This is a genomic window from Klebsiella sp. RC2 (assembly GCF_014192815.1).
Classification (GTDB): domain Bacteria; phylum Pseudomonadota; class Gammaproteobacteria; order Enterobacterales; family Enterobacteriaceae; genus Klebsiella; species Klebsiella variicola.
In genome coordinates, this window is record NZ_JACHYL010000001.1 from 860,753 (window position 1) to 916,596 (window position 55,844).

Sequence of the window (55,844 nt, forward strand, 5' to 3'; positions counted from 1 at the left end):
TGGTGGTGGTCTGGGCGCCTTCCCTGAGCCTCGGCCTGGATATCGTCTCTAAAATTGGTATCCCGATGATCCTCGGCAGCGTCTGCATCGGTTTTATCGTGCTGCTGGTGCAGAGCGTGGAAGGGGAAAAGGAGGCCAGCGCGGCGCGGCAGGCAAAACTGGCGCTCGATATCGCTAACAAAACCCTGCCGCTGTTTCGTCACGTTAACAGCGATTCTCTGCGCCAGGTATGCGAGATTATCCGCCGCGACATTACCGCTGACGCGGTGGCGATCACTAATACCGAACATGTACTGGCCTACGTGGGCGTGGGGGAGGCCAACTATCAACACCACGACGATGTCATCAGCCCTACCACCCGACAAGCGATTCGTTATGGAAAAATCATTATAAAAAACAATGATGAAGCCCACCGCACGCCGGAGATCCACTCCTTGATGGTGATCCCGCTGTGGGAAAAAGGGGTGGTGACCGGCACGCTAAAAATCTATTACTGCCACGCCCATCGCATCACTTCGACGCTGCAGGAGATGGCGATTGGCCTGTCGCAAATAATCTCCACCCAGCTGGAAGTTTCCCGCGCCGAACAGCTGCGCGAGATGGCCAACAAAGCGGAGCTGCGCGCCCTGCAAAGCAAAATTAACCCGCATTTTTTATTCAATGCCCTGAACGCGATCTCCTCCTCGATTCGCCTTAATCCAGACACCGCGCGCCAGCTCATTTTTAATCTGTCACGCTACCTGCGCTATAACATCGAATTAAAAGACGATGAGCAGATTGATATCAAACGAGAGCTGTATCAGATCAAAGATTATATCGCCATTGAACAGGCGCGATTCGGCGACAAGCTGACGGTCATCTATGATATTGACGACGACGTCAGCTGCGTGATCCCGAGCCTGCTTATCCAGCCGCTGGTGGAGAATGCCATCGTTCATGGTATCCAGCCCTGTAAAGGCAAGGGGGTGGTGACGATCGGCATTAACGAGTGCGGCAATCGGGTTCGCATCAGCGTTCGCGACACTGGCAACGGCATCGATCCCGCCGTGGTCGCTCGCGTGGAAGCCGACGAAATGCCGGGAAATAAAATCGGCCTGCTTAACGTTCATCACCGGGTGAAGCTCCTCTACGGCGAGGGGTTGCATATCCGCACCCTGACGCCAGGAACAGAAATCGCCTTTTATGTCCCCAATCAACACACGCCGCAGGCGCTGACGGAGTCTCTGTTGTCATGAGCGGAGAAAAGATGAAAGTTATTATTGTGGAAGATGAGTTTCTGGCTCAGCAGGAGCTCTCCTGGCTTATCAACACCCACAGCCAGATGGAGATCGTCGGCAGCTTTGACGATGGCCTGGACGTACTGAAGTTTCTCCAGCACAACAAGGTCGATGCCATTTTTCTCGATATCAATATTCCGTCGCTGGACGGGGTTTTGCTGGCGCAAAACATCAGCCAGTTTGCCCATAAGCCTTTTATCGTTTTTATCACCGCGTGGAAAGAGCACGCCGTGGAAGCCTTTGAGCTGGAGGCGTTTGACTACATCCTGAAGCCCTACCAGGAGTCACGCATCATCAATATGCTACAAAAGCTAACCGCCGCCTGGCAGCAGCAAAATAACGTCGCTGCGGGAGCGACCAGCGCGGCGCCACGAGAAAACGACACCATCAATCTGATAAAAGATGAACGAATAATCGTCACCAGCATTCATGATATTTATTATGCCGAGGCGCATGAAAAGATGACGTTCGTCTATACCCGCCGGGAGTCATTCGTCATGCCGATGAACATCACCGAATTCTGCAGCAAACTGCCCACCGCACATTTCTTTCGCTGCCACCGCTCGTACTGCGTGAATCTCAGCAAGATCCGCGAAATTGAGCCGTGGTTTAACAATACCTATGTGCTGCGCCTGCGCGACCTTGAATTTCAGGTGCCGGTGAGCCGCAGTAAAGTGAAAGAGTTTCGCCAGCTGATGAATCTGTAGAGGCGGGAAGTCCCGCCATCCGGGCTACGACGGTAGCCCGGGAGGGATGCGCTTATAACACCTGGCCCAGCGTCTGACGCAGATGCGCGCCAGAGCCCAGCAGGCCCGGGTTTTCATGCACGATCAGGTAAACCGGAATATCCTGAACATAAGCTTTGAAACGGCCTTTGTCTTCAAAACCGCCGCGGAAGCCGGAGGCTTTAAAGAACTCCAGGAAGCGCGGCACGATGCCCCCGGCGATATACACGCCGCCAAAGGTCCCGAGAGTCAGCGCCAGGTTTCCGCCGAAGCGGCCCATAATGACGCAGAACAGCGATAGCGCCCGGCGACAGTCGGTACAACTGTCCGCCAGCGCTCGCTCGGTGACCTCGCGTGGCTGCAGGTTTTCCGGCAGGCGGCCATCAGACTTCACAATCGCGCGGTACAAATTGACCAGTCCGGGACCCGAGAGCACGCGTTCTGCGGAAACATGCCCCAGCTCGGCGCGCAGCTCTTCCAGAATAATCCCCTCTTCTTCGCTGTTCGGCGCAAAATCGACATGACCGCCTTCGCCCGGCAGGCTGACCCAGCGCTTGTCAACGTGCACCAGATGCGCCACGCCAAGCCCGGTTCCGGCGCCATAAACGGCGATCGGTTTGCCCGCTACCGGAGCGCTGCCGCCAAACTGAATGAGGTGCTCGGCTTTCAGCATCGGGATGGCCATGGAAACGGCGGTAAAATCGTTAATTATCTCCAGATGGGCAAAGCCAAGGTTGCGCTTCATTTCAGCGATGGAGAAGGCCCAGGTATGGTTGGTCATCGCTACCCAGTCGCCGGTGATCGGGCAGGCAATGGCGATACAGCCTTCGTTGACGGTCACCTGGTGCTCCTCCAGATAGACGCGCACCACCGCCTCCAGACTGGGATAATCGAGCCCGGAATAGGTCTTAGCACGAGAGATCTCTCCGCTCGCCAGATCACATAGCGCCAGGCGGGCGTTGGTCCCCCCGACATCTCCTACTAAAGCAAATTTTGTCATTCCGTTACGGCTCCGCTAAAGTCAAAATAATTCTTTTGGCACACTGTAAATTCATGGCGGCTTAACAACAACGTCCAACGCGCAGACGCCCCTTGTTTAGCGACACAGGTCACATTTAGTTTGTAATCTATGCAAGGTAGTCGGTAAACGACGCCGCGGGAATCAGACGCCGCCTTAACTTTATCGTTTCAGCACCATTTGCATCGACGGCCCCTACCGACGAAGGCAAAGTAGTGCTTCAGAACTTTGACAAGGACATTTTCATGCTCCATCCTCGCGCCAGAACAATGCTGATCCTGTCGGTGCCGGCCATCCTGATAGGTATCGCCTGCAGTCTGATCCTGATCGGCGCGATGAAGGTTGCCGCGCTGCTACAGCGCGTGCTGTGGAGCAATCTGCCCACCCAGTTGGGGATCAGCGCTGACAGCCCGCTATGGATTATCGCCATGCTCACGGCGACAGGGATCGCCGTGGGCCTGGTCGTCCGCTACAGCCCGGGACACGCCGGGCCGGATCCGGCGACCGAATCGCTCATTGGCGCCCCCATTGCCACCGGCGCGCTGCCCGGGCTGCTGGCCGCGCTGATCCTCGGCCTTGCCGGCGGCGTCAGTCTCGGCCCGGAGCATCCGATTATGGTGGTGAATATTGCGCTGGCCGTCGCCGTCGGTTCACGGCTGTTTCCGCGCGTCAGCTCGCTGGACTGGACCATCCTCGCGGCCTCAGGCACCATCGGCGCCCTCTTCGGCACCCCGGTGGCCGCCGCGCTGATTTTTTCGCAAACCCTCAACAGCAGCAACGAGTCGCCGCTGTGGGATCGTCTTTTTGCGCCGCTGCTTGCCGCCGCCGCGGGCGCGCTGACGACCGGGCTGTTTTTCCACCCACATTTCACGCTGCCGATCCCCCATTATGGCCAGATGCACTTCGTCGATATCATCAGCGGCATGATCGTCGCTCTGATTGCTATCGCCGTCGGCATGGTGGCCGTCTGGTGTCTGCCGCGCCTGCACGCCCTGATGCATCGCCTGAGAAATCCCATCCTGACGCTGGGCATCGGCGGGCTGCTGCTGGGGATCCTCGGGACCATTGGCGGCCCCTTAACGCTGTTTAAGGGGCTGGATGAGATGCAGCAGCTGGCTTTCAGTCAGACGCTAACCGCCGCGGATTTTCTGCTCATCGCGCTGGTCAAGCTGGCTGCGCTGGTGCTCGCCTCCGCCAGCGGCTTTCGCGGCGGGAGAATTTTCCCGGCGGTCTTCGTTGGGGTGGCGCTGGGGCTGATGCTGCATGCCCACGTGGATGCCGTGCCAGCGGCGATCACCGTCTCCTGCGCCATTCTCGGCATGGTGCTGGTCGTCACCCGCGACGGCTGGCTGAGCCTGTTTATGGCCGCCGTAGTGGTCCCGGATACGACGCTGCTGCCGCTGCTGTGCATTGTGATGCTCCCGGCCTGGCTGCTGCTGGCCGGGAGGCCGTTGATGATTGCTAAACGAACTGGCGACTAAACGCGGCTGTTTCGTTCCTCCAGCGCCTGCGTCACCGCACGCAGGAAATCGGGGATATCCATTTTCGGTAGCATCACTTCGACCAGGGTAAGGGTATCGGAGGTGATGCTTTCCGCCATCGCTTCCCGTAGCTCAGCCGTGTGCGTGACCCGCCAGCAGCGAGAAACAACGTCCGGGGCGAAAGCTTCCGGCAGCCGCTGCCAGTCCCACAGGGCGATGTCATTGTAGCGCTGCTCAGGGCCATGAATCGCCCGCTCCACGGTATACCCTTCGTTATTCAGCAACAGAATAAGCGGTTTTTGCTTATCGCGAAGCATAGAGCCCATCTCCTGAATCGTCAGTTGGGCGGCGCCATCGCCGACGATCAGCACCACCCGCCGCTCTGCCGCCGCGGTTTGCGCGCCATAGGCGGCCGGGAGGGTAAAACCAATCGACCCCCACAGCGGCTGAACGATCAGCGATGCCTCAGAGGGAAGCTTAAGCGCCGCGATGCCAAATGCCGCCGTCCCCTGATCGGCGAGGATAATATCGCCGGGGCGCAGCGCATCCTGCACTGTCGACCAGAAATTCTTCTGGGTTAACTCGCCTTCGCCCTCCTCTTCCACTTCCGGCGCCACGACCTGAGGCGCCGCCCACTCCGCCGCCAGCGGGGCGGAAAGCGTCATTAATGCAGCCAGAGCTTGATCCATCGGCACGCCGCTGAACCAGTGGTCGCCCACCCTGACGGCGAAGGGCTGGATCTCAATGGTCTTCTCCCGCGCCAGATGCTGGGTGAATCCCGCGGTGATAGTGTCGGTGAAGCGCGTACCAATGCAGATGATGGTGTCGGCGTTTTCAATCGCCTCCCGGGTCTGCGGGGCGCTGGCGATCCCGCTATAGGTCCCGACAAACCCGCTCAGCTGCTCATCGAACAACCCCTTGCCCATTAGCATGGTGGCGTGAGCGATGGGGGTTTTCGCCACCCACTCCCGGAGCGTGTTCTGCAGACCATAGCGTTGCGCCAGGAAATCCGCCAGCAGAGAAATGCGTCGGCTGCCCCGCAGCAGGCGGCTGGCATGTTCGCGGAACCCGGCGAGCTGGTTTTCATCCGCCGGAGCGGGCTCCACCAGTAAGCGCTGGGCTGGGGCAATCGCTGCTGCTCTGGCGACATCGGCCGGCAGCATCAGATAGCCGGGCCGATGATGCGTCAGCATATCGCGCAGGACACGGTCGATCTCATGGCAGGCGTTGCCGGCGGTCAGCAGCGCCTGGCTGCAGGTGATCTGCTCGCTCATGCGGGCGAAATGGCGAAAATCGCCATCGCCGAGGGTATGGTGCAGCAGTTCGCCACGCTGCTGAGCGCCGGTAGAGGGCGCGCCGACGATATGCAATACCGGAATATGTTCCGCATAGCTACCCGCAATGCCGTTCAGCGCGCTCAGTTCGCCGACGCCGTAGGTGGTCAGCAGCGCACCGGCCCCTTTGATGCGCGCATATCCGTCAGCGGCATAGGCCGCATTCAGCTCGTTGGCGCAGCCGACCCAGCCTAATGCGCTGTGCGCGATGACGCGATCGAGAAACTGTAAGTTGTAATCCCCTGGTACGCCGAACAAGCGGTCAATACCGCAGTCAACGAGGCGATCCAGCAGATAATCCCCAATAGTGTAGGTCGGTTGCATGTCCATTATCCTCATTTTGGTGCAGGTGTAATTTGAGTATTGAATAAGCGATCCGCCTGTCCAGAAGGGGGACGATAAAGCCGGTGTAAAGCAATAGTTACGCCCAAAAAGCAGTGTACTCCATGCAGAACATTGATTAGTGTAAACGTATACACACCCTATTTTATCTGCGGAGGAAGAATGGTTTACCAGGCAAGCACGACGCGATATCAAACGATGGAGTATCGTCGCTGCGGGCGCAGCGGCCTTCAGCTCCCGGCGATTTCTCTCGGCCTGTGGCACAACTTTGGCGACGAAACGCGCGTGGAGATCAGCCGGCAGATGCTCCTGCACGCGTTTGACCTTGGCATAACTCATTTCGACCTCGCCAACAACTATGGGCCGCCGCCGGGTTCAGCAGAGAGCAATTTTGGCCGCATTCTGAAAGAGGCGCTCCAGCCCTATCGCGATGAGTTGATCATCTCCACCAAAGCGGGCTACACCATGTGGGACGGCCCGTACGGCGACTGGGGCTCACGCAAATATCTGGTGGCCAGTCTTAACCAGAGCCTGCAGCGCATGGGGCTGGAGTATGTCGATATTTTTTATCATCACCGCCCGGACCCGCAGACCCCACTGATGGAAACAATGCGTGCGCTCGATCATCTTGTCCGTCAGGGTAAAGCGCTGTACGTCGGGATCTCCAACTATCCGCTGGCCCAGGCGCAGGAGGCGGTGAAGATCCTTAACGACCTCGGTACGCCCTGCGTCATTCACCAGCCCCGCTATTCGATGTTCGAACGCAGTGCGGAAGAGGGGCTGCTGGATTTTCTGCAGACGGAAGGGGTGGGAAGTATAGCGTTTTCACCGCTGGCGGGCGGACAGCTTACCGATCGCTATCTGAACGGTATCCCGGCCGACTCTCGCGCCGCCAGCAGCAGTCGTTTTCTGCAGCCGGAGCAACTGACCGCCGCGCGATTAGAAAAAATTCGTCAGCTAAATACGATAGCGGAAGAGCGCGGGCAGAAGCTGTCGCAGATGGCGCTGGCCTGGGTTCTGCGCGAGGAGAAAGTGACCTCCGTGCTGATCGGCGCCAGCAAAACCGCGCAGCTGGATGATGCCGTCGGCATGCTGCAGAATCGCCATTTCAGCACCGAAGAGTGCACGGCCATCGACGCCATCCTTGCGCTGTAAAGCAAATGTTACTTTAGCAAAAAGTGCTCTTTTCTGCGCTTTCGGAGTTCGTCCGATGCGGCGGGTCTTTACCGGCCCGTAATATCAGGTTAACAGGCCGCTTACGGCCCCGATCGTGAAGGAGAAGAGTATGTTCAGGTCACTGATTCTGGCAGCAGTACTGCTGGCCGCAGCGCCACTAGTCGCTAACGCTGGTGAAATCACCCTGCTGCCATCGGTAAAATTACAAATAGGCGATCGTGACAATTACGGTAACTACTGGGACGGTGGCGGCTGGCGCGACCGTGATTACTGGCGTCGTCACTATGAATGGCGTGATAACCGTTGGCATCGACATGACAACGGCTGGCACCGCGGCTGGGACAAGGGTAAAAATAAAGCCTGGGAGCGCGGCTATCGTGCTGGCTGGAGCGACCGCGACGACCACCGCGGCGGCTGGGGACGAGGCCCGGGCGGACGTGGCCATGGCCATGGCCATGGTCATCACTAACAGACGAAAAGGGGAGCCCATTGGCTCCCCTTTGCTTTAACCAGCGCGGGTCAAGAACTACGCCACGCCGAGCAGCGATCCCACAATTAACCAGCCGTTCAGACTCACCACAATGACGACAATCACCCAGCCAGTGACTCTCACCCAGCGGGTATTCACCAGGTCGCCCATCAGTTGCGCATTGCTGGTAAATATCAGCAGCGGCACCAGAGCAAGCGCAATACCAAAGCTCAGCAGCACCTGACTCATCACCAGGATACGCGTAGGATCCAGCCCCAGCAGGATCACCACAAACGACGGCAGCATGGTGACCGCCCGGCGAAACCACAGCGGAATATGAAAGCGGATAAACCCCTGCATGACGACCTGCCCTGCCAGGGTACCCACTACCGTCGATGATAAACCTGCAGCGACCAGGCTCAGACCAAAGATGGTCGCCGCCGCGTGGCTCAGCAGTGGCTCCAGCGTTCTGTAAGCCTGATCGAGATCGGCGACGCCGGTATGGCCGTTGAAATGGAATGCCGCCGCGGCGGTCGCCATCATCGCCAGGTTGACAAACCCGGCAATGGTCATGGCGATCGCCACATCCCAGCGGGTCGCGTTATAGCGTTCTTTCCGCGTACCGCCGTGCAGATGCTGGGTAAGCGAGGAATGTAAGTAGATAACGTGCGGCATAATGGTCGCCCCCAGTACCCCGGCGGCTAAGAATACCGCCTCGCCGTTGGGCAGCGTAGGGATCACCAGCCCTTTTGTCAGGGGGGCCAGCGCGGGCTGAGAAAAGATCAACTCCACGACATAGGCCACAGCGACAAACAACAGCAGCCCGCCGATCACCTTCTCCAGCGGCTTTTGCCCGCGCCGCTGCAGCATCAGGATCAGGAAGGTCGCCACCCCGGTCAGCACCGCCCCCTGCAGAAGCGACACGCCCAGTACCAGCTTAAAGCCAATCGCAGCGCCGATAAATTCAGCCAGGTCGGTGGCCATCGCAATGATTTCCGCCTGCACCCAATAGAACCACACCACCGGTCGCGGGTAATGGTCACGGATCTGCTCGGCCAGATTTTTGCCGGTGGCAATGCCCAGTTTGGCAGAGAGCACCTGGATCAGCATCGCCATCAGGTTGGCCCATACCACGACCCACAGCAGCTGATAGCCAAAGCTGGCGCCAGCCTGAATGTTAGTGGCGAAATTACCGGGATCGATATAGCCAATGGCAGCGACGAAAGCGGGCCCCATGAGGGCGAGCTTCACCTTGCGCGCGGCGCGACTACTGCTATTCTCAACGCGACTGCTAGTCATCTTCTGCCTCTGGAAATATAGCCTTTGCTATGTTTCATGCTATCAAAATGCGAATGATTATCAAATTCATTTAAAATGGAGATAATGATTGCTGTGATAGGCGGGAACAATAGCTGGCCGGAAATGAAAAACGGGCGTTAGAACACGAGAGCGTGCCCAGTACTAAGAGTAGTACAAGAATGCAACTTTTAAAACCTTTACGTAACATAACAAAAGTGGATGTTTGATCACTATTTTTGCCATTGGTCACAGTTCCTTGCAATAGTGTGCAATTGATCTCGTTTTCTTTAAAGCCGTTGCATAGAATGTGCACGGAAATTTAACCTGCCTCATATTTGGAGCAACTATGGACCGCGTCTTGCATTTTGTCCTCGCGATCGTTGTGGTGGCTATACTGGCCCTGTTGGTCAGTCACGACCGTAAAAAGATCCGTATTCGTTATGTTGTTCAACTGCTTGTCATCGAAGTCCTGCTGGCCTGGTTCTTCCTGAACTCCGATATTGGTCTGGGTTTTGTGAAAGGCTTCTCTGAGATGTTTGAAAAGCTTCTCGGGTTTGCCAACGAAGGGACAAACTTCGTGTTCGGCAGCATGAACGATAAAGGTCTGGCCTTCTTCTTCCTTAAGGTTCTGTGCCCTATCGTCTTCATTTCCGCGTTGATCGGTATTTTGCAGCATATTCGTATCCTGCCGATTGTCATCCGCGCCATCGGTACCGTTCTGTCGAAAATCAACGGCATGGGCAAGCTGGAATCCTTCAACGCCGTGAGCTCGCTGATCCTCGGTCAGTCGGAAAACTTTATCGCCTATAAAGATATTCTCGGCAAAATGTCGCGCAACCGCATGTACACCATGGCGGCGACGGCGATGTCCACCGTGTCGATGTCGATCGTAGGCGCGTACATGACCATGCTGCAGCCGAAGTATGTCGTCGCGGCGCTGGTGCTCAACATGTTCAGCACCTTTATCGTTCTGTCATTGATTAACCCGTACCGCGTGGAAGAGAGCGAAGAAAATCTGCAGATGTCGAATCTGCACGAAGGCCAGAGCTTCTTCGAAATGCTGGGCGAGTACATTCTGGCGGGCTTTAAAGTCGCGATTATCGTGGCGGCGATGCTGATCGGCTTCATCGCACTGATCTCGGCCCTGAACGCCCTGTTCGCCACCGTGACCGGCTGGTTCGGCTACAGCATCTCCTTCCAGGGGATCCTCGGCTATATCTTCTACCCGGTTGCCTGGGTGATGGGTGTGCCGGCAAGCGAAGCGCTGCAGGTGGGCAGTATTATGGCCACCAAGCTGGTCTCCAACGAATTCGTCGCCATGATGGATCTGCAGAAAATCGCCTCGACGCTCTCTCCGCGTGCGGAAGGCATTATCTCTATCTTCCTGGTCTCCTTCGCCAACTTCTCATCTATCGGCATCATCGCCGGGGCGATCAAAGGCTTGAACGAAGAACAGGGTAACGTGGTTTCTCGCTTCGGTCTGAAGCTGGTCTACGGCTCCACGCTGGTTAGCGTGCTGTCCGCCTCGATTGCGGCACTGGTTCTGTAACAGGCGCCAGTCATCTAAGCCGGGCAATGCCCGGCTTTTTTTTACCCGTCATTCGCCCAACGGCTGAGGCTTACCGACCAGGTAACCCTGCAGATAATTCACGCCCAGTTCCAGCAGGCGCGCTTTTTGCGGTTCGCTTTCGACATATTCCGCCACCACGCTCATCTGTTTCGCCCGCGCCATTTCGACAATCGATTTCACCATAATGGCGTCCAGCGGGTCCGTCAGAATATCGCGGACGAAGCAGCCGTCAATCTTAATGATATCGGCCTGCAGATGCTTCAGTCGTTCATAGTTCGCATAACCGGTGCCAAAGTCATCAATGGCGATAGCGCAGCCAAACGCGCGCAGCGCGTCGAGATTTTGCTGGCTGGTGTCGGCATTGGAGAAAGCCTGCTCTTCGGTCACCTCAATGGTGATAAGATCTGGCGAAATGCGATAGCGTTGAAAGAGCGCGATAATCTGCGCCGCGCTATCCTTTTGCATCAGGGTTGAAGGCAGCAGGTTGACCGAGAACCGCTGGCCGGGATGCTGATGGAGCGAACTGAACAGGGTCTCCAGCACCAGCATGTCAAAACGCTGGCTGAGGTTAAACTGCACAATCAGCGGAATAAACTGATCCGGCATAATGACGCTATCGCCACAGCGCATGCGCGTGAGGATCTCATGATAGCCCTCCCCCTCCGCGTTTTGAATCGGTTGCGCATAGAGCACCAGCGCCCGCTCTTTGAGAACCTGCTTGACGCGCATCAGGAGGCGTACCTGCTCGGTGGTTTGATCCACCACCAGCTCCTGCTCCTCATCCAACGCCAGTACCCGGCGTTCACTGCCCGCCTGTTCGGAAAGCCAGCTGAGCTGGCCCAGCATCTGGTGCAGCGTCTCACCCTGACCGTCATCACGGCTCCATGCCGCGCCAAACTCAAGATCCAGCGGCTGATTATGCCAGCTGAACTTTTTGTGGTTGAGGATGGCGACCATATGGTTTAGCCGCGCCGCAGGGTCCGGCCCGTCAAGCACGAGGATCAATTCGCTGCCGGGAACCTGGAAGACTTTATCCGTTGCCCCCAACAGCGGCTGAAGCGCCCGGATGATTTGCCGTTTACAGTCCACCCCCATCATTAGCCCATAATGTCGGCTAAGAAAATCGAGATTATCGATACGCAAGCTGCAGATAGCCTGCAGAGGACTACTCTGTAAATGGCTCACCAGCGCGCGCAGATTAGGTAAGCCCGTCAGCGGATCCTCTTCCGCCTGGCTACGCCAGCGGCGTTTATTGCGATCGCTACGGGCATAGGTGTCTGCCATATAAAACAAACAGATAGTGAAGGAGATCAGGACCGACAGCACAAAGGATAATGAATACTCGCTTTGGACGCCCTGGAGAAAGTTTTTATTATACACCACCAGCAAAAAGGCTGAGACAGACCATGAAATACGCAGCAGCGCATGACCAATCCGGCTAATCCCGATAAAGTAGACAATAAATATCACCGGAACTAAATAACCGGCAATAAATTCAGACTGATACGGCGCACACAGTAAAGTTAATAAAAGCGCCAGCGAGATAAACCAATATAGGGTAAAAGAACGATGTTTGGGTGCCAGCCATGGTAAACATTCCTGACGCCAGAAACGTCGGGCATAGTGCGGACTGATAATCATCCGCATTGGATAATAAAGAAACGTCGTAAAAATTAATGCCGCGCTGATTAAACTTTGGATATCTATTACGGTATAAATCAACGGCATACTACCAAAGTAACTGGTAATAGATAATGGAAACGCAAAATATTGCCCGGCAAGGTACATGGTGATTTTCAACAGCACCGGCGCGAAGAAGCCGCCCCAGAAGATCCGCGCCCCCATATGTTTCGCCGTGGGGCCACATCGCCAGCGCTTGCCCACCATCAGGCGTAAAACAGCGCAGGAGACAAACACAGCAAACAGCTGACAAAAGAGCAGAATAAGCGCCTGTGACAGCGTTAATTCAATGAGAAAGCTATTGGTAATGGCAAACGCGAGAATTAATGGTGCGATCGCATAGCGGCCAAAGATAAAAATAACAGAAAACATCACGCTGATTGGTAGCCAGGCAATATAAATAAGATTGCCATCAATAACCGTTTGCGGTGAAATAAAACGAGCCAGCGGAATAGCGACTAAACTGACGAGAAAGGCCAACAGAGTTTTTTTGATATTAATGTTAATTTTATCAAGCATTATTGTTAATTAAAACTCCGGCAACCTCATTACGTTTAATGGGGGAAATGTTATGTTGCTTATTTAGGGCAGGCAAGGTGAATTATCAGGAAAAAGTCTGAAATTACTTTCGATTTTAATAGCTGGAGATTAACTGACTTAACCAGAAAGTGCTTTACATGAAAACAGCTAAAAACAAAAACCCCCGCCGAGGCGAGGGTTCTGAATTTTGGTGGAGCTAAGCGGGATCGAACCGCTGACCTCTTGCATGCCATGCAAGCGCTCTCCCAGCTGAGCTATAGCCCCACAGGACCTCTTTACGAACCAAATCTGCTGGGTGCAGAATTTGGTGGAGCTAAGCGGGATCGAACCGCTGACCTCTTGCATGCCATGCAAGCGCTCTCCCAGCTGAGCTATAGCCCCGTAACGTAAAGCGTGTCGTGTTGACGGGCGGCATAATATGAATTCCTCGCTCAGGTGTCAACGGCAAAATTATCCTTCGCAATTCAATCGCTGAAAAAGCAGGCAACTTGCTGACATTGCGAGCCTTATCGCAGCCAGAAGTTAAACAGGTCACTTTTTCACGTAAAAGGATGCTATAACATGTGCAGCTAATTCCCATACATTTACTCAGGAAATAGTATGCTCAAGGAACGAATGACACCTGAAGAAATCGCCCACCTGACCGGCTATAGCCGGCAAACCATCAATAAATGGGTGCGGAAAGAAGGCTGGCAAACCTCTCCGCGGCCTGGCGTCCAGGGTGGCAAAGCGCGGCTGGTCCATGTCAATGAGCAAGTCAGGGAGTTTATCCGCAGCGCTCAGCGCGTGGCAGAGACACCAGGCGCCTATTCTACCCACGACAGCGATCTGGAATCGCTGCTGCTGACCCTTAGCAAAGAGCTCACTCCCAGCGAGCAGAAGCAGCTGATGTCGCTGTTGCTGCGCGAAGGGATCACCGGGTTACTGCTTCGGTTAGGGATCCGCGATCGGTAAAGCATGATGAAACTGAAAGATAAAATGACACCCGCAGAGCTCGCCGACTGCCTGGGACTGGCCAGACAAACGATCAATCGCTGGGTTCGCCAGCAAAAATGGCGCACGGAAGCGATACCCGGCGTCAAAGGAGGACGCGCGCGACTGGTGGTCATCGACAAACCGGTGCTCGAATTTCTGACCAATGCGCCTGCCAGGCGCCATCTGTTTACCGACAATCATTTGGCGGAATCGCCCGGCGCTTATCTGGTCAATGAGGCTGACGTGGTCTGGCGGCAAATCACGGAAACCCTGCAACTGATGACTCCGGCCGAACAGCTGCAGCTTCGCGATCTGCTGGCCCGGGAAGGGATTAGCGGCTTTCTTGCCCGCCTCGGCATCGCCAGCCCGGCGTAACAGACAAAAAACGGCAGGAGTAACCTGCCGTTGTTTCATCCACGTCCCAATCAGGACGCCTGACCTTCACGTTCAGCGATAAAAGCCAGCGCTTTGTTGATACGCTCAACGCTACGGGATTTACCGATAGCGTGGACGGTGACGTCAAGCGCAGGAGACTGCCCTGCCCCGGTAACCGCCACGCGCAGCGGCATGCCGACTTTACCCATGCCGACTTCCAGCTCATCAGCGGTTGCCTGAATTGCATGGTGGACGTTCTCCGCTGTCCAGTCGCCGATCGCCGCCAGCTTGTCGCGAACCACTTCCAGCGGCTGACGCGCCACCGGACGCAGATGTTTCTTCGCCGCATCGGCGTCGAACTCATCGAACTCTTCATAGAAGTAGCGGCAGCTCTGAGCAATCTCTTTCAGCGTTTTGCAACGCTCGCCCAGCAGTTTCACCAGCTCGGCCAGCTGTGGGCCATTACGGGTATCGATATTTTCCTGCTCGATGTGCCACTGCAGATGCGTCGCCACGTATTCCGCCGGCAGCGTATTGATGTAGTGATGGTTCAGCCACAGCAGTTTGTCGGTGTTGAACGCACTCGCGGATTTGCTGACCGCCCCCAGCGAAAAGAACTCGATCATCTCTTCGCGGGTGAAGATCTCCTGATCGCCATGGGACCACCCCAGACGTACCAGATAGTTAAGCAGCGCTTCCGGCAGGTAGCCGTCGTCACGATACTGCATCACGCTCACCGCACCGTGGCGTTTGGACAGTTTTTTACCGTCATCGCCGTTGATCATCGACACGTGGGCGTAAACCGGCACCGGCGCATTCAGCGCTTTGAGGATGTTGATCTGGCGCGGTGTGTTGTTGATATGATCTTCACCACGGATCACATGGGTGATCGCCATATCCCAGTCATCTACCACCACGCAGAAGTTATAGGTCGGGGAACCATCGGTACGACGAATGATCAGATCGTCCAGCTCCTGGTTGCTGAACTCGATAGGTCCGCGGATCTGATCGTCAAAGATCACCGACCCTTCCTGCGGGTTGGCAAAACGCACCACGCACGGCTCATCGTCGGCATGATGCTCGTGGCTATGGCGGCAGCGGCCATCGTAACGCGGCTTCTCACCGTTCGCCATTTGCTCTTCGCGCAGCGCTTCCAGACGCTCTTTCGAGCAATAACATTTATAAGCGGTGCCAGCTTCCAGCATCTCATCGATCACGTTGTTATAACGGTCGAAACGTTTGGTCTGGTAATAAGGGCCCTCATCCCATTGCAGATTCAGCCAGTTCATGCCATCCATGATGGCTTCAATTGCTTCCGGGGTGGAGCGTTCGAGATCGGTGTCTTCAATACGCAGCACAAACTCACCGCCGTGGTTACGAGCAAAAAGCCAGGAATAGAGAGCAGTACGCGCACCGCCAACGTGCAGATAGCCTGTTGGGCTTGGCGCGAAGCGAGTTTTGATTTTCATGAATTGGCCTTACGTTTAATAAAGATGCCGATAGCCGGCAATGTCCGGTGGAAATTATGGGTCAATATTCTAACACCGTGGGCTGATTCCTCAATGTTGATCCCGTCGGAACGTCACGGTTTGCCATTTTTGTTTATAAATCATGCTACGCCGCCGGTTTTACGATCGCTTTGTTTAATTTTACGACGAACGAACGAATTCTTTAGAAAAGGCGTTGACTCATTTTCAACTCTCCCTATAATGCGACTCCACACAGCGGGGGTGATTAGCTCAGCTGGGAGAGCACCTCCCTTACAAGGAGGGGGTCGGCGGTTCGATCCCGTCATCACCCACCACTACTTAACGTAGTCTCCGCCGTGTAGAACAGAAAATTGAGAAGTGGGTGATTAGCTCAGCTGGGAGAGCACCTCCCTTACAAGGAGGGGGTCGGCGGTTCGATCCCGTCATCACCCACCACTTTCTCGCCAGCTGGATTTTCTGTCAAAATGTGAAGTACCGAAGTGGGTGATTAGCTCAGCTGGGAGAGCACCTCCCTTACAAGGAGGGGGTCGGCGGTTCGATCCCGTCATCACCCACCACTTCGGGTCGTTAGCTCAGTTGGTAGAGCAGTTGACTTTTAATCAATTGGTCGCAGGTTCGAATCCTGCACGACCCACCAATGTAAAAAGGCGCCCTAAAGGCGCCTTTTTGCTATGCGCAGTTTGCGGTCTTGCCGCGAGTTCCCCCGCAGCACTCCCCCTGTCAGCGCTGATACAGCGGATCTTCCACCCTCGCAGCGGTTAAATTTGCCCCTTCTTCACGCACAATTTCCCATAACGCCTGAGCGGCGGTCGACAGCGAGCGATTTTTCCGGCATGCCAGCATCAACTGCCGCTCCATCACCGGGGTCAGCCGCTTCACCGTCAGATGGCTCCCCTGCGGTAACGGCAGCGCCAGCGCCGGCAGAACGCTGATGCCAATTCCCGATTCTACCATCGGAAACAGCGTTGCCGGGTGACCAATCTCCTGCACAATGTTCGCCCGGATAGCCAGCCGGCTAAGGGCCGCATCAATCAGCGGACGGCTGCCGGAGGCATAGTCCTGCAGGATCAGTCTCTCATCCTGCAGCGCTTGCCACGGCACCTCCGTCAGGCCGGCAAAAGGATGATCCTCCCGGCAGAGCAGCAAAAAAGGTTCCGCCAGGACCACTTCACACTGCAGATCTGCCGCCGGGCCGGGGTCGATCACAATGCCGAAATCCACTTCCCCATGGCGAATACTCTCCAGCACCCACTGCTGGGGCCGATCGTGCAACACAAAATCGATATCTGGATAACGACGGTTGCTGTGAGCAATACACTGCGGAATCAGGTGGGCGGAAATCGTCTGACTGGCGGCGACCTTGACGGTACCGCTCATCTGCTGGCCGACGCGCCCGGCGTCGCGCAGGGTAATCGTCAACTCATCGAGCAAACGCTCCAGCCGCCCCGCCAGCTGCTGACCCGCTTCGGTGAGCACGACTTCGCGAGTGGTACGGTCGAGTAGCCGGACGCCGGTCTGATGCTCCAGCTCTTTGACGCTATGGCTGACGGCCGACTGACTTAAGCCAATCATCTCCCCTGCCCGGCTGAAGCTTCTGGCCCGGGCGACGGTGACGAATACTTTTAACTGACGCAGAGAGTAATTCATCTTTTTTATTCATGAATAGATGCAATAAATCAATTTTATTTCTCAAATGAAAAAAAGCACAATAGCGCATCTCTTTTCAGGAGCGTTTATGAAACTTTTCCGCATTCTCGATCCGTTTACGGCAACCCTGGTCACCGTTGTCCTGCTGGCCTCATTCTTCCCCGCCCGTGGCGCTTTCGTTCCCTTCTTTGAACATCTGACCACCGCCGCCATTGCCCTGCTGTTTTTTATGCACGGCGCTAAACTCTCCCGGGAAGCGATTATCGCCGGCGGCAGCCACTGGCGTTTGCATCTGTGGGTGATGTGCAGCACCTTTATTCTCTTCCCGGTACTCGGGGTTCTGTTTGCCTGGTGGGCGCCGGTGAATGTCGATCCGATGCTCTACAGCGGCTTTATCTATCTGTGCATTCTGCCGGCCACCGTGCAATCCGCTATCGCCTTTACCTCACTGGCCGGAGGCAACGTCGCGGCGGCGGTGTGCTCAGCCTCGGCCTCCAGCCTGCTGGGGATCTTTGTTTCACCCCTGCTGGTTGGCGTCCTGATGAACCTTCATGGCGCAGGCGGCAGCCTCGAGCAGGTCGGTAAAATCATGCTGCAGCTGCTGCTGCCTTTCGTACTCGGTCACTTATCACGGCCGTGGATCGGCAACTGGGTGGCGAAGCATAAGAAGTGGATTGGTAAGACCGACCAGACCTCGATTCTGCTGGTGGTTTACTCCGCCTTTAGCGAGGCAGTGGTGAATGGCATCTGGCATAAAGTCGGTCTGGGATCGCTGCTGTTTATCGTGGTGGTCAGCCTGGTGCTGCTGGCCATTGTCATCGCCGTTAACGTGTTCGTCGCCCGCCGCTGCGGCTTTAACAAAGCCGATGAGATTACCATCGTCTTTTGCGGTTCGAAAAAGAGTCTGGCCAACGGCATCCCGATGGCCAATATTCTCTTCCCGACCTCCATCCTCGGCATCATGGTGCTGCCGCTGATGATCTTCCACCAAATCCAGCTGATGGTCTGCGCGGTGCTGGCGCGGCGCTACAAGCAGCAAACCGATGCGCGTCTCGCTGAGGAAAAGGCCAACGCCGCCAAAGCTTAACGCGCTTTCTTCAGGGGCTGAACCAGATCGCTCAGCCCCTCGGTTTTAATCAGCAGGGTCAACGCCATCAGCTCGCCGAGATGGCCGGCAGGAAACTGATCCTTACGCGCAAACCACAGTAAATACTCTTCCGGGACATCGATTAAACGACGTCCCTTGTATTTACCGAACGGCATCTCAGTATTGGCTATTTCGACCAGCTGCGCTTTATCCACGTTATTCTCCCAGCAGACGCATCATTTCGGCTTCGTCAATCACCTCAATGCCCAGCTCCTGCGCTTTCGCCAGCTTAGAACCCGCCGCTTCGCCGGCAATCACCAGGTCAGTTTTCTTCGACACGCTGCCTGCCACCTTCGCCCCCAGCGCGACGAGACGCGCTTTGGCGTCATCCCGCGATAGCTGACTCAGGCTGCCGGTCAGGACCACGGTTTTACCCGCAAACGGGCTATCAATCTCTTCCGCCTTCACCACGACTGGCGCCGGCCAGTGAACGCCTTCGGCCAGCAGCTGCGCGATGACATCGCGGTTACTCTCTTCGGCAAAGAAGTTGAAGGTATGGGTGGCAACCACGATGCCAACATCAGGGACCTTTTGCAGCTCCTCAATGGAAGCCTGCTCCAGGGCTTCAAGAGTGCCGAAATGCGCCGCCAGGGCCGCCGCTGTCGCTTCGCCTACCTCGCGAATACCCAGAGCGTAGAGGAAGCGTGCGAAGGTCGTCTCTTTGGCTTTTTCCAAAGCATTGACCACATTTTGCGCGGACTTCGGCCCCATCCGATCCAGCCCGGTGAGTTTCCCGGCGCTCAGGCGGAACAGATCCGCCGGCGTATGGACATACTCTTTCTCCACCAGTTGGTCGATGATCTTGTCACCCATGCCGTCAACGTCGAGCGCGCGACGGGAGACGAAGTGCTTAAGCGACTCTTTACGCTGCGCGCCGCAGATAAGGCCGCCTGTACAGCGGGCTACCGCCTCGCCCTCCACTCGCTCAACGTCGGACTGACATACCGGGCAGTGGGTCGGGAAGACAACATCCCGGGCATCCGCCGGACGCTCGGAAAGCACCACATTGACCACCTGCGGGATCACATCGCCTGCCCGACGAATCACTACCTTGTCGCCGATTTTCAGACCTAAGCGTTCGATTTCATCGGCGTTATGTAGGGTGGCATTGCTCACCAGCACGCCGGCGACATGGACCGGCTCCAGGCGCGCCACTGGCGTGATCGCCCCGGTGCGCCCTACCTGGAACTCCACATCCCGGACGAAAGTCATCTGCTCCTGTGCCGGGAACTTAAAGGCCACGGCCCAGCGCGGCGCGCGGGCCACAAAACCCAACTGCTCCTGCAGCGCCAGCGAATCGACTTTGATCACCACGCCATCAATGTCAAAGCCCAGATGAGGACGATCTTCCTCGACTTTACGATAGTAAGTGAGCACTTCCTCGGGAGTATGACACAGGGTGACGCGATCGCTCACCGGCAGTCCCCATGCTTTGAACTGCTGCAAACGGGCCGAGTGGCTGGCCGGCAGCTCACCGCCCTCCAGCACGCCAACGCCGTAGCAGAAGAAAGTAAGCGGTCGCTTCGCAGTGATGCGCGGATCGAGCTGGCGCAGCGAACCCGCCGCCGCATTACGCGGGTTAGCAAACACTTTTCCGCCGGTGCGGCGCGCTTCTTCATTGATTTTTTCAAACCCGGCCTGCGGAAGGAAAACCTCACCACGCACCTCAAGACGTGCCGGGATATTCTCGCCATGCAGCTTGAGGGGGATAGTGCGAATGGTTCGCACATTGGAGGTAATATCCTCGCCGGTGGTACCGTCGCCGCGGGTCGCGGCCTGCATCAGTACGCCGTTTTCGTAGAGAATACTCACCGCGAGGCCGTCGAGCTTAAGCTCGCAGCAGTAGGTGAGATCGTCAGTGCTTTTCAGGCGATCCTGTACCCGCTTGTTGAAGGCGAGAAAGCTCTCTTCATCAAACACGTTATCCAGCGACAGCATCGGCACTTCATGGCGGATCTGGCTGAAGGCAGTTAGTGGCGCCGCCCCCACCCGCTGAGTCGGCGAGTCCGGGGTAATCAGCTCCGGATGTTGACTCTCCAGCTCGCGCAGCTCGCGCATCAGGCGGTCATATTCCGCATCGGGCACTTCCGGTGCGTCCATAACGTGGTACAGATATTCATGATGGCGAAGCGTGGTTCGCAGTTCAGTCAGTTGTTGTTCGATCGGTTCCATATCACACCATCAATGATAAAAAACCCCCGACAGGCGGGGGTTGAGAAGGAGTTGAGATAACGCGGGACGTCAGGCGTTCGCGTCTTTCACTTCGCGAATACGATCCTGGTATTCACGCAGTTTTTGCGGCGTCATCATGCGACGCTGATCGTCAAGCACCACACCGCCCACTTCATCGGCGATATACTGCGCAGACTGCAGCATCAGCTTGAAGTTCTGCAGTTCATCACCGTAGGAAGGGACCTGCATAAAAATAGTCACCCCAGGGGTCATCATATCCGCCATGCTGTCCGGATTGAAGGTCCCCGGCTTCACCATGTTGGCCAGACTGAACAGTACCGGGCCGCTGCCATCCGGACTCAGATGGCGGTGGAAAATATTCATTTCACCAAACTTGAAGCCGGCCTGCTGGATGCTGTTGATCAGCACCTCGCCGTTAAGCTGTGCGCCGTGATGGGCGGCGACGTTCATCACAATGACCGTCTCTTTACGCTCTTTCGGCTGCGGCGCGGCAGGCTGCTGCGGCTCTACCGGCTGCGGCTCGACCACGGCGGGCTGCGGCGCGGCAACAGGCTGTGGCACAGGCTGCTGCGGGGCGGCTGGCTGCGGCTGGGCAACGGTCGGCGTCACCGGCTGCGGTGCGACGGGCTGCTGCACAACGGGCTGCGGCTGATGTTGGGGTTGCACGGACGGCTGCGCGGGCTGCGGCTGTTGCCAGCCAGGCTGCGGAGCCGCATGCGGCACAGGCTGCTGTCCCTGCGGTTGAACCGGGGCCTGGCGCGGCGATTGCTGCGGCTGGCGAACCGGTTCATCAGGACGCACAGGCTGCTGCATCTGGCGCTCGTAAGGCGGCTGGTACTGGTGCTGCGGCGCCTGACGAGGGGCTTCATGCTCCCCATGCGCGCCGTGCGGGGCGTGAGTGACCGGATGAACGCGGACTTCACCTACGCCTTCAACATTATCATCAAAGTCTTCGTTTTCCGACTCATCGTCGCGCGACTTCATACGTTTCAGTGGGCGATCGCGAAACATCGAAGAACGTTCTTTACGGCTGGTCCAAAAACCATGTACCAGTAAAGCGATTATGGCGATCGCGCCAACAATGATTAATATCAGACGCAAATCCTGCATCATTATATTCTCTGTTGTTCTAACACCTTGCCACCACGGCAAACATTTACTCACTAAGAGTATTTGCCGATTACCTCAAGTGCAAGTGCGTCGGTCGCTTTCACCACATAAAGATGAACTAAATCGTGCTTTTTGCTGTTTTTTCGAACATTTCCTAACTGGTTATTGTCTGGCGACCCGATAAAATAAGCGAGCATTCACACTGGATGTTAAAAAAGGAGCATTGCCTGGCTATGGTTTCATCATCCGCACCGACCCCGCGTAGCGGCGTTTATTATTTTTCGCAGGGCTGGAAACTCATCGGGCTGCCTGGCATACGGCGTTATGTCTTTTTGCCTTTGCTGGTTAACGTGCTGCTGATGGGCGGAGCCTTCTGGTGGCTGTTTACCCGTCTCGACAGCTGGATCCCCTCGCTGATGAGCCATGTGCCGGACTGGTTGCAGTGGCTGAATTACCTGCTGTGGCCGGTGGTGGTGCTCTCGATTCTGCTGGTGTTTGGTTACTTCTTTTCGACTATCGCCAACTGGATAGCTGCGCCGTTCAGCGGCCTGCTGGCGGAACAACTTGAAGCGCGTCTGACTGGCGCCACCCCGCCGGATGTCGGCGTCTTTGGCATCATGAAGGATATTCCGCGCATCATGAAACGTGAGTGGCAGAAGCTGGCCTGGTACCTGCCCCGTGCCATCGTGCTGTTGCTGCTCTACTTTATACCCGGCGTTGGCCAGACGGTGGCCCCGGTACTCTGGTTCCTGTTCAGCGCATGGATGCTGGCAATTCAATACTGCGATTACCCCTTTGATAATCACAAGGTCCCCTTCAGGACCATGCGCGAAGCGCTGCGCAGCCGCAAAGTGATGAATATGCAGTTTGGGGCGCTCACCAGTCTGTTTACCATGATCCCGGTGTTAAACCTGGTGATCATGCCAGTGGCCATCTGCGGCGCCACCGCAATGTGGGTCGATTGTTATCGCGATAAACACGCGGTCTGGAAATAGCCCCAACATGTTCACCCCGGGAGCGGCTGAGGCCGCTCCTTATATCTCGCTTATTCCTTCTTGCTTATCATTATTTCCCTTCCGCATATAGATATGCTAAATCCTTACTTCCGCATATTCTTTAAGCGGGTATGCTGATGCCGTACCCCCAAATTTCATACAGTTAAGGACGGGCCATGAGTAAGATTTTTGAAGACAACTCCCTGACTATCGGTCACACGCCGCTGGTACGACTGAACCGCATTGGTAACGGCCGTATCCTGGCAAAGGTAGAATCTCGTAACCCGAGCTTTAGCGTAAAATGCCGTATCGGCGCCAATATGATCTGGGATGCTGAAAAGCGCGGCGTTTTGAAACCTGGCGTGGAACTGGTCGAACCGACCAGCGGCAACACCGGTATCGCCCTCGCCTACGTGGCGGCGGCCCGTGGTTACAAGCTAACGCTAACCATGCCGGAAACCATGAGCATTGAGCGCCGCAAACTGCTGAAAGCGCTGGGCGCCAACCTGGTACTGACCGAAGGCGCAAAAGGCATGAAAGGCGCTATTCAGAAAGCGGAAGAGATCGTCGCCAGCAACCCGGAAAAATTCCTGCTGCTGCAGCAGTTCAGCAACCCGGCTAACCCGGAAATCCACGAAAAGACCACCGGCCCGGAAATCTGGGAAGACACCGATGGTCAGGTGGACGTCTTTATCTCTGGCGTAGGCACCGGCGGTACGCTGACCGGCGTCAGCCGCTACATTAAAAACACCAAGGGCAAAAAAGATCTGATCACCGTCGCGGTCGAACCGACCGATTCGCCGGTCATCTCCCAGGCGCTGGCGGGTGAAGAGCTCAAGCCAGGCCCGCACAAAATTCAGGGTATCGGCGCCGGCTTCATTCCTGGCAACCTGGATCTGAAGCTGGTGGACAAAGTGATCGGCATTACCAACGAGGAAGCTATCTCCACGGCGCGCCGTCTGATGGAAGAAGAAGGCATCCTGGCGGGTATCTCTTCCGGGGCCGCCGTTGCCGCCGCGTTGAAGCTGCAGCAAGATGAGGCCTTTACCAATAAGAATATTGTGGTTATCCTGCCTTCCTCAGGTGAGCGTTATTTAAGCACCGCGCTGTTCGCCGATCTCTTCACTGAGAAAGAACTGCAACAGTAGTGCCAGCTTGTAAATAATGTGTAAAAAAGCACCTTTTCAGGTGCTTTTTTGTGGCATACGTCAAAGTTTTACCCCTCCTGGCATTGATTCACCTCGTAGGGTCTGGTATTTAACCAGCACATTTATTTTGATGCGCGAAATTATTCAGAAGAGGATTTCCGCCAGCTGAATCGATTTTATGATTTGGTTCAAGTCTTCCTTTCGCGGCATAATGTTTAATGACGTGCTAGACGTCAATGGCCCGCAGGTCTTCGCAGCGCCAGGCGCTGCCGACGCCAAGGCCGGAAACGTAACGCCGGCGCTAACAATACAGGCTAAAGTCGAGTCGTTAGACTAGACTTTAGGTCCACAACACTAAACCTATAAGTTGGGGAAATATAATGTTCCAGCAAGAAGTTACCATTACCGCTCCGAACGGTCTGCACACCCGCCCTGCTGCTCAGTTTGTTAAAGAAGCTAAAGGCTTCACTTCTGAGATCACTGTAACCTCCAACGGCAAAAGCGCCAGCGCCAAAAGCCTGTTCAAACTGCAGACTCTGGGCCTGACCCAGGGCACCGTAGTGACCCTCTCCGCTGAAGGCGAAGATGAGCAGAAAGCTGTTGAGCATCTGGTTAAACTGATGGCTGAACTCGAGTAAGTTCACGGGTTCTTTTTCATATCAGTCACAAGTAAGGTAGGGTTATGATTTCAGGCATTTTAGCATCCCCGGGTATCGCCTTCGGCAAAGCACTGCTGCTGAAGGAAGATGAAATTGTCATCGACCGGAAGAAAATTTCTGCCGATAAGGTTGATCAGGAAGTCGAACGTTTCCTGAGCGGCCGCGCCAAGGCCTCCGCCCAGCTGGAGGTCATCAAAACCAAAGCTGGTGAAACTTTCGGTGAAGAAAAAGAAGCCATCTTCGAAGGGCATATCATGCTGCTGGAAGATGAGGAGCTTGAGCAGGAAATCATAGCCCTGATTAAAGATAAGCACATGACTGCCGACGCGGCAGCCAATGAAGTTATCGAAGGTCAGGCCACTGCCCTGGAAGAGCTGGACGATGAATACCTGAAAGAACGTGCGGCTGACGTACGCGACATCGGTAAGCGCCTGCTGCGCAACATCCTTGGTCTGTCAATTATCGATCTGAGCGCGATTCAGGATGAAGTCATCCTCGTCGCCGCCGATCTGACCCCGTCTGAAACCGCACAGCTGAACCTGAAAAAAGTGCTGGGCTTCATCACCGACGCGGGCGGCCGTACCTCTCACACCTCCATCATGGCGCGTTCCCTGGAACTGCCGGCCATCGTGGGCACCGGCAGCATCACGGCGCAGGTGAAAAACGGCGATTATCTGATTCTTGACGCGGTGAACAACCAGGTTCTGGTCAACCCGTCTAACGAGCAAATTGAAGCGCTGCGTAATCTGCAGGCTCAGGTTGCGGAAGAAAAAGCCGAACTGGCGAAACTGAAAGATCTGCCGGCGATTACCCTCGACGGCCATCAGGTTGAAGTCTGCGCCAACATTGGTACCGTTCGCGATGTCGAAGGTGCTGAGCGCAACGGCGCCGAAGGCGTAGGCCTGTATCGTACCGAATTCCTGTTCATGGACCGTGACGCGCTGCCAACTGAAGAAGAGCAGTTTGCAGCCTATAAAGCGGTGGCTGAAGCCTGTGGCTCTCAGGCCGTTATCGTGCGTACCATGGACATTGGCGGCGACAAAGAGCTGCCGTACATGAACTTCCCGAAAGAAGAGAACCCGTTCCTCGGCTGGCGTGCCGTGCGTATCGCGATGGATCGTAAAGAGATCCTGCGCGATCAGGTGCGCGCCATCCTGCGTGCCTCCGCTTTCGGTAAACTGCGCATTATGTTCCCGATGATCATCTCTGTTGAAGAAGTGCGTGCGCTGAAGAAAGAGATCGAAATCTACAAACAGGAACTGCGTGACGAAGGTAAAGCATTTGACGAATCCATTGAGATCGGCGTGATGGTGGAAACACCGGCTGCGGCGACCATTGCTCGTCATCTGGCCAAAGAAGTTGATTTCTTTAGTATCGGCACCAATGATTTAACGCAATATACTCTGGCAGTTGACCGTGGTAATGATATGATTTCACATCTTTACCAGCCGATGTCACCGTCTGTACTGAATCTGATTAAGCAAGTTATTGATGCTTCTCACGCTGAAGGTAAATGGACTGGCATGTGCGGTGAGCTTGCGGGCGATGAACGTGCTACACTTCTGTTGCTGGGTATGGGGCTGGACGAATTCTCTATGAGCGCCATTTCCATCCCGCGCATCAAGAAGATTATTCGTAATACGAACTTCGAAGATGCGAAAGTATTAGCAGAGCAGGCTCTTGCTCAACCGACAACGGACGAGTTAATGACGCTGGTTAACAAGTTCATTGAAGAAAAAACAATCTGCTAATCCAAGAGATGCGCGGCCCAAATTACTGCTTAGGAGAAGATCATGGGTTTGTTTGATAAATTGAAATCTCTGGTTTCTGATGACAAGAAAGACACCGGAACTATTGAGATTATTGCTCCCCTCTCCGGTGAGATCGTCAACATCGAAGACGTACCGGATGTGGTTTTTGCGGAAAAAATTGTGGGCGATGGGATTGCCATCAAACCGACCGGCAACAAAATGGTCGCGCCGGTAGACGGTACCATTGGTAAAATTTTCGAAACCAACCATGCGTTCTCTATTGAATCTGATAGCGGCATCGAGCTGTTCGTTCACTTCGGTATTGATACCGTTGAACTGAAAGGCGAAGGCTTCAAGCGTATCGCTGAAGAAGGCCAGCGCGTGAAAGTCGGCGACCCGGTTATCGAATTCGATCTGCCGCTGCTGGAAGAGAAAGCCAAGTCTACCCTGACTCCGGTGGTTATCTCCAACATGGACGAGATCAAAGAACTGATCAAACTGTCCGGTAGCGTGACCGTGGGTGAAACCCCGGTTATCCGCATCAAGAAGTAATGCTTGCTGCATAAAAATGGCGCCGAAAGGCGCCATTTTTTTATATCGCGCTGGTCACCGGCTGATAGCACTTCTCCCGGGACAGAATGCGCAATCCCTCCGGCGTGCTCTCCAGAATACGACGCTCACTGTCAGAGACCAGCAGATCGCACTGGTACCCTCCGGCCAGGCCGAACAGCGACCGCGCTACGCAGGCATCCTCCAGCGCCGCCTCCCCTGTGGTATCAAAATGACCGACAATGCGCCCCTGTTGGCGGATCACTAACCGATAGCTTTTCATCAGTTTTTCTCCCGTGGCGGCAGGATCAGTTCGTCACACCCCTGCGCGGCAGTCCAGTTCATGACCTCCAGCACGCGCCGGGCGGCAGCCTGCGTCGCCGCCCCCAGCGCCAGGCCGGTGAGCAGACCGCTCACCAGCTCTGCACAGAACAGATCGCCCGTTCCCTTCAGGTCCGTTTCCACCCGCGGGTGGGCCACCACCTCCACCGCATCGGCCGTCACCACCAGCACATTTATCGTCGAACGCGCCTCTCCCGGCGCGCTGGTGATCACCACCCATTTGAGGGTATCTGACAGCAGGCTTCGCGCCGCGGCGACCGCCTCCTGCTGATTGCGACAGCGCTGGCCGCTCAGCGTTTCCAGCTCAAACAGATTGGGGGTGATCCCTTGCGCCAGTGGCAGAAGATGCTGACGATAGGCGTCCGGGATCTCAGCCTTAACGTAGATGCCGCTGTCGACATCGCCGATGACCGGATCCACCAGAATGCACAGCCCGGGATGGCGGGCCCGCACCCGCGTCAGCCACTGTGCCAGACGTTCGATTTGCACGGCGTTGCCCATATAGCCGGTGGTCACTGCACGCAGTTCGCGCAACGCATCGCGTTCCTCCAGCGCCTGCAGATACCCAACAAACCACTCCTCCGGAATAATGCCGCCATAGAACGTCTCATAATGGGGCGTATTGCTGAACAGTACCGTCGGCACCGCCAGCACGCGCAAACCGTGCTGTTTAATGGCCGGAACCGCGATGCTGTTGCCAACGCTGCCATAGACTACCTGGGACTGCACAGCGACGATATCGACTTCCGACGCCCGGCTTGTGTCGTGAAAGAGCACTGATTGTATGTCATCTTGCTGGCCCATCTTTTCTCCCCCCGCTGGACAGCGGGTCACGCACTGATTATGATTCGTCCTATGCTAAATTTCATTTTGTCATAGGTCAATAATGTTTACCGGAAAAACCGCCAGCGATATCTTCGATCATATCCGCCATCTGGTGCAGAGCGGTGGGTTGCGGCCCGGAGAGGTTCTGCCACCGGTACGCGAGCTCGCCAGCCAGCTGGAGGTGAATCGCAATACCGTCGCCGCCGCCTATAAACGGCTGGTCACCTCCGGGCTGGCCGTCAGCCAGGGACGAAACGGCACGGCCATTAAAGCACGGGATCCGCTGCCGGCGCTGGAGGGCGGTGACCCAACGACGCCGCTGAACGATATCTCCAGCGGCAATCCGGACCCCGCCAGACTGCCTGAATTAACCCGTTATCTGGGCCAGCTTGCCCGCACACCACGCCTGTATGGCGATGCTCCCATCGAGCCGCGGCTTGGTCAATGGGCCGAGGCGTGGTTTGCCAAAGAGATAGCGGTTCCCTTTGCGGTGAATCTCGCCAGCGGAGCGATTGACGCCCTGGAGCGTCTGCTGTGCGCTCTGCTGCTGCCCGGCGACGGCGTGGTGGTCGAAGATCCCTGTTTTCTCAGCAGCATCAATATGGTGCGTTACGCCGGCTTTACCCCCTGCCCGGTGGCGGTGGATGCTGAGGGGATGGATCCTGACGGCCTGGAGGAGGCGTTACGCAACGGCGCACGGGCGGTGATCTTAACCCCGCGCGCGCATAATCCTACCGGCTGTAGCCTGACGGAAACCCGGGCGCATGCCCTGCGGGAGGTGCTGGCCCGCTATCCGCAGGTACTGGCGATTGTTGATGACCATTTTGCCCTGCTGTCGGCCACGCCATGGCACTCCCCTCTTCCTGCAAGTACGCAACGCTGGGCGCTGGTGCGCTCAATGTCAAAAACCCTCGGGCCAGACCTGCGGCTGGCCTTTATCGCCAGCGATGCCGATACCTCAGCGGCGCTGCGCCTGCGGCTTAACGCCGGCAGCCAGTGGGTCAGCCATCTGCTGCAGGACCTGACGCTGGCCTGTCTGACCGATGAGGCGTTTATCGCCTCGATGACGGAGACCCGTCGTCATTATCGCCAGCAGAATGAGAAACTGGCGGCGGCGCTGGCCCGGCACGGCCACAGCCATGCTACGCCTGGCGATGGACTCAATTTCTGGCTGCCGCTGCCAGCGGCGAGCCAGCCCTACGCCTTACGCCTGGCCCGCGCCGGCTGGCTGGTCCGGGAGGGGGAAATATTTGGTGTCCGAACGCCTGCGCACGGGCTGCGCCTGTCGCTGGGCCGTCTGAGTGACGCTGAGATTTCCCGCCTGGCGGCTGATATTGCGCTGGTCTTAAATCAACCCTGATGCAGGCCGTATCATTCGGCATGTTGAAGCATCTGCCGCACAGGTGAGTGATGGCAGCTGCCGATAAATTAATGAAAAAGCAAACGAAAGCAGGCACAGTCTTACCTGCATACCCTGCTCGCCCGGACGAATAAAACAGTCCCGGTGGCGGACAAATCGCTCACAAGAAGGAGCACCAGAGATGCATCACACTGACCTGGCACTGAAGGCGGTCATTGAAGCCTGCGACCGCGCTATCTCACAGGAAGATTACGATACCCTGATGGCCTATTACGCAGAAGACGCCGCGCTGGTCGTCAAACCGGGCATGGTGGTCAGAGGGAAAGAAAATATCCGCAAAGCCTTTATCGCCATTGCCGACTATTTCCAGCACCGACTGGTGGTGACTCAGGGGAAAATGGAGGTTATTGAAGGCGGCGGCAATGCGCTGGTGATTATGGAGACCCGGCTGGATATCCCGACGGCGGACGGGATATCCCAGGTCACGCGGCGCGCCACCTATGTCTTTCAGAAGCAGGGCGAGCGCTGGCTGTGCACCGTCGATAACTCCTACGGCACCGACCTGCTTGATGATTAAATGCCAGCCCCCTGGCTAAAATGTTCTTCGCCGAACACGCCGGTAGAAAGGTAACGATCGCCGCGATCGCAGACGATCGCCACCACCACCGCGCCAGGATTTTCACGGGCAATGCGTAACGCGCCCGCCACCGCGCCGCCCGAACTGACGCCGCAGAAAATGCCTTCCCGCACCGCCAGCTGGCGCATGGTATTCTCGGCATCCTGCTGATGAATATCCAGCACCGCATCCACCAGCGAAGCGTTAAAGATCCCCGGCATATACTCTGCCGGCCAGCGACGGATCCCGGGAATACTGCTGCCCTCTTCCGGCTGCAGGCCGACAATGGCCACCGGTTTACTCTGTTCGCGCAAAAAGCGCGATACGCCGGTAATGGTGCCGGTGGTCCCCATGCTGGAGACAAAGTGGGTGATACGTCCCGCGGTCTGCTGCCAGATTTCCGGCCCGGTGGTAGTGTAGTGGGCGTAGGGGTTATCCGGGTTGTTAAACTGATCGAGCAGTTTGCCCTCTCCGCGTTGCGCCATCTCGAGGGCCAGGTCACGGGCCCCCTCCATTCCCTGCTCTTTGGTGACCAGAATCAGCTCGGCGCCGTAGGCACGCATCGCCGCCCGGCGCTCCTGGCTCATGTTGTCAGGCATCAGCAGCTTCATGTGATAGCCTTTCAGCGCGGCGATCATCGCCAGCGCAATACCGGTGTTACCACTGGTCGCTTCGATCAGCACGTCGCCGGGCTGAATTTCGCCGCGCTTTTCCGCTTCGACGATCATCGACAGCGCGGCGCGGTCTTTTACCGAGCCGGCCGGATTATTGCCTTCGAGTTTGACCCAAACTTCGCTGCCGTTGTCAGGACCCAGACGCTGAAGCTTGACCAGAGGGGTATTGCCGATGGTGTGTTCGAGTGTATTCACGATTTTTACTCAATAAAAAAGCCGGGTTGCGCTTCGCTTACCCGGCCTACAAGACGCGTAAAAATTCCAGGCCCGGAAAGCGTAGCCTTACCGGGCGATAGACCTGCTCAATAAGCTATCAGGCCGACTCCGCCAGAGCAAGCTCGCCGCGCGGCTCGATACGCTCGGTACCGTTATACAGGCGCGCGTTTTGCAGGCCAACGAACAGCCGTTCGCCGCGGGACGGCGCCTCATCGCCCGCCAGCACCACGCTCAGCGGTTCGTCATACCACCCCAGAGGCTGAACGACTAATTGGGTGTAGTGCCCTTTCGGGCTGGCTTCCAGCACCTGCACCGGCAGCGGGGAATCCAGGCTGGTCCGGCGGCTGATGTCCACTTCCCACGGACGCAGGAACAGATCCACCGGCCCCTGGTATGTTGGGGTATAGCCTAACGGCCATCGGTGCGCGCCAACGTGGAACTGTCCACCGCGGATAATGCCCTGCAGGCGGTTTACTTCGCCCATAAACTCCAGTACGAAACGGGTCGACGGTTCACGCCACACGCGCTCCGGGGCATCGGCTTGTTCGATGTTGCCCTGACTCATCACCACCACCCGGTCAGCAACTTCCAGCGCCTCTTCCTGATCGTGGGTGACGAACACGCTGGTAAATTTTAACTCTTCATGCAGCTGACGCAGCCAGCGGCGCAGCTCTTTACGCACCTGCGCATCCAGCGCGCCGAAGGGTTCATCCAGCAACAGAATTTGCGGCTCCACCGCCAGCGCGCGCGCCAGCGCCACACGCTGTTTCTGGCCGCCGGACAACTGCGCCGGATAGCGATCAGCCAGATGGGCTAGCTGCACCATCTCCAGCAGTTTGGTCACTTTGGCTTTAATCGCCGCCGCATTGGGTCGTTCACGGCGCGGCAGCACGGTCAGGCCAAAGGCGATGTTATCGAACACCGTCATATGACGGAACAGCGCATAGTGCTGGAAGACGAAACCCACTTTACGGTCGCGGGCGTGCATCCGGCTGACGTCGGTGCCGTGGAAGCGGATATGACCGCTGGTCTGATGCTCCAGCCCGGCGATAATTCGCAGCAAGGTGGTTTTTCCGGAGCCCGAGGGCCCCAGCAGCGCAACCATTTGTCCGGAAGGGATATCCAGCGAGATATCATTCAGCACCTGGGTGCGACCAAACGATTTCTTAATATTGGCAATCTCAATGCTCATGATTTCCCTCCTGTTGCGCGCGTTCTTTCTGATTGGCCAGACGCCATTGCAACATACTCTTTAAAAACAGGGTCAGAATAGCCATTAACGTCAGCAGGGCCGCAGCGGTAAACGAGCCGACGGTATTGTAATCCTGCTCCAGTAGTTCAATTTGCAGCGGCAGCGACAGCGTTTCTCCACGAATCGAACCGGAGACTACCGACACTGCGCCAAATTCGCCGATGGCGCGGGCGTTGGTCAATACCACGCCGTACAGCAGCGCCCAGCGAATATTCGGCAACGTCACCCGACGGAACATCTGCCAGCCGGAAGCGCCCAGCAGCACCGCAGCTTCATCTTCATGACTGCCCTGGCTCATCATCACCGGCACCAGCTCGCGCACCACAAACGGACAGGTGACAAAGATGGTCGCCAGCACCATGCCCGGCCAGGCGAACATGATCTGCAGGTTATGCGCATCAAGCCAACCGCCCAGCGGGCCGTTAGAGCCATAAAACAGCAGATACACCAGACCGGCCACCACCGGCGAGACGGCAAACGGGATATCCAGTAACGTCAGCAGCAGCTGGCGGCCGGGAAAAGTAAAACGTGTCACCAGCCAGGCCAGCAGCGTACCGAACACCAGGTTCACCGGTACGGTAATCAACGCAATCATCACCGTCAGCCAGATGGCATGCAGCATGTCCGGGTTGGCCAGGTTTTCCAGCACCGGCATCAGCCCTTTGCTGAAGGCCTGGATAAAGATATAGAGCATCGGCACGACGAGGATGAAGGCGGAGACCACCATCCCGACGCCAATCAGAAACCATTTCCCCCAGTTGATGCGGGGCGCGTCGTAGCGTTTCAATTGAGTAACTTCCGCCATTAGTGACCTACCACGCGTCGACCAAAGCGACTCTGCAGGGTATTGATGGAAAAGAGCAGCAGCAGTGAGGCAGCCAGGATCACCGAGGCGATCGCGCTCGCCGCCGGATAGTCAAACTCCTGCAGACGAATAAAGATCATCAGCGAGGTCACCTCTGTCTTCCACGCGATGTTGCCAGCGATAAAAATCACCGCGCCAAACTCGCCGAGGCTACGGGTAAACGACAGGGCAATGCCCGCCAGCAGCGCCGGCGACAGCTCCGGCAGCACCACTTTGCGGAAACTCTGCCAGCGCGTCGCGCCCAGCGTTTCCGCCGCTTCCTCATACTCGGGTCCCAACTCCTCCAGCACCGGCTGCACGGTACGTACCACGAACGGGATGCTGGTGAAGGCCATCGCCACGGCGATGCCGAGCCAGGTATAGGTCACTTTAATATCGAACTTCGCCAGCCATTCACCGTAAATTCCGTTAACCGAAAACAGCGAAGCCAGTGTCAGGCCGGCCACCGCCGTCGGCAGCGCAAACGGCAGGTCCATTAAGGCATCCAGCAGCGTGCGGCCCGGAAAACGATAACGAGTGAGGATCCAGGCCATCAGCAGACCAAAGACGCCGTTAAAAATCGAGGCCACAAACGCCGACAGCAGCGTCACCTTATAGGCCGCCACCACCTGCGGATTGGTGATCACATCCCAGTATTGCACCCAGCTCATCTGCGCCAGCTGCATCACCAGCGCGCTGAGCGGTAATAACAAAATCAGACAGACAAACAGCAGGCTGGTGCCGAGGCTCAGGGTAAAGCCTGGCAGCACGCGCTTGGACGACACAGCAAACATTACTTACGCCCCGCCGCCAGCAGTTTGTCCAGTTCGCCGCCGCTGGCGAAGTGGGTTTTCATCACCTCAGGCCAGGAGCCAAACTTGTCCTCTACGCGGAACAGCTCGGTCTGCGGGAATTTACCCTTCAGGGCGTCCATCACTTTCGGGTTGTTTACCCGGTAGTAGTAGTCGGTAATGATGGTTTGCGCCTGCGGGCTGTAGAGCCAGTTCAGGTAGGCTTTCGCCGCCTTTTCCGTGCCATTGGCTTTGACGTTTTTATCCACCCAGGCCACCGGGAACTCCGCCAGAATGTTGGTTTTCGGGATCACCACTTCAAATCCCTGCGCCTCATACTGCTTACGAATATTGTTCACTTCCGATTCGAAGCTAATCAGCACATCGCCCAGGCCGCGTTCAGCAAAAGTGGTGGTCGCCCCGCGTCCGCCGGTATCAAAGACTTCGACGTTCTTCAGAAACTGGGTCATAAACTGTTCGGTTTTGGCTTTATCGCCGCCGTCGGCTTTATCCGCCGCGCCCCATGCCGCGAGGTAGGTGTATCGGGCGTTACCCGAGGTTTTCGGGTTCGGGAAAATCAGCTTGACGTCAGAACGAACCAGATCGTTCCAGTCATGAATGTTTTTCGGGTTGCCTTTACGCACCAGGAAACCCATCGTCGAATAGAACGGTGAGCTGTTGTTCGGCAGGCGGCTTTGCCAGTCGGCCGGGATCAGGTTGCCTTTATCATGCAGGATCTGCACGTCCGTCACCTGGTTGTAGGTGACCACGTCCGCCTTCAGGCCCTGCAGGATCGCCAGCGCCTGCTTGGATGAACCGGCATGCGACTGCTTAATCGTCAGCGTGTCCCCGCCATTGTCCTTCGCCCACTGCTGCTCAAAAGGCGGGTTGAGGGCGGCAAACAGCTCGCGGGAGACATCATAGGAGCTGTTCAGCAGCTCCGTCGCCTGCGCCTGCGCGGCCAGCAGCATGGAAGCCGCCAGCGCCAGATATCCTTTTTTCAGTGATTTAACGGCCATTGCGCACCCTTATCAACGTTGAACATTTTCTGATGATCATCATATTTATAACGGGTACGAAAGGAGTAACGGTTTTATATACCGTTTGGCGATTTGGAAGTCGAAAAGAGAATAAGCAACTGGCAAAGCTTTGCTGAAAGCGGCTCGCAGATTAGACGTGTCATTGTGACAAACGGCAGCCAGGCGTGCACTGTGTTTATATGAAAAACACACAGATATTTGCTCGTCAGCTCAGACGTAGCTTAACGCCAACAGAACGTCGACTATGGTACTTACTGCGCAACCGCCATTTTGCTTGCTATAAGTTTCGCCGCCAGCATCCCGTGGGTCCCTATATTCTCGATTTTGCCTGCTGCGCAACACGGCTGGCGATTGAACTGAACGGCGGCCAACACGATGAGAGGCGTGCCTACGATGTTCGCCGCACCCGCTGGCTACAGAGCCAGGGATGGCGGGTTTTACGCTTCTGGAATAATGAGTTTGAAGAGTATGAGGATGCGGTGATGCAGAGAATACTTGAAGCGCTTGAGTCGCCGATGCCCTCACCCCGCCCCTCTCCCTGAGGGAGAGGGAGAAAGAGAGTCCGCACGCAGATTCCATAACCGCACCGAACGGTTCCCTCTCCCCCTTGGGGAGAGGGTTAGGGTGAGGGGAAAAAATTACAGCGCCTGAATACGCTCCAGGGATGGCGCGAAGTAATAGCCGCCGGTCACCGGTTTAGTGAAGCGCAGCATCGCGTCGCGTTTGCCGTCGGTATCGCCGAACATGCTCAGCAGCTGCTGCTCGATGTTATACAGGCGCGCGCAGTAGGCGCAGAAATAGAGACCATGGGTGCCGCTGGCGGTGCCGTACGGCAGGCTCTGACGGACGATTTTCAGCCCTTTGCCATCTTCTTTTAAGTCCACGCGGCTCAGGTGCGACGTGACCGGACGCTCGTCGCCATCGATCTCTTCGTTGGCTTCTTTGGTACGGCCGATCATCATCTCCTGATCCGGTACGCTCATGCGGTTCAGCTGTTTGAGATTATGCTCCCAGCGCTGGACGAACACGTAGCTGCCGCCCGCGTCAACACCGTCTTTAATGACCGCCACTTCGCGGCGGGTTTCTTCCCCCGCCGGGTTTTCGGTGCCGTCGACGAAGCCGCTGAGATCACGCTCTTCCACCCAACGGAAACCGTGGATCTCTTCTTTCACGTCGATAGCATCGCCAAAGGCAGCCATCGCGGCCTGCGCCACCGAGAAGTTAACTTCATGGCGGGCGGATAAAATATGAATCAGCAGGTCATACTGGGTGGACGGCGCCAGCCCTTTGCCATAGACCGGAAAATCTTTTAACTCTTCCGCCCCTTCGCCGCCGCTCAGCTGACGCCAGACGTTATTGCCGAACGCCACCACCGCCCCGAGTTTGGCGTCAGGGAATTTAGCCTGGAAGGTGGCCACGTTATCGACAAAATTTTTGCTCGCTTCGCGCAGGGCGTTAACGTCCCCTTTGACATTGGCTTCAATCCAAATCGCCGCGCGGCAATGTTCCGGCAAAATGCCGCTCTGAACCTGAGACATCGCTCCTCCTGAAATGATGCAACCACAACGCTATCGCGTTGCTAACGCGCCATTGTAACCGTTTTTCAGGGCCGTCGTGTCTCTTCAGATCAATTTAGCGACGCCAGATAATTTTGCTGACCTTCCAGTTTTTCAGCGTATCGTCGGAGGGCATCAGTTCGTCCGGGCCGCTCCAGTGGCCGGTAAAGGCATAGCTGATATGCTGGCTCCCCTCGGCCTGACACTCGACGACCGCGCCATTGTCATTGCTGCCTTTCTGGCAGTTGCCGAAGGCTTTGCTGTACAGGTCGCTAAACGGTGTGCCGATTTTCACGCCGCTGGCGGTTTTGATTTCGGCATCACGCACGTCAATCCGGCTGATGGTACCGTTGTCGCCATTGATGGTCAGCGCCACGCTGTTGTCTTTCAGCGCTTCAAAATAGTGGACGATATTGCCCTTATCGGTCTTCATCCCGCTGCGTAAACGGTAGTCGCTCCCCAGCGCATCGCTAATAGCCTGTTCGTTGAGCGGCGTGGAAGCCGTCAGTTTACCCACTCCCTGCTCGGTCACCTCGGTGGAAGCGCCAAACCAGTTCCACGGATAGGCCGCCGACCAGTTGACTGCGCTCATCGTGGAGCAGCCGGTCAGCGCCAGCGGAAGCGCACAGAGCATTAAACGTAGCGATTTCATATCACAATCCTTTCTGAGTCATTCAACGCATGTTGGAGTTCACGATCGGCAAAAAGTGCCCTTAAAAGGTGGTCTGGCGAAAACAGGCGCCCAGGCGACGGCTGGTTAACAGCCACCACAGGGCATAGCCATCCGCCACCAGCAGCCCGATAGTTAGCGAGGAGGGAGATTCGCCGCTCAGCCATAGCATCGGCTGCCACAGCAACAGCAGCAATTGCGATAGCACCAGCAGCCAGCGCATCGCCCGCCACGCGCGCGGCAGGCGCTGACGGTAGCCGCTAAGCAGAAAGGCCAGCACCGCCGGCACGCCGGGAAGTAAACCGAGCCAGAAGCGGTCGTGATCGGGATAGAACAGATTAAGAATCGCGTCGCCCTGCTGGCGCGATGCGCCGGCCATCAAAAACAGCACCCACGTGCGGGCCTGCAACAACAGCACGCACCAGAAGAGCAAAGGCAGGCGCAGACGGCCATGGGCATCAAAATCGGCGGGGATAAACTCAGTATTCTTCATCTTCGATCAGGCGCTTGCCCAGGGTCAGGACATCGGCGTATTCATAGCCCAGCCGCTCATACATTCCCTGCACCACGTCGTTGTCTTCACGGACCATAATGTTGATTTTCGGGCAGCCGCGGGCAATCAGCTTTTTCTCGAGCCGGTTGAGCAGCGCGTTCGCGATACCCCGGCCACGATATTCCGGATGGACGCCGAGATAATAGGCCGATCCGCGATGACCGTCATATCCGCCCATCACCGTGCCGACCACTTCGCCATTCACTTCCGCCACCAGAAACAGGCTGACGTCATGATTCAGCTTGCGCTCAATATCCATCTCCGGATCGTTCCACGGGCGCAGCAGATCGCAGCGCTCCCACAGCGTCACAACCTCTTCGAAATCCTGCTGGCGAAAAACGCGAATCTCCATGGTATTCCCCACCATTGACGGTTAAAAACAGTGATTATGGCGCGAATATAACTGATAGCCAATATCAGGCGAAATCAGCGACAAAAAATGGCATAATATGACTTTGTCATGTATTGAAATGAAAAGTAAAACAATTCTTATTTTGAATGGTCGTAACGGCAAACGCGATACGATATAACATTGGACATCACTTGTTTACAATTCAGGCCGAATGAGCACTTTTAAACCCTTAAAAATACTTGCTTCGCGCCGTCAGGTGCTGAAAGCCGGGCTGGCTGCGATGACGCTGAGTGGCGTCGCCGCACAGGTCAGCGCAAAAGAGCAGCCACTGAAAACATCAAATGGACACAGCAAACCCGCCGCTAAAAAGGCCGGCGCCCGCCGCGTTGTGATGCTCGACCCGGGCCACGGCGGTATCGACACCGGGGCTATCGGCCATAACGGTTCGAAAGAGAAGCATGTAGTGCTGGCGATCGCTAAGAACGTGCGCAGCATTTTGCGCAGCAACGGCATCGACGCCCGCCTGACCCGCACCGGCGATACCTTTATCCCGCTGTACGACCGCGTGGAGATTGCCCATCAGCACGGCGCCGATCTGTTTATGTCGATCCATGCCGACGGCTTCACCAACCCGAGCGCCGCCGGCGCCTCGGTGTTTGCGCTGTCAAACCGCGGCGCCAGTAGCGCCATGGCAAAATACCTCTCCGACCGCGAAAACCGCGCCGATGAAGTTGCCGGTAAGAAAGCAACCGATAAAGATCATCTGCTGCAGCAGGTGCTGTTCGATCTGGTGCAGACCGACACCATTAAAAACAGCCTGACGCTGGGCTCGCATATCCTGAAAAAGATCAAACCGGTGCATAAGCTGCACAGCCGCAATACCGAGCAGGCGGCGTTCGTGGTGCTGAAGTCGCCGTCCATTCCGTCCGTGCTGGTGGAAACCTCGTTTATCACCAACCCGAACGAGGAGAAACTGCTCGGCACCACCGCTTTCCGGCAGAAAATCGCCACCGCGATTGCCAACGGCATTATCAGCTATTTCCACTGGTTCGATAACCAGAAAGCCCATTCGAAGAGACGTTAATGAAACCCGATGCCGCGCAGGTTAAAACTTTTCTGCTCCAGCTCCAGGACAACCTTTGCCAGCAGCTGAGCGCTGTCGATGGCGCACCGTTTATTGAAGACGCCTGGCAGCGGGAAGGCGGTGGCGGCGGGCGCAGCCGGGTGTTGCGCGACGGCAACGTGTTCGAACAGGCCGGGGTTAACTTTTCTCACGTCCATGGCGATGCGATGCCCGCCTCGGCAACGGCCCATCGCCCGGAGCTGGCCGGACGCAGCTTTGAAGCCATGGGCGTCTCGCTGGTGGTTCATCCGCTTAACCCCTATGTGCCCACCAGCCATGCCAACGTGCGGTTCTTTATTGCCGAAAAGCCTGGCGCCGACCCGGTGTGGTGGTTCGGCGGCGGCTTCGATTTAACCCCTTACTACGGCTTTGAAGAGGATGCCGTCCACTGGCATCGTACCGCCCGCGATCTGTGTCTGCCGTTCGGCGAAGCCGTCTATCCGCGCTATAAAAAATGGTGCGATGATTACTTCTATCTCAAGCACCGCCAGGAGCAGCGCGGTATCGGCGGTCTGTTCTTTGACGACCTGAATACCCCGGATTTTGACCACTGCTTCGCCTTTATGCAAGCGGTCGGGAACGGCTATGCTGACGCCTATTTACCCATCGTCGAACGCCGAAAAGCCACGCCGTACGGCGAGCGCGAGCGCCACTTTCAGCTCTATCGCCGCGGCCGCTACGTCGAGTTCAATCTGGTCTGGGACCGCGGCACCCTGTTCGGCCTGCAGACCGGCGGGCGTACGGAGTCGATTCTGATGTCGATGCCGCCGCTGGTGCGCTGGGAATATGATTATCAGCCCGAGCCCGGCAGTCCCGAGGCGGCGCTGAGCGAGTTTATTCAGGTGCGCGACTGGCTGTAACGGCCGGATGGCGGCTGGCCACCCGGCAGCGGCGTCGCTTCGCTCACACCCACTGGCGCAGGCGATGGTGCAGCGTCATCGACGGTTTCTCAGCAAACAGCTGCTGATAGTCGGTGGCGAACTGCCCCAGATGCCAGAATCCCCACTGCATGGCCGCCTCCTTGACCGTCTCCCGCTCTGACCAAGGACTTATCAGCTCCCGGCGTACGGCGTTCAGACGGATCCGTTTGAGCCAGGCGTTGGGGCCAATCCCCAGAATCGCCTGGAAGGCGTTTTGCAGGGTGCGACGGCTGACGTACAGCTGCTGGCACAGGTCGAGAACGGTTAGCGGCTCCGCGCTGTTTTCCAGCACATATTCGCGGGCCTGCGCCAGCAGGCGGCGGTAGCTCTGGTGGCTGATACTCTCCGCGCTCACCATCGGCTGCGCCTCTTCCAGCATCGTCCCCATCGCCAGCAACAGATTATCCCGCAGCACCTTGCGCACCACAGGCTGATGAAGGGTATCCGGATGCTCGCTGAAGGTGGCCAGCGCCTGCTGCACAAACCCCCACAGCGCGGCCTTATGCGGCTCCCGAACTGCCAGCGCTGACTGGTTGCGTAGCATATGCAGCACTCGCTCCGGGTGGTGCAGGAAACTGGCATGGCGAGAAATCACCTCCTGGGAAATGACTACTCCGAGGATGGTGTAATCATCCGGTGTGCTGAGCTCGAACTCCGTACCGCCGGGACGGGTGGCGATTTCTGCCCGGCCCAGGCACTGCGAACCGATAAACCCCTGCTCTCCCCGCGCCGCCGGAATACCAAACCAAAAGGCGTTCGGCCAGACCACGCAGGACTGGCGCAGCGCCAGCCCGGTATATTCGCGAAAGACCTGGATCTCATCGAGCAGAATTTCGGTAAACTCGCCGCGAAACTGCCCCGGATGCAGCTGATCGTAAATCTGTTGCCAGGCGGTAATGGTCAGGGCGTGCTCATACACATCGGTTGTGTGTCGTTGATGAATATTGTCAATTTCAACCTGGGGCGTCAGCCGGGTATTTTCAGGTAACGCCTCGCAACAGAGATGGTGCAAATTTGCAGAACGACGCTTTTTCATAATCGTTAAAGCCGGGGGCAAGCCGCTCCCGGCACCTCCGACAGGTTATGGATTTTTGAGACGATAGCGGCTACTGCGTTTGCGTAGCGTCCCTGCGGAAAAGAGCTGATCCAGCGCCTGGCGGGCCTTATCCAGCGGCCAGGCAAAATGCGCGGCGACCTCGCCGGCCGTCATGCCCTGACGAACTGATGCCAGCAGCGTCAGTAACGCTTCCGATGATGCCGGGTCAGCAGGCGGCAGGGGCGCTGGCGGCGGTGGCTGAAAGCCGCCGATCAGCCACTGGGTATCCTCTTCCGGACGGCCGATTTCCCGACGGCTGATCACACATCCGGTTCGCTCCGCCGCTACGCTTCCGGCATCCAGCGCGGCACGACAGGCCGCCAGATCCCCCTCCACCACCAGCGTCAATCTGCCGGGGTCGAGCACTTCATGACTGAGCAGGCGCACATTGGCCGCCTTGAGCATGGCATCCGCGGCGTCTACAGCGGCGACCATGCCCTCCACTTCCAGCAATCCCAGCGCATTGATCATCGCTCCCTCCGTTACGCACGCTGAACAGGATGACGGGCAATATCGAGAACGGCATCGGTAAAGGCGTTGCAGGCGGCTTTACAGGCGGCCTGACTTCCCGTCAAAAAGGCGGCCGAATAGTTGGTTTCCGACGGCGGCGGGACGTAGGTCACCAGCTGAACGTCGGCAGACTTCATCGCCGCATCGATGCCGTACGTCGCCTCCAGCGGCGGCGCCACCAGATAAGCGATCGGATCGCCCAACGCGATGCCAGCGGTGGATGAAAGATAAGAGCCGGTACGCGACACCACGTGCGCCAGAAACGCGGTATCTTGCGCGTCGTTAGCCCACTGGAACGCCGCCCCGCTTTCAATATGCGCCATCATGGCATCCAGCCCGGCGCGAACTTCCGCCGGGTTCGGGCCGCCGAGCATAATCAGCACTTCACCGGCGGTGGGCGACGGGCCGTGAGCTGCTCCGGCATACAGGGAGCGGCCATAGACCACCTCCACCATCGCCTGCTTTGTCGCTTCATCGGCGGCAATATACGTCACGTCATCAGAATCTGCCGTGATGAGTCCGAGGCTACGTATATGTGGCGGTAATTTAAGCTCCCGGGCAAAACCGTCATTCACCGAGGCAATGACGCGCATGGCAGTGACCGAGGGTCGAATCAAATCTAATGCGGGCATGATGCCTCCTTAACGGCTCATGTTGATACCGGAGGCTTTCTGCTCCAGCATGCGTTTGGCTAAATCCACGATCACCGCGGCGGCTTCTACCGGCGGGGTGCCGCCCTGGTGAATATTGGAGATACAGGTCCGGTCGGCCTCGACGGTGGTCGCCACCCGCGGGGAGTACACCGCGTAGCAGGAGAGGCTCTCTGACTGGCCAAGTCCCGGGCGCTCGCCAACCAGCAGGATCACCACCTTCGCGCCGAGGATCTCGCCGATCTGATCTTCAATCTTGACGCGGCCATAGCGCACGAAGAACGGCGTCCCGACCTTCAGACCCGCCTGTTTCAGGCCGGCAAGCAGCGGCGGCAGGATCTCTTCGTAGTTGGCGGTGATGGCATCCGTCGACAGGCCATCGGACACCACCACCTGCACATCCGGATCCATCACGCACTGCGCCTTCAGCGCATCGATGGCCTCCGGACTGAGACGGCGTCCCAGATCGGGGCGCGTGAGGTAGCGATTTTTGTCGCTGATTTCCGAACGCACTTCCAGCAGCCCCTGCGCTTTCACCCACGCCTCCGGCACCTCTTTGAGCACCGTATCTTTCGAGCGCGAGTGATCCGCCAGGAAGCGCAGCAACGCGAGGGTGCGCGGACGCGGACCGGCGCGACCGGTGCAAACGCGCGCTGCGGTGCTGCGTTTCAGTTCGGTCAGCACTTCGGCGCGGTGCGGATGTTGTACGCCAATCCAGGCTTTCGCTTCCGCAGAGCCCAGATCCAGCGCGCAGCTTTCCACTGTTGCGTCGGTGGCGCACGCGGCAGCGTGGCAGGCCGGCGTCGTCGCTACGGGGGCCTCTGGCTGTGTCTGTGGCTGTCCCATTGACGCCATTACGCTGCGTACAATGTCTTCAATCTGTTTTTGATCCATGATGTGTCATCCCCGCGTCATCAGAAGAACAGTGACGGATCGCCCGCCCGTTTGGTCAGACGACCATTTGCCATAATGCCCATCCGTTCCAGCCAGCCTTCGAACTCCGGTGACGGACGCAGACCCAGCAGCTGGCGCACGGTCGCGGTATCGTGGAAGGCGGTAGTCTGGTAGTTGAGCATGATGTCGTCGCCGAGCGGCATGCCCATGATGTAGTTGCAGCCAGCGGTCGCCAGCAGGATCATCAGGTTTTCGTTGAGGTTCTGATCGGCATCGGCATGGTTGGTGTAGCAGCAGTCGCAGCCCATCGAGATGCCGCTCAGCTTGCCCATAAAGTGGTCTTCCAGCCCGGCGCGAATAATTTGTCGGTCGTTATAGAGGTACTCCGGCCCGATAAAGCCCACCACGGTGTTGACGAGGAACGGATCGTAGTGCCGCGCCAGGCCATAGTTACGCGCTTCCATCGTCACCTGGTCGGCGCCGAAGTTAGCGCCCGCGGAGAGCGCCGAGCCCTGCCCGGTTTCAAAGTAAAGACAGTTCTCCCCGGCGATGCGGTTAAACTCCGCTCCCACCGCCCGCGCTTCATCGAGCATCGCCAGTTCGACGCCGAACTCTTTTAGCCCTTTTTCGCTGCCGCAGATGCTCTGGAAGATAAGCCCCCCCGGCGCGCCGCGGCGGATAGCTTCGATCTGGGTGGTGACGTGCGCCAGCACGCAGCCCTGGGTCGGGATGGAAAACTTGTCGATCACCCCGTACACCGTATCCAGCACGCGACTCAGGTTCTCCACGTCGTCAGTGACCGGGTTGACGCCAATCACCGCGTCGCCCGCACCGAAGGAGAGCCCTTCGTAGATTTGCGCGGCAATACTCTGCACGTCGTCGCGGGTATCGTTCGGCTGCAGGCGGCAGCTAAAGGTCCCCGGCAGACCGATGGTGGTATTGGCTTTTTTGATCACCGGCATTTTTTTGCCGCCATAGATCAGATCGGCGTTGGAGCAGATCTTGGCCACCGCCGCCACCACCTCGGAGGTCAGCCCTTTGCGGACAAAGGCGATATCGTCGCTGGTGACCTCGTCGTTGAGCACGTATTCGCGCAGGTCGCTGATGGTCCAGTGTTTGATCCGCTGATAGGCGGTTTCGTTCACGTCATCCTGGATCAGGCGCGTCACGCAATCCTCCTCATAGGGGATCACCGGGTTATTGCGGATATCGGCCACCGTCATATCGGAAAGCACCTGCTTGGCGGCCACGCGCTGCTGCGAACTCTCCGCTGCCACGCCCGCCAGCACATCCCCCGAACGCAGTTCGTTGGCTTTCGCCAGCACCTCTTTAACATCCTTAAACTGATAAACATTGCCGAACAATGTGGTCTTTAGTTTCATAAGTCGTTCCCTCAGGAAGGAAATGCGAGTGATTTCACCGTCACCGGCACAACCGATCCGCCAAAAAGAGGCGTACCAATGTCGATATAGTCCCCCGCCCGGACGCTCACCTCATCGATGACCGCCAGCGGAAGGTGTGGAAGCTGCGGCCGCAGCAGCATGCCCAGCGCTTTGCCAAAATCCTGCTCGGCCACCAGCAGCAGCGGACGCGGATTGGGAAAGCGGGCGACAAACGCCAGCAGGGCGTCAATTACGGTCAGTAAGGTGGCGTAGCGCACCGGAAGTGAAGCGGGAAGCGCCAGCACGTAAGCGTCCGCCTCGGGGGCCAGATCGAGCTGCGTCAGCGCCTGCCGCCAGGCGTTCGGCAGATCGGCGGCATCCTGCGGGATAGCCACCGGCAGATTGCGCAGCGGCAGTTGAACCCTCTCCAGCCAGATGGTGCTCCCGGACAGGGACAGCGTATGCGCCCCGGCGCCAATCACCGTGGCGCGCACGGTTTGCGTCGGAAACTGCACGTTCATTTCACGCAGGCGCGGATGCTCGTGCAGGGCCGTGGCCAGCAGCGGCCCGATATCGGAAAAACAGAAAGGATCGGCGGGTTGATGGCGGTAGCACTCCCCCACTCCGCCGGAAAGAGTAATCACCTCCGGCTGAACACCCGCAGGCAGTACTTCGGTTTGCATCAGCCCCTGCGCCAGCGGTGAGAGCCTGCCGTCGATCACCTCAACGATCAGCCCCGCCATCCGGCGCGCCACCTGCGCCAGCTGACCCGCAGTCAACGATAAAGCATCGGTTCCCGGGCCGAATACCGCATCGACAATCCGCTGTCCTGGCGAGTGCGCGTGGACCACGCGCCCCTGAGCGTCGGTTTCCAGCAGGCGGCCGCCGACGTTGAGGCAGGCGGTGGCGCTGAGGTTACCGGCGTCAAACAGGGCATAGTTCGAGGTACCGCCGCCAATATCGATATTAAGCACCCGGCACATCCGCTGCCGGGACAAGGTCTGCGCCCCGGCGCCTTGTCCGGCAATGACCGACTCCAGGTGCGGCCCGGCGCTGGCGACGACAAAATCGCCCAGCGACTGCGAGAGCGCCATCACCGCCGGGCGGGCATTGCGGGTTTTCGCGCTTTCACCAGTGATGATGATCGCCCCGGAGTCCACCGCTTGCGGGGCAATCCCGGCGGCCCGGTACTGAGCCAGAATCAGCGCCTCAAGCTCGGCCTCTTTCAGTTCTCCCTGCTTATCAACCGGCGTAAAAAAGACCGGGCTTTGCCAGCTAATGTCGCGTTTGATGAATTCGTAGCGCGGCACCTGGGAGACCGCCGCGCGGTTCACCAGCTCGAGGCGCGAGAAGATCACCTGCGTGGTGGTGGTGCCGATATCAATACCGACGCTCAACAGCTGGCGCGTGTTCACGAGTGCGCCTCCGCTTCGGTGTTGGCAGGCGCCGGTACGTTTTCATCTTTTGGCACCAGCAGCATCGCCACGCCAATCGCGGTAACGCCGCCGACCAGCTTGCCGACGATCATCGGGAAGATCATGGCGTTCATGTTGGCCGCCGCAAAACCGAGATGGTCGCCGAGGGCGAACGCCGCTGACACTGAGAAGGCGCAGTTGATCACTTTTCCACGGGTATCCATCTGCTTCATCATGCCGAACATCGGGATATTGTTCGCGAGGGTAGCGACCATGCCGCCGGCAGCCATATTGTTGATTTTGAGCAGATTACCGACACGCATCAGCGGCTTTTCAAACCAGCGGGTCAGCAGGAGCACCATCGGGTAAGCGCCGAGCAGCACGCAGGAGATAGAGCCAATGACTTCGATGGCGCGCATCACCTCGCCGGGCTGGTCACCAGGCGCCATAAAGATCGGGTCGAGTCCTGGGATCAGCTCCCAGCCGAGCAGGAACTTGATCACCGCCGCCGCCAGGCCGATGGTGATCAGCGCCACGAGGAATTTGGCGAAGATCTGGAAGCCGTTGATCATTTTTTCCGGAATGAACTTCAGCCCCAGCGCCACCAGCACGGCGACGATGATCACCGGGATCATATTCATCAGGATCAGCGCGAAGGTAAACGCTACCGGCTGGCCGTTGATCTCCACCCCGGAATACATCGCCACCAGACCGCCGGCGATACAGCCGATAGGAATAGTGACAATGCCCGCCAGCACGCCGAGCGCCAGCCAGCGGCGATCGGCAGGTTCGATAATGCCGAGCGCCACCGGAATGGAGAACACAATGGTCGGCCCCATCATGGAGCCGAGGATCAGGCCCGAGTACATCCAGGCCGCCACGTCGCCGCCCGCCAGCTCTTTGGCGAGGAAGAAACCGCCCATGTCGCACGCCAGCAGCGTGCCGGCAAACATCGACGGGTTGGCGCCGAGCATCTCATACAGCGGGATAATCACCGGACCGAGCAGATGGGCCAGCACCGGCGCCAGGGCGGTCATCCCGACCATCGCCAGGCCCAGCGCGCCCATCGCCATAAACCCTTCTTCAAACTGACCGCCGGATCCCTCAATGCTTTTCCCCAGTTTGCCGAGAAAGCGCGCCGAGCCGCCGAACTGCGACAGGATCCTGTCCACGGCGGCAATCAGCATAAAGAACATCATGATGTACATGATGATTTCGTTAATTCCCATAGCCCTTACTCCCTGTCATTTATGATTGGTAGATACTGTGAATACCGGGACATTAGCCGCACTCGGGGAACTTTCCCGGGTCGCGGCGTGAACGCCTTACCCGGGCTACGGCATAGCAGACGGCTGTGATCCTGTAGCCCGGCTAAGCGCAGCGCGAGCCGGGAAAGCCACAGCCACACGCCTCCGGGAAAATCCGCATTTATTGCGCCGCCGCGTACAGCTCGATAATCTGCTCCCGGGTGGCGGTGCGTGGATTGGTGCGCAGACAGATGTCGTCCTGCGCCGCCTGTGCCCAGGTGGCGTAGTGCGCGGGCGTCGCGCCGGCATCCGACAGCCGCATCGTCAGACCGACTTCCGCAATCAGTTCGCGCACGGCGGCGATTGCCTCAAGGTCATCGGTTTTCCTGCCGGTCAGCGCCCGGCCGATCTGGCTGAAGCGCCCCCGGCACACCATACGGTTGAAGCCCATCACCGTTGGCAGCAGCATGGCGTTGGCCAGACCGTGCGGAATATGCAGCGCCGCCCCCGGCTGATGCGCCATGGCATGGCATAGCCCCAGCCCGGCGCTGGAAAACGCCATCCCCGCCATGCAGGAGGCCAGCAGCATGTTCTCCCGCGCCGCCAGATCCTGGCCGCAGCCCACCGCTTTCGGCAGCGCTTCGCCGATCATGGCTATCGCCCCCATCGCCAGACTGTCGGTAAACGGCGTGGCGTGACGGGCGCTGTAGGCCTCGACGGCGTGGGTCAGCGCATCAATCCCGGTCATCGCCGTGACAGGCGGGGGAACGCCCTCAGTTACGGCGGCGTCGAGGATCGCCACATCCGGCATCAGCGAGGCATGCGCCAGCACCTGTTTGCGTCCACTCACCGCATCGATAATCACCGTCACGTTGGTGGTTTCTGACCCGGTGCCGGCGGTGGTCGGCACCGCAATCAGCGGCAGACGTGGCTGTAATTCGCTGTGCTCCGTCATCTCCCCCAGCGTCTGCTCAGGGTTGGCGACCAGCAGCGCCACCGCTTTCGCCGCATCCAGCACCGAGCCGCCGCCGAAGGCCACCACGCCGTCGCAGCGCGCGTCCCGCAGCTGGGCGACCGCAGCGCAGACATCGGTGACGCAGGGTTCGCCGGCGGGACAGGGCCAGAGGGTCATGGCAACCCCTTTCATCGCCAGGCTACGCTCCAGCCCGGCGGTCATTCCCGCCTGATGGAGAAAACGGTCAACCATGACAAACAGATGCTTCAGGCCCCGGGCCTGCGCTTGCGGGCCGCAGGCCGCCAGCGCGCCGACGCCGTGCAGCGTCACCGGCGGAACGTTGAAGCTTTTCACTTGCTGAAGATTCAGCGTATCGAAGGCGTGGAACAGCGCCGTCTGCAGTTCAGCTTGCATAGATCCCCTCCGCTTTTTCCCTCCCGCTGTTGGCGATTGCCAGCGGGGTCATAAACAGGCTGTGCCGGGGTAAATGCACCTTCAGCGTCGGGAAACATTGGCAAAAAAGCGCCCTGACGCCCGGCTGCATGCAGGCGCCGCCTGCCAGCCACAAATCACCAATCCCTTGTCCGGTAATATGTCGGGCGACAATCTCAGCCATCTTCTCGTACACCGGTTTCACTACCGGCCAGATCTCTCCGGCATGGCGGCGCTTGTACTGCTCAGCCTCTTCCAGCCCGATGCCGCGATTCCCGGCCAGAGTCAGGGAGATATGGTGTCCGCCGGTGGCTTCATCCGCCGAATACGTCACCCTGCCCTGTTTAACGATGGCGATCCCGGTGGTGCCGCCGCCGATGTCCACCACCCCGGCATTATCGAGCTGCAGCAGATCCGCCACCGCGGTGGGCTCATCCAGCACATGACTGATCTCCAGCCCGGCGGACTCCAGGACGTTGATCGAAATGCGCGGATCGGTGCCGGGCGGAAACGAGGTCGCCGCATGCGCAAAGCGGCAGCCCAGCTGCTGTTCGAGGGTCGCGAGATGACGGCGCACGAGGGTGACGGCGCCGAAGAAGTCCCAGACGATGCCGTCGCGCACCACATCGGCCCAGTCAAGACATACCGCAACCGGCTGGCCATCGCGGTCGACCACCATCGACACCACATCGCAGGTGCCCAAATCGATGCCCAGCCACAGCGGCGACTCGCTGGCGGCGGGCGCCTGGTTACACAGGGCAGCGGCTTTTTGCAGTCTCGGCGAAAGCCAGCGTTGTTCGTCGTGCGCCATGTTCATCCCTTATACGATTCGAAACGCATCCACCAGCACGCAGCGGCGCAGACGAACGAAGGTCCGCGCGCTGGTTACCCCTTCCCCGGTTGGGGTGGTGATGGTCATGGTGGTCCAGCCCTCACCGCCCAGCCCAAGCCCGGCGATGCACGGCCCGTTTTTGACGAAGATGCTGGTGTCGATGGCATTCGCCATCTGGTGCATGTTGTCGATATTGCGCGAGTGCATCGCCGCCGTATGGTGGCAGCCGCCTTCCAGTTGCACCGCCAGGGCGATGGCCTCCTCGACGTTCGCCACCCGCACCACCGGCAGCACCGGCATCATCATTTCAGTCACCGCAAACGGATGGCTGGCAGGGGTTTCCACGAACAGCAGGCGGGTTTGCGCCGGCACCTGCAGGCCAATCGCCGCGGCGATTTTGCCCGCATCGCGGCCGACCCAGTCGCGGCTGACCGTGCCTTTGCCGCGCTCGTCGATATTTTTCAGCAGCAGCGGCTGGAGCTGTTCGGCCTGCGCCGCCGTGAGTTTCACCGCCTGCTGGCCTTCCATCAGGCGCATCAGTTCGTCGGCGACGCTATCGACCACGATCAGCACCTTCTCGTCGGCGCAGATAATGTTGTTATCAAACGAGGCGCCTTTGACGATCGCTTGCGCGGCGCGCGGCAGATCGGCGGTCTCATCCACCACCACCGGCGGGTTGCCGGCCCCGGCGGCAATCAGGCGTTTGTTGGTATGTTTGCGCGCCGCCTCGACCACTGCTTCGCCGCCGGTCACCACCAGCAGGCCGATACCAGGGTACTTAAACAGCCGCTGGGCAGTGTCGATATCCGGGTTCGCCACGGTCACCAGCAGGTTGGCCGGGCCGCCGGCGGCCACTACCGCCTGGTTAAGCAAGGTGATCGCCCGCTGCGAGACCTGTTTCGCCGCCGGATGGGGGGCAAAGACCACGCTGTTGCCGGCGGCAATCAGACTGATGGCGTTGTTAATCACCGTCGCCGCCGGATTGGTCGAGGGCGTGACCGAGGCCACCACGCCCCAGGGCGCGTTTTCAATCAGCGTCAGGCCGTTATCGCCGGTCAGCACCTGCGGAGTCAGACACTCCACGCCCGGCGTACCCCGTGCCTGCGCCACGTTTTTGGCAAACTTATCTTCAACGCGTCCCATGCCGGTCTCCGTCACCGCAAGCTCCGCCAGTTCACGGGCATGCTTTTCACCCGCCTCACGAATGGCCTGAATCACCTGCTGACGCATCGCCACCCGCTTTAATCCCTGCTGGGCCACCGTTGCCGCCGCGACAGCGTCATCCAGTGAGGCAAAAACGCCCCTATCATGAACGGCGTCAGCAGGCTGACTGCTGTCTTTCATTTTCAGCAGTACCGCTTTCACTACCTGTTCAATGTCCTGTTGATTCATGATTTTTCACCCTACTTATGGAAGAGCACCTGACCATCGGCCGCAGCCTCATCCACGATGCCAATCACGCACAGATCGACCGGAGAGGCGCCATGTGCGTGCGCCTGTCGCGCCGAGCTGCCGCTGACCAGCAGCACCCACTCCCCGCATCCCGCGCCGATGTTGTCGATGGCGACCGCGCATTGCCCGTCGGGTTCGCCGCGGGCATTGAGCATCTCCACCATCAGCAGTTTGTCGTGGGCCAGCCCTTCATGGCGTACGGTGCAGACCACATATCCGGTTACGACAGCCAGCTTCATGTCCATCTCCGCGTGTGATGTGCAGGCCGGAAAAGCGCAGCGCCATCCGGCATTCATGCCTTTTCATGGCCGGATAGCGACGCGCTGACGTCTCATCCGGCCCGAACTTTCCGGCACCCCCTCCCCCGTTAGATGTTGCTGTCGCCCTTGAAGCTGATCGGGAAGACCTCTTCCAGATCGCCATGCGGGCGCGGGATGACATGTACAGAGACCAGCTCACCGATACGCTGAGCCGCCGCCGCCCCGGCATCCGTGGCGGCTTTGCACGCCGCGACATCGCCGCGCACCATGGCGGTCACCAGGCCGCCGCCGATCTGTTTCACGCCTACCAGCTTGACGCGGGCCGCTTTGACCATGGCGTCGGAGGCCTCAATCAGTGCAACCAGGCCCCGGGTTTCAATCATTCCTAATGCTTCCATTGTGTTTTCCTCTCATAAGGGGTCCTGAAGGGGACCATTCATTCAACCAGCGTGGACGAGTCGGGGATCCGGCTTGCGTCCGTCTGGCGCGGTACCGACGCCACCAGCGCCAGTTCGATAATTTCCTCTACGCTACAGCCTCGCGAGAGGTCGTGAAGCGGGGCGGCGAGGCCCTGGATCAGCGGCCCGATGGCGCGATATCCACCCAACCGCTGGGCGATTTTGTAGCCGATGTTGCCCGCCTCCAGCGATGGGAAGACCAGCACATTGGCCCGCCCCCGCAGCGGGCTGCCGGGCGCTTTGTGCGCAGCGACGTCCGGTACAAAGGCGGCGTCAAACTGCAGTTCGCCATCGACCATCAGCTGCGGCGCCCGCTGACGCACGATCTCCGTGGCCTGCTGGACGTTAGCCACACAGGGATGCCGGGCGCTGCCGTGCGTGGAGAAAGACAGCATTGCCACCCGCGGCGCTTCGCCAGCGATCGCTTGCCAGGTCTCGGCGCTGGCAATCGCGATATCCGCCAGCTGCGCCGCCGTCGGCTGCGGCACCACGCTGCAGTCGGCAAACCCCAGCGGCTGGCCGGCATACTGCGGCAGCATCAGAAACAGCGAAGAGAGCGTTTTACACCCCGGCTGCAGGCCGATAAGGCGCAGACCGGCGCGCAGCACGCTGGCGGTTGACGAGAGATTCCCGGCGATACACACCTCGGCCTCACCGCCGCTGACCATCGCCGCGGCGAACATCAGCGGGTCGGCCAGCTTGTCGACGGCGTCAGCGGGCGCTTTATCGCCGGCGCGCGCCTGCCAGGCGGCGGCAAACGCCTCGCGCATCGCCAGGTTGCTGTGCGGATCAATGATCTGCACTCCGGTCAGCGGCAGACGTTCGCCAAGGGCGAACTGCCGCAGCGCGAAGGGACTGGCGACGAGGATCGGACGCGCCAGGCCCTGCTGCTGCAGATAATGCGCCGCCTTCAGCACACGGACGTCCAGCGCATCCGGGAACACCACTCGGGCGGGGGCGCGCAGCGCCAGTTTGCGGCATTGGTCAATGATCATCTTCACCTCCCAGGTGCTGCTGCAGCTGGCTGAGGGTTGGCGGCGAATCCGTCACGCCCAGGATCATCATCACGTAGACCGCGCTGGAGAGACGGTTGAGCGCTTGCATAATATCGGCGCGCCGGACCGCAAATTGCGGCGTGATAAACACCTGCGCCGCGGTCACCTCCGCCTCGCGGACTTTGCCGCGCAGCAGATTAAGCAGCGCGACCTCGCGCCCATGGCGGGCCTCCGGCACCAGGTGATCGTGGCCCAGGAAGCGCAGCGGCTGATGGGACAGACGGTGTAACTGTCCCTCGCTGAATCCGGCTATCGACTGCGCCGCCAGCGGCTCCTCCAGCGCGTCGGCGCGCATGATGTTGCCCAGCCGCGAACGGATATCCATCAGCCACGGCTGCCAGGACTCCGCCAGTTCAATTTGCAGCCACACCGTCAGAGCGATGGTGCTGTCCAGCACCGCACGGAAGGCCAGCCGCGGATCGTTTTTCGCCACCAGGGTATCGGCCGTCAGGTGGGTCAGGGTGTCCGGCTTTTTATCCACCGGCTGGTGACAGAGCTCGCAGCAGGCCTGGGGCGGATGGTCGCGGCTGGTCAGGACATGCACCGGCTGCGGCGTCTGTTCGTCATCCTCGACAAACAGGCGCCCCTGGCGGTCGAGAAATTTGACCCGCAGATGCCGACTTTCCAGCAGCTCCCTCGCCGAGGGCGTCAGGCGAGCGTTGGCAGGAAGATGGATTTCACCGCCTTCGCTGAGCGTATGATTCGCTCTGAGCCACGCTTCGGTAATGAAATCGTTCATAGCGATTGCCAGTTTGCCGGCCAGGCGACGTACAGGAAGCGCACCGTCGACGGGGTACCGAATTCGATGCTGGCGCCTTTCGGGATAAACATGACGTCCCCTGCTTTGGCAATCAGCGTTTCCCCCTGATGGCGCACATGCAGCTCGCCCTCCAGCACCATATCGATTTCGTCGTAGTTCAGCGTCCACGGGAAGAAGGCGTTCTCCCACTGCATAAATCCGGCGGCCATGCTGCTGCCATCCTGGTCGGTCACCAGATCCGTTAAGCCAACGCAGTGCGGCTGGGCGCCGTCGAAGCGGCCAAACTTCACGCTGCTGCCGTCGATCACTTTGATGCCGCCTTTGCCGGTCACGGAGTCAAATCCTGGCTGCATCGCCTCCTGCTCCAGGGACTGCTTCTCCTTCATCACCTTTTCCATCAGCTGCGCCACCAGGCTTTCGGTAAACTGGCCTTCCGGCAACTGCGCCAGGATGGTTTCGCGGATCCGCTGGCTTTCCGTTTTGTCGCTGTTCGCCGCTGTCGCCGCCGGCGCGGCGCCATCATCCTCGGTGATAGTGAATCCCAGCAGCTCGGCGACTTCGCGCGCTTCCGGGGTGATAATGCTGGCGCGCAGAACAACTGACATCGCCTGTTCGCCGCGCGCGTGGGCGGCACGAATATCGTTAGCGGTAATGAGTTTCTTCACCTGGCCCTTCCTCCTTTTGGCTGAGCTCACTCAAATAATTTTCCAGCGACGCGACGCTTTGCGGATCGCAACCGTTGAGGGCGAAAACCGGCGCCTGAAACCCCATCCCGTCCAGCAGCTGCCGCACCGCGGCGAGGTTGGCATCCGGCAGATCCGTTTTACTGATCGCCACGATAAGGTGCTTTCGGCTGCCAATATCCAGTAACCCGGGAGGCAGGCGACTTTCGGTATCATTGGCCGCGTGGACATAAATCAGGGTGTCCACATCCTGCAGGGTGGTAATTAAGGCGTGATACCAGCGCGGATGGCTGAAATATTCCCCGGGTGTATCGATGTCGCCACGATCGTTAAATTCCAGCGCCTGCGTTTTTCTGGCGAGGGAATAATTTCCCTGCAGGGCATTAAATAATGTGGTTTTTCCTGCACCGACGGCGCCGACAATGGCAATACGCTTCATGGTCGCTCTCAATTAACTTTTCGTTAATTCGCACAAGGTATAATTTAATAAGCGGCCTAACCCGCCGATGGTCTGCAGGAGCGCCTCCTCCACCGCGCCGACCGAACCGTAGATCACCAGCGCGCCGCTAAACCGGTCGAGAAAACCGATGTGCACATCGGCGGCCTTCATCGCCAGATCGCCAGCGATCATCGCTGTTTCCCCCGGTGTCAGCGTCATAATGCCGATCGCGCCGGATTCGGGTACGCCGATCTTTTTCGCCAGCTCCGCTCCCGGGTGGGCAATCAGATGCGCCAGTGTGACCTGTTTGCCTGGTACGAATTCCTGAATAATGCGTTCTTTATCCATGACTGATTGCCCCCCTGAAATCTGTCCTCATGGTGACGGTATTTCAGCGCGGCAAATAACAAATTTCGGCAAGTGGGGTTAAAAGGTGAAGTGGATCACTCAGGAGAGAAAATAATAATGCGGCGGAATTAAAAAGGCAGGCTCAGCGTTTTTACTCGCCGGCCTGCCTGATATTGTGCGCGGAAAACTCTCCGCGCGTTAATGGGAAAAAAACGAGATTACAGCGGTTCGGTTTGCGCTTCGACAACCGCCAGCGCCACCATATTCACAATGCGGCGTACGGAGGCGATCGGCGTCAGAATATGCACCGGCTTCGCCACCCCCATCAGCACTGGCCCGACGGTCACCCCTTCCGAACTGGAGACACGCAGCAGGTTATAGCTGATCCGGGCGGCTTCCATATTCGGCATCACCAGAATATTGGCCGATCCCTTCAGCGGGCTGTCCGGCATGCGATCGTTGCGGATGCTTTCCACCAGCGCGGCGTCGCCATGCATTTCGCCATCGATCATCAGCTCCGGGGCGCTCGCCTTCACCAGTTCAAGGGTTTTGCGCATCTTGCTGGCTGACGGGCAGTCGGCGGAACCAAAGTTGGAGTGCGACAGCAATGCCACCCGCGGCTCAATACCGAAGCGACGCACGCTTTCCGCCGCCATCAGGGTGATCTCCGCCAGCTCTTCCGGGGAGGGATCGTGATTGACATAGGTGTCGGCGATAAAGGTGTTGCCGCTCGGCAGCAGCAGCGCATTCATCGCCCCGGCGGTGCTGACGCCGTCGCGATAGCCAAACAGCGGCTGCACCACGCGGTAGTGGTCGTGGTACTCGCCGATAGTCCCGCAGATCATCGCATCCGCTTCACCGCGATGAACCATGATGGCGCCAATCACCGTGG

Annotated in this window: 57 protein-coding genes and 6 tRNA genes (2 of these 63 running past the window's edge); 23 read left to right on the top strand and 40 right to left on the bottom strand. The window is 58.2% G+C overall.

The annotated features are described in order from the left end of the window. A protein-coding gene (locus FHW76_RS04010; protein WP_012540955.1) for a sensor histidine kinase crosses the window boundary here: on the top strand, positions 1-1,235 show its 3' portion. 463 nt of this gene lie to the left of the window's left edge; the window shows 1,235 of its 1,698 coding nt (coding positions 464-1,698); its start codon lies off the left edge, out of view; it ends in the stop codon at positions 1,233-1,235. A gap of 11 nt (positions 1,236-1,246) precedes the next feature. Beyond that, a complete protein-coding gene (locus FHW76_RS04015) occupies positions 1,247-1,984 on the top strand; it encodes a LytTR family DNA-binding domain-containing protein (protein ID WP_012967486.1) in 738 nt (245 codons plus the stop codon). 52 nt (positions 1,985-2,036) lie between these two features. Here FHW76_RS04015 and glk read toward each other — a convergent pair whose 3' ends face one another. Continuing rightward, complete coding sequence (gene glk / locus FHW76_RS04020) at positions 2,037-3,002, bottom strand: glucokinase (protein WP_012540954.1); 966 nt, start codon at positions 3,000-3,002, stop codon at positions 2,037-2,039. A gap of 263 nt (positions 3,003-3,265) precedes the next feature. Between glk and FHW76_RS04025 the strand changes: the two genes are divergently transcribed. Then, positions 3,266-4,501 carry an ion channel protein gene (locus FHW76_RS04025; protein WP_043875458.1) on the top strand — a complete coding sequence of 412 codons (1,236 nt, stop codon included), beginning with the start codon at positions 3,266-3,268 and terminating at the stop codon, positions 4,499-4,501. Here the strand turns inward: FHW76_RS04025 and FHW76_RS04030 are convergent. Beyond that, entirely contained in the window at positions 4,498-6,159 is a 1,662-nt protein-coding gene (locus FHW76_RS04030) for an alpha-keto acid decarboxylase family protein (protein WP_022066013.1), read from the bottom strand. The two genes, FHW76_RS04025 and FHW76_RS04030, sit on opposite strands and share 4 nt — an antisense overlap. Before the next feature lie 180 nt (positions 6,160-6,339). Here FHW76_RS04030 and mgrA point away from each other — a divergent pair, with 180 nt between their 5' ends. Beyond that, a complete protein-coding gene (gene mgrA / locus FHW76_RS04035; RefSeq protein WP_110209629.1) occupies positions 6,340-7,332 on the top strand; it encodes an L-glyceraldehyde 3-phosphate reductase in 993 nt (330 codons plus the stop codon). A 130-nt stretch (positions 7,333-7,462) separates the two neighbouring features. Then, positions 7,463-7,822 carry a DUF2502 domain-containing protein gene (locus FHW76_RS04040; protein WP_023340588.1) on the top strand — a complete coding sequence of 120 codons (360 nt, stop codon included), beginning with the start codon at positions 7,463-7,465 and terminating at the stop codon, positions 7,820-7,822. A 57-nt stretch (positions 7,823-7,879) separates the two neighbouring features. Here the strand turns inward: FHW76_RS04040 and FHW76_RS04045 are convergent, their stop codons facing one another. Continuing rightward, positions 7,880-9,121 (bottom strand): Nramp family divalent metal transporter, encoded by a 1,242-nt coding sequence (locus tag FHW76_RS04045; protein ID WP_008803886.1) that lies wholly within the window; start codon positions 9,119-9,121, stop codon positions 7,880-7,882. Positions 9,122-9,467: 346 nt separating this feature from the next. On the opposite strand from FHW76_RS04045, the gene nupC reads away from it, so the two are divergent. Next, positions 9,468-10,670: a nucleoside permease NupC gene (nupC, locus tag FHW76_RS04050; RefSeq protein WP_012540950.1), complete on the top strand. Its 1,203-nt coding sequence runs from the start codon at positions 9,468-9,470 to the stop codon at positions 10,668-10,670. A 48-nt stretch (positions 10,671-10,718) separates the two neighbouring features. Here nupC and FHW76_RS04055 read toward each other — a convergent pair whose 3' ends face one another. The 3 genes from FHW76_RS04055 to FHW76_RS04065 all read right to left on the bottom strand — a co-directional run bounded on the left by FHW76_RS04055 (position 10,719) and on the right by FHW76_RS04065 (position 13,292). Beyond that, complete coding sequence (locus tag FHW76_RS04055; RefSeq protein ID WP_023340589.1) at positions 10,719-12,890, bottom strand: EAL domain-containing protein; 2,172 nt, start codon at positions 12,888-12,890, stop codon at positions 10,719-10,721. Between the two features lie 209 nt (positions 12,891-13,099). Continuing rightward, positions 13,100-13,175, bottom strand: a tRNA-Ala gene (locus tag FHW76_RS04060). A 41-nt stretch (positions 13,176-13,216) separates the two neighbouring features. Then, positions 13,217-13,292, bottom strand: a tRNA-Ala gene (locus tag FHW76_RS04065). 219 nt (positions 13,293-13,511) lie between these two features. On the opposite strand from FHW76_RS04065, the gene FHW76_RS04070 reads away from it, so the two are divergent. Both FHW76_RS04070 and FHW76_RS04075 read left to right on the top strand, forming a co-directional pair. Continuing rightward, positions 13,512-13,865 (top strand): YfeC-like transcriptional regulator, encoded by a 354-nt coding sequence (locus tag FHW76_RS04070; RefSeq protein ID WP_008803883.1) that lies wholly within the window; start codon positions 13,512-13,514, stop codon positions 13,863-13,865. 3 nt (positions 13,866-13,868) lie between these two features. Then, on the top strand, positions 13,869-14,261 hold the full coding sequence (locus tag FHW76_RS04075; RefSeq protein WP_008803882.1) for a YfeC-like transcriptional regulator: 393 nt from the start codon (positions 13,869-13,871) through the stop codon (positions 14,259-14,261). Between the two features lie 50 nt (positions 14,262-14,311). Here FHW76_RS04075 and gltX read toward each other — a convergent pair whose 3' ends face one another. After that, the gene (gltX, locus tag FHW76_RS04080) at positions 14,312-15,730 is read right to left on the bottom strand and encodes a glutamate--tRNA ligase (RefSeq protein ID WP_123836623.1); all 1,419 of its coding nucleotides are present in this window, start codon (positions 15,728-15,730) and stop codon (positions 14,312-14,314) included. Positions 15,731-15,989: 259 nt separating this feature from the next. Between gltX and FHW76_RS04085 the strand changes: the two genes are divergently transcribed. The 4 genes from FHW76_RS04085 (at position 15,990) to FHW76_RS04100 (ending at position 16,388) form a co-directional block, all read left to right on the top strand. Further along, positions 15,990-16,065, top strand: a tRNA-Val gene (locus FHW76_RS04085). 45 nt (positions 16,066-16,110) lie between these two features. Further along, positions 16,111-16,186 (top strand) — tRNA-Val (locus FHW76_RS04090). A 46-nt stretch (positions 16,187-16,232) separates the two neighbouring features. Further along, a tRNA-Val gene (locus FHW76_RS04095) sits at positions 16,233-16,308 on the top strand. A gap of 4 nt (positions 16,309-16,312) precedes the next feature. Continuing rightward, a tRNA-Lys gene (locus FHW76_RS04100) sits at positions 16,313-16,388 on the top strand. Positions 16,389-16,471: 83 nt separating this feature from the next. Here the strand turns inward: FHW76_RS04100 and FHW76_RS04105 are convergent. Next, the gene (locus FHW76_RS04105) at positions 16,472-17,398 is read right to left on the bottom strand and encodes a LysR family transcriptional regulator (protein ID WP_008803880.1); all 927 of its coding nucleotides are present in this window, start codon (positions 17,396-17,398) and stop codon (positions 16,472-16,474) included. An 88-nt stretch (positions 17,399-17,486) separates the two neighbouring features. On the opposite strand from FHW76_RS04105, the gene FHW76_RS04110 reads away from it, so the two are divergent. Further along, positions 17,487-18,485 carry a bile acid:sodium symporter family protein gene (locus tag FHW76_RS04110; protein WP_008803879.1) on the top strand — a complete coding sequence of 333 codons (999 nt, stop codon included), beginning with the start codon at positions 17,487-17,489 and terminating at the stop codon, positions 18,483-18,485. Here the strand turns inward: FHW76_RS04110 and FHW76_RS04115 are convergent. The 3 genes from FHW76_RS04115 to zipA all read right to left on the bottom strand — a co-directional run bounded on the left by FHW76_RS04115 (position 18,482) and on the right by zipA (position 21,851). Further along, positions 18,482-18,700: a DUF3820 family protein gene (locus tag FHW76_RS04115; protein ID WP_002913440.1), complete on the bottom strand. Its 219-nt coding sequence runs from the start codon at positions 18,698-18,700 to the stop codon at positions 18,482-18,484. The two genes, FHW76_RS04110 and FHW76_RS04115, sit on opposite strands and share 4 nt — an antisense overlap. A gap of 1 nt (position 18,701) precedes the next feature. After that, positions 18,702-20,717: an NAD-dependent DNA ligase LigA gene (gene ligA, locus FHW76_RS04120; RefSeq protein ID WP_012540946.1), complete on the bottom strand. Its 2,016-nt coding sequence runs from the start codon at positions 20,715-20,717 to the stop codon at positions 18,702-18,704. Positions 20,718-20,786: 69 nt separating this feature from the next. Beyond that, the gene (zipA, locus tag FHW76_RS04125; protein WP_044649661.1) at positions 20,787-21,851 is read right to left on the bottom strand and encodes a cell division protein ZipA; all 1,065 of its coding nucleotides are present in this window, start codon (positions 21,849-21,851) and stop codon (positions 20,787-20,789) included. 230 nt (positions 21,852-22,081) lie between these two features. On the opposite strand from zipA, the gene cysZ reads away from it, so the two are divergent. From cysZ to crr, 5 genes are all read left to right on the top strand, one after another. Continuing rightward, positions 22,082-22,843, top strand: coding sequence for a sulfate transporter CysZ (cysZ, locus tag FHW76_RS04130; protein WP_110217164.1), 762 nt, complete (start codon positions 22,082-22,084; stop codon positions 22,841-22,843). A 176-nt stretch (positions 22,844-23,019) separates the two neighbouring features. Beyond that, positions 23,020-23,991, top strand: coding sequence for a cysteine synthase A (gene cysK, locus FHW76_RS04135; RefSeq protein WP_012967478.1), 972 nt, complete (start codon positions 23,020-23,022; stop codon positions 23,989-23,991). 380 nt (positions 23,992-24,371) lie between these two features. Then, complete coding sequence (gene ptsH / locus FHW76_RS04140; protein ID WP_002913505.1) at positions 24,372-24,629, top strand: phosphocarrier protein Hpr; 258 nt, start codon at positions 24,372-24,374, stop codon at positions 24,627-24,629. A gap of 44 nt (positions 24,630-24,673) precedes the next feature. Then, positions 24,674-26,401: a phosphoenolpyruvate-protein phosphotransferase PtsI gene (gene ptsI, locus FHW76_RS04145; RefSeq protein ID WP_008803874.1), complete on the top strand. Its 1,728-nt coding sequence runs from the start codon at positions 24,674-24,676 to the stop codon at positions 26,399-26,401. Between the two features lie 42 nt (positions 26,402-26,443). Further along, a complete protein-coding gene (crr, locus tag FHW76_RS04150; protein ID WP_008803873.1) occupies positions 26,444-26,953 on the top strand; it encodes a PTS glucose transporter subunit IIA in 510 nt (169 codons plus the stop codon). Between the two features lie 40 nt (positions 26,954-26,993). Here the strand turns inward: crr and FHW76_RS04155 are convergent, their stop codons facing one another. Beyond that, a complete protein-coding gene (locus tag FHW76_RS04155; protein ID WP_012540941.1) occupies positions 26,994-27,233 on the bottom strand; it encodes a hypothetical protein in 240 nt (79 codons plus the stop codon). After that, the gene (gene pdxK, locus FHW76_RS04160; protein WP_012540940.1) at positions 27,233-28,096 is read right to left on the bottom strand and encodes a pyridoxine/pyridoxal/pyridoxamine kinase; all 864 of its coding nucleotides are present in this window, start codon (positions 28,094-28,096) and stop codon (positions 27,233-27,235) included. Before pdxK ends, FHW76_RS04155 begins: the two co-directional genes overlap by 1 nt. An 82-nt stretch (positions 28,097-28,178) precedes the next feature. Here pdxK and ptsJ point away from each other — a divergent pair, with 82 nt between their 5' ends. Further along, the gene (gene ptsJ, locus FHW76_RS04165) at positions 28,179-29,477 is read left to right on the top strand and encodes a transcriptional regulator PtsJ (protein WP_023323079.1); all 1,299 of its coding nucleotides are present in this window, start codon (positions 28,179-28,181) and stop codon (positions 29,475-29,477) included. Between the two features lie 181 nt (positions 29,478-29,658). Beyond that, complete coding sequence (locus FHW76_RS04170) at positions 29,659-30,054, top strand: nuclear transport factor 2 family protein (protein WP_008803870.1); 396 nt, start codon at positions 29,659-29,661, stop codon at positions 30,052-30,054. Here the strand turns inward: FHW76_RS04170 and cysM are convergent. From cysM to cysP, 5 genes are all read right to left on the bottom strand, one after another. Then, complete coding sequence (gene cysM, locus FHW76_RS04175; protein ID WP_012540938.1) at positions 30,051-30,962, bottom strand: cysteine synthase CysM; 912 nt, start codon at positions 30,960-30,962, stop codon at positions 30,051-30,053. The genes FHW76_RS04170 and cysM overlap by 4 nt on opposite strands. A gap of 118 nt (positions 30,963-31,080) precedes the next feature. Further along, positions 31,081-32,175: a sulfate/thiosulfate ABC transporter ATP-binding protein CysA gene (gene cysA / locus FHW76_RS04180; protein WP_012540937.1), complete on the bottom strand. Its 1,095-nt coding sequence runs from the start codon at positions 32,173-32,175 to the stop codon at positions 31,081-31,083. Continuing rightward, entirely contained in the window at positions 32,165-33,040 is an 876-nt protein-coding gene (cysW, locus tag FHW76_RS04185) for a sulfate/thiosulfate ABC transporter permease CysW (RefSeq protein ID WP_008803867.1), read from the bottom strand. The genes cysA and cysW overlap by 11 nt, the downstream gene beginning before the upstream one ends. Continuing rightward, a complete protein-coding gene (cysT, locus tag FHW76_RS04190; protein WP_042936728.1) occupies positions 33,040-33,873 on the bottom strand; it encodes a sulfate/thiosulfate ABC transporter permease CysT in 834 nt (277 codons plus the stop codon). The genes cysW and cysT overlap by 1 nt, the downstream gene beginning before the upstream one ends. Next, positions 33,873-34,889: a thiosulfate/sulfate ABC transporter substrate-binding protein CysP gene (cysP, locus tag FHW76_RS04195; RefSeq protein WP_082227915.1), complete on the bottom strand. Its 1,017-nt coding sequence runs from the start codon at positions 34,887-34,889 to the stop codon at positions 33,873-33,875. The genes cysT and cysP overlap by 1 nt, the downstream gene beginning before the upstream one ends. A gap of 200 nt (positions 34,890-35,089) precedes the next feature. Between cysP and FHW76_RS04200 the strand changes: the two genes are divergently transcribed. Further along, positions 35,090-35,452: an endonuclease domain-containing protein gene (locus tag FHW76_RS04200; RefSeq protein WP_072025790.1), complete on the top strand. Its 363-nt coding sequence runs from the start codon at positions 35,090-35,092 to the stop codon at positions 35,450-35,452. Between the two features lie 96 nt (positions 35,453-35,548). Here the strand turns inward: FHW76_RS04200 and FHW76_RS04205 are convergent, their stop codons facing one another. The 4 genes from FHW76_RS04205 to FHW76_RS04220 all read right to left on the bottom strand — a co-directional run bounded on the left by FHW76_RS04205 (position 35,549) and on the right by FHW76_RS04220 (position 38,041). Next, positions 35,549-36,448, bottom strand: a complete 900-nt coding sequence (locus tag FHW76_RS04205; protein WP_008803864.1) for a Dyp-type peroxidase — start codon at positions 36,446-36,448, stop codon at positions 35,549-35,551. A 94-nt stretch (positions 36,449-36,542) separates the two neighbouring features. Continuing rightward, positions 36,543-37,118: an RpoE-regulated lipoprotein gene (locus tag FHW76_RS04210; RefSeq protein WP_008803863.1), complete on the bottom strand. Its 576-nt coding sequence runs from the start codon at positions 37,116-37,118 to the stop codon at positions 36,543-36,545. A 61-nt stretch (positions 37,119-37,179) separates the two neighbouring features. Continuing rightward, positions 37,180-37,629, bottom strand: a complete 450-nt coding sequence (locus tag FHW76_RS04215) for a DUF2919 domain-containing protein (RefSeq protein ID WP_008803862.1) — start codon at positions 37,627-37,629, stop codon at positions 37,180-37,182. Continuing rightward, on the bottom strand, positions 37,616-38,041 hold the full coding sequence (locus FHW76_RS04220; protein WP_002913637.1) for a GNAT family acetyltransferase: 426 nt from the start codon (positions 38,039-38,041) through the stop codon (positions 37,616-37,618). The genes FHW76_RS04215 and FHW76_RS04220 overlap by 14 nt, the downstream gene beginning before the upstream one ends. Positions 38,042-38,252: 211 nt before the next feature. Between FHW76_RS04220 and amiA the strand changes: the two genes are divergently transcribed. Together amiA and hemF are read left to right on the top strand one after the other, a co-directional pair. Next, positions 38,253-39,125 carry an N-acetylmuramoyl-L-alanine amidase AmiA gene (gene amiA / locus FHW76_RS04225; RefSeq protein ID WP_008803861.1) on the top strand — a complete coding sequence of 291 codons (873 nt, stop codon included), beginning with the start codon at positions 38,253-38,255 and terminating at the stop codon, positions 39,123-39,125. Further along, the gene (hemF, locus tag FHW76_RS04230; RefSeq protein ID WP_023298048.1) at positions 39,125-40,024 is read left to right on the top strand and encodes an oxygen-dependent coproporphyrinogen oxidase; all 900 of its coding nucleotides are present in this window, start codon (positions 39,125-39,127) and stop codon (positions 40,022-40,024) included. The genes amiA and hemF overlap by 1 nt, the downstream gene beginning before the upstream one ends. Before the next feature lie 43 nt (positions 40,025-40,067). Here the strand turns inward: hemF and eutR are convergent, their stop codons facing one another. The 18 genes from eutR to maeB form a co-directional block, all read right to left on the bottom strand. Continuing rightward, complete coding sequence (eutR, locus tag FHW76_RS04235) at positions 40,068-41,120, bottom strand: HTH-type transcriptional regulator EutR (RefSeq protein WP_110209660.1); 1,053 nt, start codon at positions 41,118-41,120, stop codon at positions 40,068-40,070. Between the two features lie 45 nt (positions 41,121-41,165). Beyond that, a complete protein-coding gene (gene eutK / locus FHW76_RS04240) occupies positions 41,166-41,651 on the bottom strand; it encodes an ethanolamine utilization microcompartment protein EutK (protein WP_008803858.1) in 486 nt (161 codons plus the stop codon). A gap of 11 nt (positions 41,652-41,662) precedes the next feature. Next, entirely contained in the window at positions 41,663-42,322 is a 660-nt protein-coding gene (gene eutL / locus FHW76_RS04245) for an ethanolamine utilization microcompartment protein EutL (protein ID WP_008803857.1), read from the bottom strand. A 9-nt stretch (positions 42,323-42,331) separates the two neighbouring features. Further along, on the bottom strand, positions 42,332-43,234 hold the full coding sequence (gene eutC, locus FHW76_RS04250; RefSeq protein WP_012967471.1) for an ethanolamine ammonia-lyase subunit EutC: 903 nt from the start codon (positions 43,232-43,234) through the stop codon (positions 42,332-42,334). A 20-nt stretch (positions 43,235-43,254) separates the two neighbouring features. Then, complete coding sequence (gene eutB, locus FHW76_RS04255; RefSeq protein ID WP_012967470.1) at positions 43,255-44,616, bottom strand: ethanolamine ammonia-lyase subunit alpha; 1,362 nt, start codon at positions 44,614-44,616, stop codon at positions 43,255-43,257. A gap of 11 nt (positions 44,617-44,627) precedes the next feature. Continuing rightward, on the bottom strand, positions 44,628-46,031 hold the full coding sequence (gene eutA / locus FHW76_RS04260) for an ethanolamine ammonia-lyase reactivating factor EutA (RefSeq protein WP_038421629.1): 1,404 nt from the start codon (positions 46,029-46,031) through the stop codon (positions 44,628-44,630). Further along, on the bottom strand, positions 46,028-47,260 hold the full coding sequence (eutH, locus tag FHW76_RS04265) for an ethanolamine utilization protein EutH (RefSeq protein WP_008803853.1): 1,233 nt from the start codon (positions 47,258-47,260) through the stop codon (positions 46,028-46,030). Before eutH ends, eutA begins: the two co-directional genes overlap by 4 nt. Before the next feature lie 199 nt (positions 47,261-47,459). Beyond that, complete coding sequence (gene eutG / locus FHW76_RS04270; RefSeq protein ID WP_110209662.1) at positions 47,460-48,647, bottom strand: ethanolamine utilization ethanol dehydrogenase EutG; 1,188 nt, start codon at positions 48,645-48,647, stop codon at positions 47,460-47,462. Then, positions 48,637-49,476, bottom strand: coding sequence for an ethanolamine utilization protein EutJ (eutJ, locus tag FHW76_RS04275; RefSeq protein ID WP_008803851.1), 840 nt, complete (start codon positions 49,474-49,476; stop codon positions 48,637-48,639). The genes eutG and eutJ overlap by 11 nt, the downstream gene beginning before the upstream one ends. 9 nt (positions 49,477-49,485) lie before the next feature. Continuing rightward, positions 49,486-50,889: an aldehyde dehydrogenase family protein gene (locus tag FHW76_RS04280; RefSeq protein WP_183476267.1), complete on the bottom strand. Its 1,404-nt coding sequence runs from the start codon at positions 50,887-50,889 to the stop codon at positions 49,486-49,488. 11 nt (positions 50,890-50,900) lie between these two features. Continuing rightward, a complete protein-coding gene (gene eutN / locus FHW76_RS04285; RefSeq protein ID WP_012967466.1) occupies positions 50,901-51,188 on the bottom strand; it encodes an ethanolamine utilization microcompartment protein EutN in 288 nt (95 codons plus the stop codon). A 128-nt stretch (positions 51,189-51,316) separates the two neighbouring features. Further along, positions 51,317-51,607: an ethanolamine utilization microcompartment protein EutM gene (gene eutM, locus FHW76_RS04290; protein WP_000387720.1), complete on the bottom strand. Its 291-nt coding sequence runs from the start codon at positions 51,605-51,607 to the stop codon at positions 51,317-51,319. Between the two features lie 38 nt (positions 51,608-51,645). After that, a complete protein-coding gene (pta, locus tag FHW76_RS04295; RefSeq protein ID WP_012540923.1) occupies positions 51,646-52,662 on the bottom strand; it encodes a phosphate acetyltransferase in 1,017 nt (338 codons plus the stop codon). Then, entirely contained in the window at positions 52,652-53,461 is an 810-nt protein-coding gene (eutT, locus tag FHW76_RS04300; RefSeq protein ID WP_012540922.1) for an ethanolamine utilization cob(I)yrinic acid a,c-diamide adenosyltransferase EutT, read from the bottom strand. Before eutT ends, pta begins: the two co-directional genes overlap by 11 nt. Next, positions 53,458-54,147 carry an ethanolamine utilization acetate kinase EutQ gene (gene eutQ, locus FHW76_RS04305; protein ID WP_032730882.1) on the bottom strand — a complete coding sequence of 230 codons (690 nt, stop codon included), beginning with the start codon at positions 54,145-54,147 and terminating at the stop codon, positions 53,458-53,460. Before eutQ ends, eutT begins: the two co-directional genes overlap by 4 nt. Next, positions 54,125-54,604, bottom strand: a complete 480-nt coding sequence (gene eutP / locus FHW76_RS04310) for an ethanolamine utilization acetate kinase EutP (protein WP_012540920.1) — start codon at positions 54,602-54,604, stop codon at positions 54,125-54,127. Before eutP ends, eutQ begins: the two co-directional genes overlap by 23 nt. A 12-nt stretch (positions 54,605-54,616) precedes the next feature. Next, positions 54,617-54,952 (bottom strand): ethanolamine utilization microcompartment protein EutS, encoded by a 336-nt coding sequence (gene eutS / locus FHW76_RS04315; RefSeq protein WP_002913729.1) that lies wholly within the window; start codon positions 54,950-54,952, stop codon positions 54,617-54,619. Between the two features lie 218 nt (positions 54,953-55,170). Then, positions 55,171-55,844, bottom strand: the 3' portion of a protein-coding gene (maeB, locus tag FHW76_RS04320; RefSeq protein WP_008803844.1) for an NADP-dependent oxaloacetate-decarboxylating malate dehydrogenase. The gene runs 1,606 nt beyond the window's last position; 674 of the gene's 2,280 nt are visible here — the last part of the coding sequence; the start codon falls outside the window, past its right edge — the gene reads right to left on this strand; the stop codon is at positions 55,171-55,173.

Coding starts and splice junctions, on each gene's coding strand:
- eutT (WP_012540922.1), bottom strand. CDS start 53,461: ATGAACGATTTCATTACCGAAGCGTGGCTCAGAGCGAATCATACGCTC.
- hemF (WP_023298048.1), top strand. CDS start 39,125: ATGAAACCCGATGCCGCGCAGGTTAAAACTTTTCTGCTCCAGCTCCAG.
- FHW76_RS04075 (WP_008803882.1), top strand. CDS start 13,869: ATGATGAAACTGAAAGATAAAATGACACCCGCAGAGCTCGCCGACTGC.
- eutP (WP_012540920.1), bottom strand. CDS start 54,604: ATGAAGCGTATTGCCATTGTCGGCGCCGTCGGTGCAGGAAAAACCACA.
- eutB (WP_012967470.1), bottom strand. CDS start 44,616: ATGAAACTAAAGACCACATTGTTCGGCAATGTTTATCAGTTTAAGGAT.
- amiA (WP_008803861.1), top strand. CDS start 38,253: ATGAGCACTTTTAAACCCTTAAAAATACTTGCTTCGCGCCGTCAGGTG.
- FHW76_RS04040 (WP_023340588.1), top strand. CDS start 7,463: ATGTTCAGGTCACTGATTCTGGCAGCAGTACTGCTGGCCGCAGCGCCA.
- glk (WP_012540954.1), bottom strand. CDS start 3,002: ATGACAAAATTTGCTTTAGTAGGAGATGTCGGGGGGACCAACGCCCGC.
- gltX (WP_123836623.1), bottom strand. CDS start 15,730: ATGAAAATCAAAACTCGCTTCGCGCCAAGCCCAACAGGCTATCTGCAC.
- FHW76_RS04105 (WP_008803880.1), bottom strand. CDS start 17,398: ATGAATTACTCTCTGCGTCAGTTAAAAGTATTCGTCACCGTCGCCCGG.
- mgrA (WP_110209629.1), top strand. CDS start 6,340: ATGGTTTACCAGGCAAGCACGACGCGATATCAAACGATGGAGTATCGT.
- nupC (WP_012540950.1), top strand. CDS start 9,468: ATGGACCGCGTCTTGCATTTTGTCCTCGCGATCGTTGTGGTGGCTATA.
- FHW76_RS04030 (WP_022066013.1), bottom strand. CDS start 6,159: ATGCAACCGACCTACACTATTGGGGATTATCTGCTGGATCGCCTCGTT.
- eutM (WP_000387720.1), bottom strand. CDS start 51,607: ATGGAAGCATTAGGAATGATTGAAACCCGGGGCCTGGTTGCACTGATT.
- eutG (WP_110209662.1), bottom strand. CDS start 48,647: ATGCAAGCTGAACTGCAGACGGCGCTGTTCCACGCCTTCGATACGCTG.
- eutS (WP_002913729.1), bottom strand. CDS start 54,952: ATGGATAAAGAACGCATTATTCAGGAATTCGTACCAGGCAAACAGGTC.
- FHW76_RS04170 (WP_008803870.1), top strand. CDS start 29,659: ATGCATCACACTGACCTGGCACTGAAGGCGGTCATTGAAGCCTGCGAC.
- eutC (WP_012967471.1), bottom strand. CDS start 43,234: ATGGATCAAAAACAGATTGAAGACATTGTACGCAGCGTAATGGCGTCA.
- ligA (WP_012540946.1), bottom strand. CDS start 20,717: ATGGAACCGATCGAACAACAACTGACTGAACTGCGAACCACGCTTCGC.
- FHW76_RS04045 (WP_008803886.1), bottom strand. CDS start 9,121: ATGACTAGCAGTCGCGTTGAGAATAGCAGTAGTCGCGCCGCGCGCAAG.
- ptsH (WP_002913505.1), top strand. CDS start 24,372: ATGTTCCAGCAAGAAGTTACCATTACCGCTCCGAACGGTCTGCACACC.
- pta (WP_012540923.1), bottom strand. CDS start 52,662: ATGATCATTGACCAATGCCGCAAACTGGCGCTGCGCGCCCCCGCCCGA.
- FHW76_RS04280 (WP_183476267.1), bottom strand. CDS start 50,889: ATGAATCAACAGGACATTGAACAGGTAGTGAAAGCGGTACTGCTGAAA.
- eutJ (WP_008803851.1), bottom strand. CDS start 49,476: ATGGCGCACGACGAACAACGCTGGCTTTCGCCGAGACTGCAAAAAGCC.
- FHW76_RS04055 (WP_023340589.1), bottom strand. CDS start 12,890: ATGCTTGATAAAATTAACATTAATATCAAAAAAACTCTGTTGGCCTTT.
- FHW76_RS04220 (WP_002913637.1), bottom strand. CDS start 38,041: ATGGAGATTCGCGTTTTTCGCCAGCAGGATTTCGAAGAGGTTGTGACG.
- cysA (WP_012540937.1), bottom strand. CDS start 32,175: ATGAGCATTGAGATTGCCAATATTAAGAAATCGTTTGGTCGCACCCAG.
- FHW76_RS04015 (WP_012967486.1), top strand. CDS start 1,247: ATGAAAGTTATTATTGTGGAAGATGAGTTTCTGGCTCAGCAGGAGCTC.
- pdxK (WP_012540940.1), bottom strand. CDS start 28,096: ATGGGCCAGCAAGATGACATACAATCAGTGCTCTTTCACGACACAAGC.
- cysP (WP_082227915.1), bottom strand. CDS start 34,889: ATGGCCGTTAAATCACTGAAAAAAGGATATCTGGCGCTGGCGGCTTCC.
- FHW76_RS04110 (WP_008803879.1), top strand. CDS start 17,487: ATGAAACTTTTCCGCATTCTCGATCCGTTTACGGCAACCCTGGTCACC.
- FHW76_RS04070 (WP_008803883.1), top strand. CDS start 13,512: ATGCTCAAGGAACGAATGACACCTGAAGAAATCGCCCACCTGACCGGC.
- FHW76_RS04210 (WP_008803863.1), bottom strand. CDS start 37,118: ATGAAATCGCTACGTTTAATGCTCTGTGCGCTTCCGCTGGCGCTGACC.
- ptsI (WP_008803874.1), top strand. CDS start 24,674: ATGATTTCAGGCATTTTAGCATCCCCGGGTATCGCCTTCGGCAAAGCA.
- cysZ (WP_110217164.1), top strand. CDS start 22,082: ATGGTTTCATCATCCGCACCGACCCCGCGTAGCGGCGTTTATTATTTT.
- FHW76_RS04200 (WP_072025790.1), top strand. CDS start 35,090: ATGAAAAACACACAGATATTTGCTCGTCAGCTCAGACGTAGCTTAACG.
- zipA (WP_044649661.1), bottom strand. CDS start 21,851: ATGATGCAGGATTTGCGTCTGATATTAATCATTGTTGGCGCGATCGCC.
- crr (WP_008803873.1), top strand. CDS start 26,444: ATGGGTTTGTTTGATAAATTGAAATCTCTGGTTTCTGATGACAAGAAA.
- eutN (WP_012967466.1), bottom strand. CDS start 51,188: ATGAAGCTGGCTGTCGTAACCGGATATGTGGTCTGCACCGTACGCCAT.
- cysW (WP_008803867.1), bottom strand. CDS start 33,040: ATGGCGGAAGTTACTCAATTGAAACGCTACGACGCGCCCCGCATCAAC.
- FHW76_RS04205 (WP_008803864.1), bottom strand. CDS start 36,448: ATGTCTCAGGTTCAGAGCGGCATTTTGCCGGAACATTGCCGCGCGGCG.
- FHW76_RS04025 (WP_043875458.1), top strand. CDS start 3,266: ATGCTCCATCCTCGCGCCAGAACAATGCTGATCCTGTCGGTGCCGGCC.
- ptsJ (WP_023323079.1), top strand. CDS start 28,179: ATGTTTACCGGAAAAACCGCCAGCGATATCTTCGATCATATCCGCCAT.
- cysK (WP_012967478.1), top strand. CDS start 23,020: ATGAGTAAGATTTTTGAAGACAACTCCCTGACTATCGGTCACACGCCG.
- eutL (WP_008803857.1), bottom strand. CDS start 42,322: ATGCCCGCATTAGATTTGATTCGACCCTCGGTCACTGCCATGCGCGTC.
- cysT (WP_042936728.1), bottom strand. CDS start 33,873: ATGTTTGCTGTGTCGTCCAAGCGCGTGCTGCCAGGCTTTACCCTGAGC.
- FHW76_RS04215 (WP_008803862.1), bottom strand. CDS start 37,629: ATGAAGAATACTGAGTTTATCCCCGCCGATTTTGATGCCCATGGCCGT.
- eutR (WP_110209660.1), bottom strand. CDS start 41,120: ATGAAAAAGCGTCGTTCTGCAAATTTGCACCATCTCTGTTGCGAGGCG.
- eutK (WP_008803858.1), bottom strand. CDS start 41,651: ATGATCAATGCGCTGGGATTGCTGGAAGTGGAGGGCATGGTCGCCGCT.
- FHW76_RS04155 (WP_012540941.1), bottom strand. CDS start 27,233: ATGAAAAGCTATCGGTTAGTGATCCGCCAACAGGGGCGCATTGTCGGT.
- eutH (WP_008803853.1), bottom strand. CDS start 47,260: ATGGGAATTAACGAAATCATCATGTACATCATGATGTTCTTTATGCTG.